Here is a 57671-nt window from a genome sequence, read left to right as displayed (position 1 = left end):
GGCGTCGTAGCTCTCCACGCGCTCGCCGGCGGGGCCGGTCGTACGGACCGACCACGTGCCGTCCGGGGCTCGCTCGACCTGCTCGACGGTGGTGCCGAACGTGATGGTGTGCCGGAACCCGAAATGCTCCACGTAGGACTCGAAGTAGGCGCGGACCTGGTCGTGCCGCGCGTAGGGCGGATAGTCGGCGGGCATCGGGAAGTCCGAGTAGGCCATCCGCGGGCAGGACGTGTTGATCTCCAGCGTCTCGTAGCAGGCGGACACCCCGTTCGGGTTGTCGTAGACCCAGTTGCCGCCGATCACGCTGCCCTGCTCGAAGCAGTCGAACGGGATTCCGGCGACGTGGAGCGCCTTGGCCGCGGCGATGCCCGACGATCCCGCACCGATCACGCACACGCGGGGCAGGGTCTCGACGTTCGGCGCCGGGGTGGCAGTGGCCGGGGCACGCCGCCGGGGTCTGACAAAACTGGGCATGGCGGCCATGTTCGCACGAGATCGCGCCGCCGACGCTGGGTAGGATGCGCTTCCGTGACGTTACGGCGACCCCTGCTTCCCACCACCCGACCCTCCCGGACACTGCTCCTCGCCGCGATCCTCGCGATGCCGACGGCATTCGGGTTCTCGGCACCGGCCCTCGCCTCGGCTCCCGAGGCCGGTCCCACACCGCCGGCATCCGTTGCTCCGGAACGGCAATCCGTCAGCGAGCGCTACGCGGCCGCCGGCATCCACGCCGTCACATCGGTTGCGGTGCCCGGGTACCAGGTGTTCCACCCCGCCGACATCGCCACCAGCCCCGAGCGCCATCCGGTGGTCACCTTCGGCAACGGAAGCTACGCGACGTACAAGCAGTACGAGGAGTTGCTCCGCCACCTGGCCTCCTGGGGCCTCGTCGTCGTGGTCGCCGACAGCAGCGTCACCGGCGACGGGACCGAGATCCTGGCGGCAGCGCGCTACATACTGGCGCAGAACGACAACCCGGAGAGCGTCTTTCACGATCGCATCGACGTCGGCAACGTCGCCGCCGTCGGACATTCGCAGGGCGCCGGGGGATCGATCAATGCCAGCACCGACTCCGACGGACTGATCACCTCCACCGCGGTGCTCGACCTGCCCGATCCCTGGTGGGCCAGTCGGCCGGTCGACGTGTTCGACGTGACTCGACTGACCGGTCCGGTGTTCTACCTGACCGGGTCCGAGGATCCGGTCTCGACGGCCATACCGCAGGCCGCCTTTCACGCCGTGAGCCCGGGGCCCGCGGCCCGCGGCCGCCTGCTGGGGGTGGGGCACAACTGGCCCACCGACGGAGGGGGATTCCGCGGGTACCTCACCGCGTGGCTGCGTTTCACCCTCACCGGCGACCCCGACGCCGCCCGCGCCTTCGTCGGTCCGGCACCGGAACTGCTGGCCGACCCACGGTGGGACGGGACTGCGGTCAAGGGCTTGTGAATCGACGGTTCGGGGCGCGGCGTCGATCTCGTCGCCGACGTCCGGCCTGCGGGAACGCTCGCCCGCGACAGTGACGATCGCGAGTCATCGACCGGGTGATCGCCTTCGACGCCGTTGACGACGCTCACCTCGTCCGTGTGCAGCGGGATGAATCGGTCCACGTCGTTCTGGAACTCCACGGCGTCCGCGACGACTTGGCGGATGGCGGCGAGGTCGGACGAGTCGGTGCTCATTTCGATACTCCTGGTGCCGGTGGCGGTGGCGCGCAACCGGCCGGGGGGATCAGTAGGCGACGGTGAACCGGACCCGGCAATGTGCCGGCCGTTCGGCCTCGTCGAGCAGTGCCATCGCGAGGTCCTCCATGGAGATCACCGACTCGCCTGCGGGGTCGACCAGCAGATCGTCCGCGCCCAACCGGTACCGGCCGGTGCGCCTTCCCGGCTCCAGCAGGGCGGGCGGGCTCAGGTATGCCCAGTCCGCGCCGGTATCGGCGCGGCACGCCTCGAGTTGGTCGGCGCACGCCCGCGCGATGCCGAGCAAGGTCGCGGGGAACTCGGGGTCATCCATCACCGTTACGCCGGCTGTGCCGGGCATGGTCAGGGTCGCGGCGCCACCCACGACGAGCAACCTGACACCGGTCCGGGCGAGCCCGGCCAGCAGCACCTTCGTGGCCGTGACCAGTTCGGCCTCCCGGCCCGGCGCCGGACGGGTCGCGCTGATCACCAGGTCCTGGCCGACACTCAGGTCGACCACGTCCTCGATGGTCGCCGCGTCGCCGATCCGAACCTCTGCCGCCAACGGCACCTCGTGGGCCCGGGCCGGACTGCGCAGGACGGCCGTGACCTCGTGGCCGCGGGCGAGCGCCTCCGCCACCGCCCGGCTCCCCACCTGTCCTGCCGCGCCGAAAACTGTTATACGCATTGTTGTTTCACTCCTACCGGATTGGGACTGGAAGACCGGACCGCGGAATCGGTGCGATCACGCTGACAGGGTCGGACGACGCCGCGCGGTGCTCGCGCGTTCGGCGACCCACACCAGGAAGGTGGCGCCGGCCAACGCTCCGCCGAGGACGCTCACCCCAGACCATCCACCACGCACCCAGGCGACGGCGGTCATCGCCGAGCCGACGGCGCCGCCAACGAAGAACGCCGTCATGAACGCGGAGTTCAGCCGGTTGCGGATCTCGGGAGCCAGCGCGTAGATGACGTTCTGGTTGCTGTTGAGCACGGACTGCTGCGCAACGGTCAGCGCGATCGCTCCGCCGAGCAGCCACGCGAGCGAAGTCCCACCGGCGCCGATGGCGATCCAGGACAGGGCCAGCAACGCCGTGCCCACCCCCGCCACCCAGTGCACGAATCCGCGGTCGGCGAGCCGGCCGGCCACCGGGGTGGCGATCGTCCCCGCGATACCGACCAGTCCGAAGAGTCCGATGACCGCCTCCGACCACCGGTAGTGATCCCCGACCAGCAGGAAGGTCACCGCGGTCCAGAACACGTTGAACGAGGCGAGCGAGAGCGCGGCAATGCCTGCACGCCAACGAAGTACGGGTTCCGTCCGCAACAGGACCACGGTCGAGCGGAGCAAGGCGGGGTAGGACATCCCGGCGGGCGTGTGCAGTCGGGGCAGGACGCGCCACAGCAACACCGCCACGACGGCAAGCAGGATCGCGTTGACCCAGTAGACCGTCCGCCAGCCCCCGAACTCGGACAGCACCCCCGAGATCGTCCGTGCCAGAAGGCCTCCGAGCAGCAGTCCGCTCATCACCGTCCCCACCACCCGGCCGCGATGCTCGGGCGACGCGAGGGCAACGGCGAATGTCACAAGCACCTGAGCCGACACCGAGGTCACGGCGGCGAGGGCGGTGCCCGTCAGGAGCACGGCGCCGTTGGGCGCGGTGGCCGACATCAGCAGGAACACCGCGGTGGCGCCGAACAACCCCACCGTCAGGCGGCGCCGCTCCAGGAGGTCTCCCAGCGGAAGCAGCAGGATCAGACCCACGGCGTAGCCGGCCTGGGCGGCGGTGACGACCAGCGCCGCCATCGACGGGCTGAGTTCGAGGTCCCGGCGGATCACGTCCAGCAGCGGTTGCGCGAAGTAGTTGCCCGCCACCACGAGGCCGGTCGAGACCGACATGAGCAGCAGCAGCCCCCGGCTCAGCCCTCCCCCGGCCTCCGGGGCGTCCGCGGGGCCGCGCTGCCCGGTTCGCGTCATCGAGTTCGTCATGCACGCAAGCCTGGCCAAGATTGATCAATGAGTCCAACACATGTTTGTCACTGGAACGATCGTGATTCACGATAGATGGATGGAACTGCAGCAGATGCGTTACGTCATCGCCGTCGCGGAGACGAAGAACTTCACCCGGGCCGCGGAGCGCTGCCTGGTGGTCCAGTCCGCCCTGAGTCACCAGATTGCCCGCCTGGAGCGCGAACTCGGTGCCAAGCTCTTCGACCGGACCAGCCGTAGGGTTCAACTCACGCCCGCCGGCGAGGCATTTCTCCCCGCTGCCCGGCAGAGCGTGGAAGCCGCCGAACGAGCCCGCGCGGAGGTCACAGCCGCCGCCGGCGAGATCCGCGGCCGGCTCGCGATCGGCGCGATCCCGACTGTCGGCGCGATCGACCTCGCCGCGTCGCTGAGGGACTTCCGTTCGCTCCACCCGCAGGTGCGGATCAGCCTGCGGATGGGCGCGAGCGGCGACCTGGTCGACCACGTCCGGCAGGGCGCCCTGGACGTCGCCTTCCTCGGTTTGGCCCCGGGCATCCAGCCGACGGGGGTGCGAAGAATCGAGCTTGCGCGTGGCGAACTGGTTGCGCTGGTGCCGGCAGGCCACCCGCTGGCCGAGGACCGCGAGGTGGACCTGCGCCGGCTGTCCGGCGAGACGTTCGTCGACTTCCCGGCGGGATCCGGCGGCCGCGCGCAGTCCGACGAGGCCTTCGCGGCGGCCGGCATTCGGCGCGAGGTCGCCTTCGAGGTGATGGCCGTGGACTTCTTCGCGCGCCTGATTCGGCAGGGCCTGTGCATCGGCCTGCTGCCCGCATCCGTGGTGTCGCAGTTCCCCGACCTGTGTGTCGTCGAGCTGCTCGACCCCCCGACGAGGGTCGAGCACCTGGTGTGGAGCCGGCGGCGGCCGGCGCCGGCGGCCGCGGCCTACCTGTCCGGGCTGGGGGTCGCGGAGGAGGACCTGCAGTCCACACCCGGAAGCTGACCGCTGAGGAGACCGAGGCCGCCCACGCGAACCGCGGCCGCGCCGACTTCCGGACCGCCCGACCTCGGGCAAGTGGGCCCAGCGGCCGACCAAGCAGTCCACTCACTCCCAACTGGATCTTGGCGCCGGAACCCACCCGAGGTTGACTCGGCAAGTCCGCATGACGAGTCAAAGGAATCGACGATGGTGACAGCGGCCGCGATGGCAGGGGTGGCACTCGTTGCTCTGACAATGGTCCTGACCCCGGGACCCAACATGATCTACCTCGCCTCTCGCAGCATCAGCCAGGGGCGGCGTGCGGGAATGATGTCGCTCGGCGGGGTGGCCGTCGGCTTCCTCGCCTATCTGACTGCGGCCTCACTGGGACTGACCGCCGTGTTCTTCGCTGTCCCCGCACTGTTCGTCGTGATCAAGACTGCCGGCGCGGCCTACCTGGGCTATCTCGCCTGGCGCATGCTCAGACCAGGCGGAAGGTCCGCGTTCGAAGTCTCAAACCTGGAGCGCCACAGCAGTTTCCGACTCTTCGGAATGGGATTTGTCACCAACATCCTCAATCCGAAGATCGCCCTGATGTATGTCGCACTCATCCCGCAGTTCGTCGATCCGTCACGCGGCCCCGTCTGGCAGCAGTCCCTCCTCCTGGGAACCATCCAGATCCTGGTCGCGGTGGCCGTCAATGCCATGATCGTCCTGGCGTCGTCGTCCATCTCGTCGTTTCTCACACGGCGGCCGGTCTGGTTGAGCATCCAGAAGTGGCTCGCCGGGGGGATACTCGGAGTGTTCGCGGTACGGATGGCGCTGGACTGAGTACCCCGGCCTGGTTGCCGCGGGCGCTACACGCTTACGCGGCAGAGGATCTCGCTGTGGAGCAGGGCGAACCAACCGTCGTCGTCGGCGGACCAAGTTCGCCAGCCTCCCGAGAGGCGCGCGAGGTCATCCGGGGTGGCGAGTCCCAGTTCGACGGCCCGGTCGGCGTAGTTCGAGTGCAGGACCCGGTCGGCCCACGACCCGCCCCACCATTCCCTGTCGTCGTCGGACGAGAAGCACCACGTGCTCGCCGTTGCGACCACGTCGCCGAGGCCGGCGGCGTGCGCCCAGGCGCGGAGGCGCCGGCCGGCGTCGGGCTCGCCGCCGTTCGCGCGGGCGATGTCCTTGTAGAGCGACAGCCACTGGTCGAGGTCGGGATTCTCGGGGTACCAGGTGAAGGTGCCGTAGTCGGCATCACGGGCCGCGACAATGCCGCCCGGCCGGCAGACGCGAGCCATTTCGCGCAGCGCCTGCACCGGGTCGCCGACGTGTTGCAGGACCTGATGGGCGTGGACGACATCGAAGGTGTCGTCGGGGAAATCGAGCGCGTGGATGTCGGAGACTACCGCCTCCACGTTGGTGACGCCGCGCCGTGCGAATTCCTCCCGGGCGAGGTCGAGTGCGCCGTCGGCCTTTTCGACGGCGGTGACCTGCGCGACGAGTCCAGCGAGGTCGGCGGTGATTGTCCCGGGACCACATCCGACGTCGAGGAGGGTCATGTCCGGCCGCAGGCTCGACAGCAGGTACGCGGCGGAGTTCGCGGCCGTCCGCCATCGATGATTGCGCAGCACGGACTCGTCGTGACCGTGCGTGTAAACGGTTTCCTCGTTGCCCATGGTTCAAGCGTACGCCGTTGTTCATCCTATGGGATCATGATCCTGAAATGCGAGATTCTTGTGTGCCATCGAGCCCGCCCGCGCAGCGCAAGTCGCCGGCCCAATGCCCTGCGTGACCGTAGAATGCTGGGACAGGCGGGAATTGCGAGCAACGGGGAGGCTGCCATGGGGTTCTATGGGGATCAGATCGTTCCACGACTGGTGAACAGCTCGTGTGGGATGTCATTGACCGAACCGTCACGGAAGCGGGTGTGCGCCGGACTGCACGGTCGCGTGATCGAGATCGGGTTCGGGTCCGGTCTCAATGTTCCGTTCTACCCCTCCACCGTCGATTCCGTCAGCGCCGTCGAACCCGCGGACCTGGCGTGGAAGCTTGCCGGCAGACGACTCGCGGCCTCCCCCGTCCCCGTCGAACGCTCCGGACTGGACGGCCAGTCACTTCCCTTCCCCGACAACACCTTCGACACCGCACTGTCGACCTGGACGATGTGCACCATCCCCGACGTGGACGCCGCCCTGCGCGAGGTGCGGCGGGTCCTGAAGCCGGGCGGCACCCTGCATTTCGTCGAACACGGTCGCGCCCCGCACGAGAAGGTCCGCCGCTGGCAGCACCGCTTCGAACCGATCCAGAAGGCTTTTGCGGGCGGCTGCCACCTCACCCGCGAGATCCCCGCTCTCGTGCGAGCGGCCGGGTTCGAGATCCGCGACCTCGACACGTTCTACGAGAAGGGCGCCCCGAAGATCATGGGCGCCCTGTCGCTCGGGGTCACCGAGCCCCTCGCGGGTTGATCTCCACGAGCATGGACAGGTCAACGCTCGAACTCCGCGCACCGCTCCTGCGGCACCACGGCACGAAGTGCAGGCATACGAGCGATCCCGGCTGGCCAGCCAGCCCTGTGCTGCGACTTCAGCAATCACAAATCGGGCAGCAGTGATCAGCTGTGACAATCCGGGTTCCTCGATCGGGAAGTGTCCGCAGTTCTCGAGGAGAACTGACTGGGTCGGTGCTGGCGACTCTCGCACGTGTCCCCGACTGCGCGGCGTGGCGGTTCCACGGCACCGACCTGACCCCAGGGCCGGAAAGGGCCCTCATGACGGTTCTTCCACGTCGAGCCACCCAGGCACCGGACTCAGGAGCTCTTGAGTGCACCAGTCTCAGGAGGGCCCGAGAGGCACCGGTAGCGCAGCAGCACTACACCTCGAGGGAAGGCCTTCGGCGGTTCGACCAGATCGAATCGGGTGGCTGCCGTGCCCTCCGGGAACAGCTTCTTTCCCTGCCCGAGCACGACCGGACACCCACAGGTTCACCTGGTCGACCAGGCCTTCGCCAAGCAGGGTCTGCAGCAGGTTCCCGCTGCCCCAGGTGTGGATCTGTCGATGGCGCTTGCGCAGTTCGGGCACTTGGGTGGCCGCGTCAGAGATCTGGGTGCTGGTGTCCCAAGACAGCTCTGGCGTGCCGCGGGAGGCGACGTACTTGGGCACCCTGTTGAAGGCCCGTCCGATCGCGTTCGACTGGCCCGGCCAGTAGGCGCGGAAGATGTCGTACGTCGTGCGACCCAGTAGCAGTGCGTCGGATGCCTGGACGTCCGCGTCTACCTGCTCCGCGGACTCCGAATCCCAATAGGGACTCTCCCATCCTGCGAACTCGAAGTCCCCGTCCTGTTCGGTGGGACCGCCGTTGGCCTGGATCACGCTGTCGAGCGTGACGTTCATGTAGACGTGCGGCTCACCCATCGGGCCATCCCCTCACGGTTCAGATTCCCCGAGTAGCTGCCCCTGGAACGGCATTCGGATCACTGGAAGTAGGACGCATAGTCACTGAAAGGAACCTGACCGGTGGGGCTCGACCTCACTGCGTCGGCAACCGCCGACGGAATGGGAGCCCAGTAGGCAGGCATCGCGGCCGCCAGGGAGGGCTTCAAGATGTAGAGCAGGGCGAAGTTCACTATCCAGAGCGGCGGCGCCATCGACATGCCAACCTGCGAGCTCACACCCCCCTTGGTGTTGGTCACCAGTTGAGCTGTTCCCGACATCTGTTGCGATGCAATGCCAAAGGGCAACTGCACCGTGTATGCCGACCGGTAGAGCGCTATCAGGGTTCGTGTCGCACCGTTGTCCCTCAACCACGTGCCCACATAACCGCCGGGCGCGATCAACGAGTTCACCTGCCTGGTCGGCGCGTCCGCGTTGGCCGGACTCTCCAGCAGTCCACCGGTGTTCACGTAGAGCCCGTAGCTGGCCAGAACCGACGGTGTGGGGTGGCCGTCGGCGTTGGAATAGAGGGGACGGCCGTTCGTATTGGTGAGGATGAGGATGCTTGCCTCGATCATCTCGGCAGCGTCGCGGCTGCCGCCGACTCCGGCGCCGGTGACGAGGTCGCGATACTGCTGCTCGGACAAGGCGTCAGCCCTGTTGAGCCCAATCTGGGCGGCAATCTCGTCCGCCGTCTGCTGACCGAGTGGCTGGTTGAGCTGCCCCGGACTGGTCATCTGGGTCGGTGCCAGGCGCTCGTAGCCAGGCACCCCGGCAAAGGGGATCACGAACCCGGTGTCGACGGTCCCTGCCGCTGGTTCGGCGCCGGCTGTCTGGGTGGCTGCCAGGAAGAGAAGGCACGCTCCAACCAGTGCCAGTACCGAGGTTGTCCTGCGGTGGGTTGATACTCCGCGTCGACGTCCCGGACCCGTAAATCCTGTGCCGCGCATACGTCAACCTCCCAGAACACCGTCGGGCGAGCCAACACGAGCTTGCGTCCCAGTGAAGCGCCGTGACAGACGCTGTGTCAATAGCCACGTCGACTCGCGCATCATGCGATGGAGCGGGGCGAGCAGGCGACACCGGAACCGCCACAGCGGAAATGAACGATTCCCACCTCATCCATAGCGTCCTCGTTGGGGCCTGCCCCTGGCTCGGGTGCGCCGACCGGGCGTGCGGCTTGCGCTGGAGCGCGCTCCAGCCGCTAGCGTGCCGCGAATGGTCACCACCGCACTGATCGAGATCGACTTCCAGCACTGGATCGTCGCGCTGGCGCACGACCGCGGGGTCGTCGACCGGGCGGCGTTCGCCCGTGCCCGGTTTCGGACCGAGGGGGCGGTGGTGGTGTGTACCCGTTACGTGAGCACGGACCCGGCCGATCCGATGCGGTCGGATCCGTCGGGCCACGGCGCGTCGTTTCATCCGCGGTTGGCTCCGGACGAGGGCGATCTGGTGCTGACGAAGTACGAGCGCGACGTCTTCACCAACCCCGATCTGGACACGAACCTGCGCCTGCGCGGGATCACCGATGTCGTACACACCGGCATCGCGACCGAGCACGGGGTGGCGCTCGCGGCGGGGTCGGCTCGGGCGCTCGGGTACCGCGTGTCCGTCGTCGCCGATGCCTGCGCGGGCACGACGGCCGGGTCCCATCGCCGGGCGCTGGCCGCGCTGGCGGAGGAGGGGATCACGGTGATCCGAGCCGACGCTTGCGCTGGAGTGCACTCCAGCACCTAGCGTCGGTACCCATGACGACGGCACTGGGCATCGCGGAGGTCTCCGAGGCCACCGGGCTGACCCGCGACACGCTTCGCTGGTACGAGCGTGAGGGTCTGATCCCGCGGGTCGAGCGCGGGAGCGACGGACGCCGCCGATACGACGACGCCTCACTGCGGATGATCCAGCTGATCATTCGGCTCCGCCGCACCGGCATGCCGGTGGCGGAGATCCGGCGGTTCCTCGAACTCTACGAGGAGGGCGCAGCCAGCCACGGACGCCGGATGACGCTGCTGCTCGCGCATCGCGAACGAGTCCTCGCCCAACTCGACCAGCTGCACCAGGACCTCGGCGCGATCGACGACAAGGTCGAGCACTACCGCGGGCTGATCGACCGCGGCCTGGACTGCGGCAACGCGCCGATCACCGACCTCACCGTTCTCGAACGACAAGGAGATTCGCTATGAGTCAGGCATCGACGGTCGACCTCGGCCACGGGCTGGCGGTCAGCCGCATCGGCCTCGGCGGGATGGCGCTGAGCCACGTCTACGGACCGACCGATCCGTCCGAGGCGCTGGCCACCCTGCACCACGCGCTCGACATCGGCGTCACCTTCATCGACACCGCCGACGTGTACGGCCGACCCCGCCCGGACGCCCTCGGGCCTGCGGGCACCAACGAGGAGCTGATCTCCCGGGTGCTGCGCACTCGCCGCGACGAGGTTCAGCTCGCGACCAAGTTCGGAATCACCGGGAGAATCGGTGACCAGCCCGGGGACACGCCGACCCGCGGCGACCGCGACTACGTCCGGACGGCGTGCGAGGCCTCGCTGCGGCGCCTCGGCACCGACGTCATCGACCTGTACTACATGCACCGGCGTGAGCTCGGCCGGCCGATCGAGGAGACCGTCGGCGCGATGGCCGAACTCGTCGAGGAGGGCAAGGTGCGGCACCTCGGACTGTCCGAGGTGACCGGCGACGAGCTGCGTGCGGCCGCGGCGGTGCATCCGATCACCGCGGTGCAGAGCGAATGGAGCATCTGGTCGCGCGATGTCGAGCGTCAGGTGGTGCCCGCCGCGATCGAGGTCGGGGCGGGTTTCGTGCCCTACTCGCCGCTCGGTCGCGGATTCCTCACCGGCACGCTGACCAAGGACAGCGTGTCCGGTTCGATGCGCAAGGGACAGCCCCGATTCGACGAGAACTTCGAGGCGAACCAGGTCGTCGTGAACGTGGTGCGCGCGGTCGCCGACGAGGCGTCGTCCACGCCGGCGCAGGTGGCGCTGGCATGGCTGTTGGCACAGGGCGAGCGGCTCGGTGTGCCGGTCGCGCCGATCCCCGGGACCCGCCGGGCGGCGCGGGTCGACGAGAACGCGGGCGCGGTCCGGGTGGTGCTCGGCGACGACCAGATGTCGAGGCTCGACCGCGCGGCGGCTCTGGTGACCGGCGATCGCAACCTGACCTTCAATGGACCGCAATGGATCTCGGCGGGGCGGGAGTGACGTCGACACCCGCTCGCGGCCTGCTCACACGTCCACCCACCGCGCACCCGCCGGGACGAGCTCGCCTGCGCCGGCTGTGATTTCGGCAACCGTGTCGGCCAGCCGGGCGGGGTCCCGGGTGGCGAGGGTGAGGGTGACGGCCGCCCCGTAGTCGGTGTCGACGACGGCGACTCCGCGACCGCGGAGTTCGGCCTCCACCCTCCCTGCGGTGTCGTGACCGACCTCGAGTGTCAGCAGCTCGAGGCGTTCGCGGCCGACCAGTGGCGCCGCGTCGACCACCGCCGCCACCGCCCCCGAGTACGCCCGCACGAGCCCACCGGCGCCGAGTTTGACACCACCGAAGTACCGCGTCACGACCACTGCGACGTCGACCAGGTCCCGGGTGCGCAGTACCTGCAGCATCGGCACCCCGGCGGTTCCGCCGGGTTCCCCGTCGTCCCCCGCGCGTTCGGCCCGCTCCGAGGGCTCGTTTCCGGTGATGTAGGCCCAACAGTGATGCCGCGCATCGGGATACCGGCGTCGCTGCTCGTCGAGGAAGTCCTGCGCCTCGGCTGCTCGGTCGACACGCCGCAGCACCGCGATGAACCGGGAGTGTTTTACCTCGGTCTCGGCCAGGATGTCGGTGCCTGCAGGCAGAGTGAAGGGCATGAGCCATCTTCCCCCGGGTGCATCCCTACGTGCGCACCCCACCGAAGCCGGACTCGAACACCATCACTGAATGCGTCCCTCGAGTTGACACCCATCCACCCGGTGGGTTCATCTCGACCTTCGCAAGTCCGGCATAATCCCCGTCGAATCCGCCCGAGAACCAGGAGCGCCCCAGGTGATCACAGAGCTGCAGACCGAATTCCACGGCCATCCCGTCGTGGAGTTCCCGATCGACACTGCCACTGCCACCGCCCCCACCATGCCCGACCAGGGCCCGGTCGCCTGGCGAATTTCCGTGCCCACGTACGAACCGCCCTTCGATTGGCCGGAGGCGTTCGCGAAGTTCCGTGCCGCGGTCGATCCGGCGAGCGTGCAGGCGATCGTCGTCGGCGGCTGGTCCGATCCGTACGACGAGGGCTCCGCTCCCGTGGTGGCGGCTCTCGCCGCGGCCGCCGGCGAACTGCCCGCATTGCGGTCCCTCTTCCTCGGGGACATGACCTCCGAGGACTGCGAGATCTCGTGGATCGTGCAGTCGGACGTCACCGCCCTGCTGACAGCGTTTCCTCGGCTGGAGCACCTGGGGGTACGCGGCGGCAGCCAGCTGGAGCTGACCCCGGTCCGGCACGAGAACCTGCGCAGCCTCGTGATCGAGACGGGTGGCCTGCCCGCCGACGTGGTCCGCGCCGTGGCCGCTTCGGATCTGCCGGCCCTGACCGAACTGGAGTTGTGGTTGGGCACAGAGGAGTACGGTGCCGATTCGTCCGTCGAGGACCTCGCCCCGATCCTCTCCGGTGAGAAGCTCCCGCGGTTGACCCGCCTCGCACTCTCGAACAGTGACCAGCAGGACGCGGTCGCGGCCGCCGTCGCGACGGCGCCGATCCTCCCGCAACTGCGCGCCCTGGATCTGTCGAAGGGCGTGCTGCTGGACGCGGGCGGCGAGGCGCTGCTCGCCGGGCAGTCGCTCACCCACCTCGAATCGCTGGACCTGCACCACAACTACCTCAGCGACGGCATGCGGGAACGCCTTCGGACGGCACTCGAGCCGTCCGGTGTGCGACTGAACCTCGACGCCGAAGATGCCGACGAGGACGAATACGACGGAACGATCTACCGGTCGGTCGCGGTCGGCGAATGACACGCCCCCGCCTGGCGGTCGTGGGCAATCCGGAGAACCGCCGCGTGACGATGCTGCTGGACGCCGCGGCCCGCTCCGGCATGCCCGCCCCGCGGGTGGTGTCCTGGCGCGAGGTACTCACCGAGCGCGGCGCACGGTTCGACCCCGACGAGTTGGTGCGTCTCGACTCGCCCGGTGAGGACCCCGAGGTGGACGCGCTGCTGCGCGGACCCGGAGATCCGACCCGCATCGCCGGCGGCCCACGGTGGTACGCGTCGCTGCTCGCCGCGGTCGGAACGCTGCGCGGCGGGCGACGGCTGACCGATCCGGACGATCTGGCCGTGCTGTTCGACAAGCGACGGTGCCACGCGGCCCTCGCGGCCGGGGGTGTCCCGGTGCCGGCCTCCCCCACCTCGGGTGGCGACGCGCCAGTGCCGCGGGACTGGCCGGAGGTGCGCGAATTGGCCGTCGCCGCCGGGTTGCGGCGGTTCTTCGTCAAACCCGCGCACGGATCCTCCGCGGCCGGGGTGGTCGCGGTGGAGACCGCATCCGGTGGCCGGATACAGGCCCGCAGCAGCACGGAGATCGCGGCGGACGGTGTCTACAACTCGCTGCGCGTCCGCCGATCCACGGGAGAAGCCGAGGTCGGCGCCCTCGTCGACGCCCTGGCCGCCGAACTCCTGCACATCGAGGCGTGGTTGCCGAAGCCGTCATGGCGGGGCGCCGCCGCGGACCTGCGCATCGTGGTGGTCGCCGGGCGGGCGACCCACGCGGTGCTCCGCACCAGCGCCCACCCCATGACCAACCTGCACCTGGGCGGGAGGCGCGGCGACCTGGCAACCGCACGGACCGGCTTCGACTCCGCGGGATACGGCTGGGAAAACGCGCTCGCCGTCGCGGAACGGGCCGCCGCACAGTTCCCGCGCACCCTGTGCGTCGGGGTGGACCTGCTGCCCGCGGCGAACTGGCGCGGCGCCGCGGTAGGTGAGGTGAACGCCTTCGGCGATCTGCTCCCGGGACTGAGCGGGCTCCCGGGCCGCGCCGACGGGCTCGACACCTATGCGGCGCAGCTGGCTGCGGTCACGGGATGGGCCGATCATGCCGCGGCCTGACGGGGTGCCCGCCGCACCGCCGGAATCGACTGCGGCACAGCCGGACATGAACACCGTCGTCGGCTCCGACGACATCCTGCTGGTCACGCTCGACACCCTGCGCTACGACGTGGCCTGCGAACTCGCGGCCGCCGGGCGGATCCCGAACCTGGCGCGGCACCTGCCCGGCGGCCGATGGGAGGAACGCCACTCCCCCGGCAGCTTCACCTACGCCACGCACCAGGCGATGTTCGCCGGGTTCCTCCCCACCCCGGCCCGGCAGGGGCCGCACCCGCGGCTGTTCGCGGCCGAATTCGCCGGGAGCGAGTCCACTGCGAACGGGACCTTCGTGTTCGCGGAGTCGAATCTGGTCGCGGGCCTCTCCGCCGCCGGCTACCGCACGGTGTGCATCGGCGGTGTCGGCTTCTTCAACCGCCAAGGTGCGCTGGGTTCGGTGCTTCCCGATCTGTTCGACGAGGCGCACTGGTCTCCCGAACTCGGGGTGACCTCGCCGACCTCGTTCGAGGCACAGGTGGACCTGGCCGCACAGGCGGTGGCCCGGCTTCCCGCCGAGCGCCGCCTCTTCCTCTTCGTCAACGTTTCCGCACTGCACCAACCGAACTGGTTCTTCACCGACGGAGCCACCGCCGATCACGGGGACACCCGGGCGACGCACGCGGCGGCGCTGGAGTACGTGGATCGGCACATCGAGCGGCTGTTCGCGGCAATGTCGAGCCGGCGCCGGTGTCTCGCGATCGTGTGCTCCGACCACGGCACCACGTACGGCGAGGACGGGTACACCGGGCATCGGCTCGGCCATCCCGTGGTGTGGACGGTGCCCTACGCCCACTTCTTCCTCGAGGGACCACGATGACCGCGATTGACCTGCCCCTGCCGATGCCTCCGGGCGTGGCGCCGACGGAATACGTTCCGCCGTACCAGAACTACGTGTACGCGTATCCACACAAGACGGCGTACCGGCCGCTGCACCCGCGTCCAACCCTGACCGAGCTGTGGGCGGACGAGCCACAGGACGCACTGTCGCTGTACCTGCATGTGCCGTTCTGCGAGGTGCGCTGCGGCTTCTGCAACCTCTTCACCCGAGTCGGTGCACCGGGCGAGCTGACCACCCGATACCTCGACGCCCTCGAGCGGCAGGCCGAGGCGGTTCGCGAGGCCCTGACACCGGCGGCCCGGTTCGCGACGGCGGCGTTCGGCGGCGGGACCCCCACCTACCTGACCGCGGCGGAACTGAACCGGCTGTGCGACATCGCCGAAAGCATGGGCGCCGACCTGCGGGCCGTCCCCCTGTCGGTGGAGGCGTCCCCGGCGACGGCCACCGCCGACCGGCTCGCTGTGCTGGCCGAGCGCGGCGTCACCCGGCTCAGCCTCGGGGTGCAGAGTTTCGACGACACCGAGGCCCGGGCGGCGGTCCGGCCGCAACGGCGCTCGGACGTCGAGGCCGCCCTGCAACGGATCCGCGACGCCGCGATCGCGGTCCTGAACATCGATCTGATCTACGGGATCGACGGCCAGACACCGGAATCCTGGATCGCCTCCCTCGACGCCGCACTGGCCTGGCGTCCCGAGGAGTTGTACCTGTACCCGCTGTACGTGCGGCCGCTGACGGGTCTGGCCCGCCGCGGTGCCGGGCCCGATCCGGCATGGGACGCCCACCGCCTGGACCTGTACCGCCGCGGACGCGATCACCTGATCGCGGCGGGCTACGTCCAGGAGTCGATGCGCATGTTCCGCCGCGCCGACGCACCCGATTTCGGTCCGAACGACTATGCCTGCCAGACCGACGGAATGATCGGACTCGGTTGTGGCGCAAGGTCGTACACCCGAGGGCTGCACTACTCCTTCGACTACGCCGTCGGCGCGACGGAGGTGCGCGCCATCATCGACGACTTCGTGGCGGGAACCACCTCGGACTTCCGCCGCGCCGTGGTGGGCCACACCATGACCGAGGACGAGGCCCGACGCCGGCACCTGCTGCAGTCCGTGCTGCAGGCCACGGGAATGCCGTTGGCGGACTACCGTTCTCAGTTCGGCGTCGACCCGCACGAGCATTTCGGCGCCGAGCTGGACCGGTGGACCGAACGCGGATGGCTTCTCTCCGACGGTGACCGGGTGCGGCTGACCGCACTGGGCCTGGCCTACTCCGACGCCCTCGGACCGGAGCTGTTCTCCCCGCAGGTCCGGGCGGCGATGGCCGAGTACGAAGGCCGCTGACGGTGCTGACCATCCTGTACCGGGGCCCGCTGGCGTCCTGCGACTACGACTGCCCGTACTGCCCGTTCGCCAAACGCCGGGACACCCCCGAGCAGCTGCGCGCCGACCGGGCCGACCTGGACCGGTTCTGCGCGTGGGTGGCGGACCAGGACCGGGAGCTGTCGATCCTGTTCACGCCGTGGGGTGAGGGGCTGGTTCGGTCCTGGTACCGGCGGGCGCTGGTGACGCTGTCGCGACTGCCCCGGGTTCGCAGGGTGGCGATCCAGACCAACCTCAGCTGCCGCACCGGCTGGCTCGCCGACGCCGACCGCGACGCGGTCGCGCTGTGGTGCACGTACCACCCCGGTCAGACTCCCCACGACCGGTTCCTGGCCAAGACCGCCGAGCTGACCGCGCTCGGCGTGCGCTTCAGCGTGGGTGTCGTCGGCCTGCCGGAGCATCTCGAGGCGGCCCGGCGGCTGCGTGCCGAGCTGCCCGATTCGGTGTACCTGTGGGTCAACGCCGCCGAGGGCCACGAGTACACCGACACCGACGCGGCCGACTGGGTCGGGATCGACCCGCTCTTCGGGTTCAGCCGGCGTCCGCACCGGACGCGGGGGCGCGCGTGCCGCACAGGGGACTCGGTGGTGTCCGTCGACGGTGCCGGCACCGTCCGTCGCTGCCATTTCGTCCCCGAGGAACTGGGCAACCTGTACGACGGATCCTTCGAGCAGGCGTTGCGACCGCGCCCCTGTCCGCTGGACGTGTGCGACTGCCACATCGGTTACGTGCATGCCGAGCAGCTTCCGATGTACGACGTCTTCGCCGGCGGTGTGCTGGAACGGATCCCGGCCGAGCCGGTGTGGCTGCCGCTCCCCGTACGGCGACAGTACGAGAACGACTAGCCGTCCGACCTCAGTCACAGAGGCCGGCTTCGCGCCGCAACCCGGCCGCTGTCCGTGAAGGGGTTCGAGTCCGATTGAGATCGAGGCCGCGGCTCAATTAATTACGTTGCCGCGGTAGGGGCGACACCGTACGTTCTCTCGCATGCATTGTCTTCACTTCATCCGCATCCGCCACAGCCGGGCTCTGGCCCGCTAGCGGACCCGCGGTCGCGCCGGCGCGCCCAGGGCCCTTCGAGACCTTCTTTCACTCGAGGACCCGGAAGGGCAGCAGCAGTGGCATCACAGTCATTCGCACACGGAAACTATTCACACACGCAGACGAAGGCTCGCAGCAAGGGCGGTCACACGCCCAGAGACCGAGCCAGGCGCGAGCTCTCGCAGAACTTCCTGACCGACAGGCGCGCCGTCGACCAGGTGGTCGAGGCGGCAAACCCAGCCGGCCTCGTCCTGGAGCCCGGGTCCGGCAAGGGCGCGCTCACCGTCGCCCTGGCCGGAACCGGGGCCGATGTCGTCGGCTACGAGATCGACCCGCTACTGGCCGGCCAGCTCAAGGCCAGGACCGGGCTCGAGGTCGTCAGGGGCGACTTCACCGCCGCCCGGCCGCCGCGCGAGCCGTTCGCGGTGGTCGGCAACATCCCGTTCTCCATCACGTCCAAGATCGTCGACTGGTGCCTGCGGGCCCCGTCGCTGACATCGGCGACACTTGTCACGCAATTGGAGTACGCACGCAAACGGTCCGGCGACTTCGGCCGCTGGAGCCTGGTCACGGTCGAGAGCTGGCCGTGGTTCACCTGGGAGTTGCTCGGACGGATCGGCCGGGAGAGCTTCAGGCCGGTGCCGTCGGTCGACTCGGCGATACTGCGGATCGAGCGACGGTCCGAACCGCTGGTGGCCGAGAGCCCCGCCTACCAGGACATGGTGAAGTTGGGTTTCGCCGGCATCGGCGGGTCGTTGCACGCATCGTTGTCCACGCGATACACCGGAGTGGACGACGCCTTCGCAAAGGCGGGGATCGCCCACGACACAGTGGTGGCTTTCGTCCATCCAGACCAGTGGATCACCTTGGCTGACCGATTGCTCCGCTGACCGGGCACACCCGGGTGTCGAGCTCCATCGATGCCCGGGTGTGCACGCTTCGCTCGCATGGGTTGGGCTACGCGAACGGGCCGTTGCCGGGGAGCTCACTCGACGGTTGTCCCGACAACGACCCGCTCGACCGGCACTGCTCCGCGTGTGGCGGTGCCGGCGACGCACTCAGCAGTCGAACACCGACCAGCAGATGTCGTTCCGCAACCGCTGGTCGTCAAGGACCAGCTCGCGAATTGCGTCCGGGAGCTGGTCGCGCTGCCACTGGCACTCGAGTCGCCCCGCGGCCTCGCCCTCGCCCTCCGGCGCGGCGGCGCGTGCGGCCTTGATCGCATAGGCGGCCGCGCCGAGCTCGTGCGCGGCGACGTGTGCGACGGCGCCGGCCTGGCCGGCGGCGTACGCGGCGTGCCGCGGCGCCCCACGCAGGTCCCTGGCCGCACCCATTGCATGGCCGCCCGCCGCCCGGGCCTGCATCATCTTGACCTCGCCACGCACCCAGGCTCGGGCGTGCTCGATCGCCTGACGCGGCCGTGGGTCCTGCGGCCGAGCCGACTCGAAGTGACCCAGGACGTGCTCCGCGCACGATGCCGCCCAGAGTGCGAGGAGACGGTGATCCGAATCGGTGAGGGTCCCGCCGCGTCGGATCGTCACGAAGCGAGGGTCCCGGACCTTCGGGAGGATCATCGTTGGCACTCCTTTGCTTGCATCCGCCCAACGCCCGAGGGCGTCGCGTCACGATCGGGACTGCACGAAGCGGTCCAGGCAGCGTTCGGCCACCGCGGTTATTGTCAGTGCCGGGTTGACCAGCGCCGTCGACCCGGGCAGGAGGGCACCGTCGACGACGAACAGGTTCGAGTACCCGTCGACCTTGCCCTCGAAGTCGCAGGCCTGCCCCATCACCGCTCCGCCGAGTCCGTGCCAGGTGCAGCCCGAGCCGAAGTCGCTCAGCCGGGTGTAGACCGGGATCCCGGTCGCGGGCGAACCCTGCCGGACCTCGGTGCGCTCGTGGAAGCGGCCGGCGAAGTTCCTGCCACGCGCGTCGACGTCACTGTTCGCCTCGCCGAACGGGTAGTTGAGTTCGGCGCGACCCGTCGCCGGGTTGTAGTCGACGCTGCCGCGTTCGTCGGTGATCACCTGGATCAGGTTGGCCATCATGCCGCCGCCGGCGACGTCCGGGAACGGCGAGGCCTCCCAGGAGATGGAGATGGGCCCGTCCGGATTGTCGTCGTCGTACATGACGGCGACGCCGGGCCCACCCTGCTTGGCACCGCAGTCGCGGCGCAGGAGGACTCGCGACATCAGGAAGTCGCCGTTGGTGCCGTACCCCTTGCCGACCTCGTCGTTCAGCCGGGTCAGCGTGCCCTTCGCCTTCGCGGTGGCCAACAGCGAGCTGGTGTAGAACGAGCCGGCGGCCATGAACACGAAGTCGGCGACGATCGTCTTGTGTTCGAGCACCGCGCCGGTCTCGTCGATCCGCTTGGCCGACACCTCGAAGCGGTCCTGCCCCGGCACCTCGCGAATCTCGACCACCTCGTGCAACGGCAGGATGGACACGTTTCCGGTGGCCTCGGCGGCTGGCAGGTAGTTGTGGTCGACGCTGTTCTTGGCGCCGGAGTTGGTGCCGTACGGGCCCTCCCCGATCGAGTAGGACGCGGGCCTGCGCCCGGCGAGCTCGTCGCGGACGACGTCCCAGTTGACGCAGAAGTCGTGCAGGACGGGTTCGCCGCCGAAGTCCTCGATGTAGTCCAGCCAGGCCCGCGCCCCCCGGTAGTTCGGATGCGCGAGCAGGTCCGCCGGCAGCGGCGAGGTGCCCAGCATCTTCCGGGCCCGCGGGTAGTAGGTCCGATCCAGTTCGTCGTAGTCGATCTGGGCGGGAAAGACCTGGGTGAAGTCCTTGCGCCGCGGCTGCGGGGTGAACGCGCCGAACGCCAGCGAACCGCCGCCGACCCCCGACCCGTACAGCGCGTCGATGCCGTTGCCCTTGACCCGGTCGATGAGGCCGGGGTAGCGGTCGATGCGCGCGAACTTGGTCAGCGGGTTGATCGGGGACTGGTCGGCGAACCAGGCGGCCCGGTGGTCCGGTTCGTTGACGGCGCAGAAGGTGTTGCCGGCCGGGTCGATCGGCCACCGCCGACCGCGCTCGAGGACCGTGGTCTGCACCCCGGCCTGGCCGAGGCGCAGTGCCGCGACCGCGCCCCCGAACCCGCTGCCGACGACGACCGCGGTCTTACCGCGCAGCGCCGTCGGCCCCGCCCCGACCTGCGCGCTGGCCAACGGTCCGACGACGGACCCGGCGGCGATGGCACCCAGGCTCAGGGCCGCCCCGCGGAGGACGGATCGTCGGCTGTGCGGGACGCGTGCTGCAAACTCGGCTGTGGTCACTCGGTGGAAGATACGCGCCCACGGCGGCGCGCGGGCGTCGCTGCGCGTTCAGTCGGCCTGCACGGGATACCGGAGGGCCTCGACGTCGGCAAGGACGCCGGTCGCGTCCGCCGCGGGATTCAGGACGGCAATGTGCTCGTCGGTGAGCGGGAGCGACGCCATGAGGTGGTGCGCGACAGCCGGACTCATCTCGCACCCGTAGTAAGCCGCGTGGTCGAGGAAGCCGTCCAGGGTCCAGTCGGTCAAGGCCCCGAACATCCACGACGCACCGTCCGCGTAGACGTCGCCATCGGGATCGGCGAAGTCCGAGCAGTTCCACGACGAGTCACCCACCGCCCACCACAGGCACACCGTCATCGTCGGCACGCCGTCGAGGGTGAAATCGTCTGTGTAGGAACGGAACACGGCGGGAAGGTGATCGGTGAGCCCCGGCCAGAGGGCGGCCTCGGCCCGGTCGTAGGTGTTCATGACCGATTCGTGGTCGAATCCCCGAATGTAGGTTCCGTTGGGACCGAAGACGATCGAGTACTCGTCGCCGGCACCGTTGTCCATCGAGGCCAGCGACTCGTCGGTCCGCCAGCCGGGTCGGTACATGTACTTCGAAGCACCGGTGGTCATGACCGCGTCGAGTGCGGCCAGCACGATGCTGCGGCGGCGCAACTCCTCGGGGTCCGGGAGCGATTCGAGGAGCTGAGGGGTGGGCACGCGGAGACCTTCCTGTCGTTTCGCCGTCAGTTGGACCGCACTTCCCTTGCTGCCCCTCGGCATCGGATCGGTCCGTCGACCCGGAGCCTTGCGCTGTCGAGGGGCGGGTTGTCACCCCACGGTGCGGCAATGCGTTGCACGACTGGGCGACGCCACATTCATACCCGCTCCCTCCCCGGCCCGCGCGCGTTCCGCCCAGCGGATCGACACCGTTGACGCCCCGCCTTCGGATTGACACAGTTGCGCAGTCCGATCGACGACGCGCCGTCCGACTGGACCCTGGACGGCGGCGCCTACAGCAGGGACGAAGGGACGCACGTTGACCGCTGTCGAGACGGGATGGCACTGCCTCGGACCGGCCGAGAACTACCGCGACGGCAAGCCGCATGCCATCGCGGTGTTCGGCACCAAGCTCGTCGCGTTCGCCGACAGCCGGGGCGAGATCAGGATTCTCGACGCCCGCTGCCCGCACATGGGCGGCGACCTGAGCAACGGCTCCGTCGTGGGCGGAACGATCGACTGCCCGATCCACCGCTGGCGCTGGGACGGAAACGGCGAAGCGGCGGGCGGGTCACCACACCCAACGCCCACCCGCGCGTGGGCGACCCTCGAGCGGGACCAGCAGCTGTTCGTGTGGCACGACCCGGAGGGCTTCGCCGACGTTCAGTCGTCCAGCGCTTCCTCGATGAGCGGTTCGAGAGCGCGACCGGCTTCGGGCGAAAGGCTTTCAGCCAGGGCGTCGACGGCGTCGATGACCTCATCGCGTTCCAGGGTGTAGAGGAATTGATGCTTGCGGTTGAGAGTGGCGATTGTGTCGAGGAACTCGGTGACCGCCGTGGTGACCGATTCGGTGTATGCGGGCTCGTCGGTGCCGCCGGCCTCGCGGACCTGACGGAGCGCCGTGACGAACGCTGTGCGGGCCTTCTTCGAGACCGCATCGGGGATGCCGTCACGGCCGTCCCAGTGGCGGAGCGGGTTCTCGAGGTTCTCGGCCAGCCATTCGGGTTTGCGAGGTTTGCGGACGGTGAGTTCGACCCGCGGCACCTTCGTGTAGCGGGCGCGCACGCCGGTGGCGACGTCTGCGGGGATGCTGTCGAGGTCGAGGCTGGTGAGGGACGGGAGCTCGTCGGGGCCCGGGAAGTCGGAAGGGTCGTAGCCGAACAGGTCGCGGATCCACAGGGTCGTCAGCCGCGGCAGCCTCTGCAGTTCCTCGAGTTCGTCGAGCAGGCCGGGGGCTCCGAACAAGTGGAGCCAGGAGACCTCCGGGAAATGCTCGGCGACGTCGCCGAGCGCGAGCTCCTCGATGGCGCTGATCCGCAGGCCGTGCGTGCGTTCCAGGCCGCGCACCGGCGGCACGGCACCGGTGAGGTTCACTGTGATCCAGCGGCCGTCCCGCTCGGCGACCACCTGCAGCATCTGCTCCGACGCGGGCTCCTCCGCGCTCAGCTCGTCGATCATTGCGTCCAGCGAGTCGAAGCTGTTGACCGCGCCTTCGCCGCGCAAGGTCAAGTGGTCGAGGCTCTGCGGGAGCACGAGTCGTTGTAGTCCCGTGATGTCGATCTGGAGTTGGTCGAGGTTCGTGCGGGAGAAGTCCAGTTCCCGTTGTCCGTGACTGGTGAGGCTCAGTTCCTTCACCAGCAGTGAGGTTTCCAGGAACGGCAGGAGGTCGTCGCGCCACGCATGGAGCTCCACCTGGTAGAGGGCGGGCCAGGCGCGCAGCGATTCCAGGCTGAAGTCGTCGCCGATCCGGTAGCCGGCGTCGTCACTGAATCGGCGGGCATGGGCCAGTCGCGCCTCGTACTGTTCACCGCTGCGCGAGTCCGTGAGGCCCGGTGTCGGCGCCATTTCTCCACCGTCCAGTGCGGCCGAGAACGCGGTCCTCGTCTCGCTGGGAATCGAGTCCCAGCGGCACTGCCGCTCGACGTCCCGGTCGAACTCCCACGCGAAGTAGGCACGGGAGACGGTCTCGCCGGTCACGGGGAGCGAACCGATCCGAAGGTAGGCGGCGGGAACGCGCAGGGGGACGTTCCTCAACATCTCCTCCGGGGTCCAGAACATGTAGTCCCGCACCATCCGCGGCACGCCGGCCAGCGTGGTGACGTCCGGAACCTCGGTACCCGTCCAGGCGAGGACTGCGGCCGTCGCGAGATCCCGGGACTCGTCGACCGCGACGACCTGGCAGGCTCCGTAGCGACCAATCCGTTCGAGGGGGAAGACGAAGACATCGCCGGGTGCGGCAGTGGACGGTGATTCGGATTTGGTCAATGTGCGCTCCGTGCCATCGGGGGCGACCCCCATCTTGTGGTGCACCGAACTATTTCATCATCGGCCGCGCACGAATCCGCCGCGTCGGGGGAAGGCTCGTCCGGGACCCCTCGTGATGTGCGATACCGACCGGTCAACGTAGCCAATCCGCGTGTAGCCCCAAATCAACCCGACATGATCAGCCGTCAGATCGATCGCGCCACCGAAATCCGAAGTGGGAGAACACGGTCAGGGGCGGTGGGCTGATGGTGAGGCCGGGCTCCTCATCCCTCGCGCCTCGCCAACTCGGCCAGTTGGTCAAAGGTCCGCACGAGGACCTCGCGCCGCCGCTCCTTGTAGTCCGGCTTGGGCTCGAGGCCGTCGATCGCCCCGTCCCAGACGGCCAGGAACCGGTCCTTCCAGCCCACGATGGTCTCCGGGTCGGGCAGGCTGACCCCGACGTAGGGCTGCTGCGCGAGCAGGTGAAGCAACTCCAGGTTGCAAGGCACCGCGACGCCCCAGTACTCGTCCGGCTCGATCTCGACCGGGTCGCCGGACATCGCCTTGGTGACCTCGTCGACGAGGCGGCCGGTCAGGTCCGAGAGATGATCGGCGGCGGTGTCGTCGTCGAAGTTGCCGCTGCCCCAGGTCCCCATGGTGTCCGCACCCTCCCGCGTCCGATTCTGGCGACATTGAACCAGACCGCACCGACGTTCCGCCGATCGGCACGCCGGGACCCCGGGCGACTCAGTTGTCCTGGGCGAGAGCTCCGATGATGGTGGCGCGCCGGCGTGTTGCCGGCCCGTGGGCTCCGAGCGTGTTGAGGTCATCGTCGTCGTCGACGAGTCGCCAGAAACTCGATTCGTCGGCTGCGGTTCCGAGGACAAGCCACCTGGGTCCGTATCGGGTTGGCGCCCACCAGAGCTCGGCGGCTGTCACGGTGTCGTCGAAGAGTATGTCTCCGACTGGGTACCCCTCGAGCGCGCCGATGAAGGTGAACGGTCCGCACTCGGAAGGCATGCCGTCCGGCGAAACCGCCCGCCATTTCTCCGCCTCCTCTGCACGACTGTCGGCCGTACTCGTCAATTCAGGTGGTTCGCTCAGCGCCGGACCGGTTCGACAGTCAGGATCGTCGGCGCAGCCGCCGTCCGCGGTCCTGCGTGTTCACGATCGCCGCTGCAGTGCCCGCGACCGTCGGATCACCGTCGTCGGCCAGCCGTGCCAGCGCCTCCCGTGCCGCCGGCCCGGGAATCTCCGCCAGCGCCTGCGTGATTCGCAGCCGCGTGCCCGCGTCATCCACACTGTCGAGCTTGTCCTGCAGGACCCCGACGACGTCATCGTCCCCCGGCGAGACCTCCGTCAGCAGGCCCAACACCTCGGCGGCCTCGACATCACGCCGCCCCTCGACGACCATCTCGAGGAGGACAGGCGTCGAGTCGACGCACCCCCGAGACCCCAGCGCGAGGGCCGCACGCCCGCGGACCGTGGCGTCGGAATCATCGAGCGCACGTCTCAGCAGCACCGTTGCCTCCGCAGTCTGCACCGCCGTTATCGCGACAGTCGCCCGACGCCGGACGTCGACGTTCTCCGAGTCGAGACCGGTGGCCAGGCCCGCGAGTCCCCGACCACCGGCCCTCGCCAACGACCACCGCAGCGCTCCGGCCACATTGGGGTCGTCCTCCGACAAGGCCGCCTCGACCAGCGCCGCGACAGGCAGCGCCGCGTTCCCGTCCTGAGACAGGATCGCCTGCTGCCGCCGGGCCCCGGACTCCGATTCCAGCGCGCGCAACAGGGAGATGAGGCGCAGGACATCGTCCCACTCCGCCGGCGAGGCGGCGTCGACGCGTTCGAGCTTGGCGAGCAGTTCCTCCTCGGCGGCGATCCGCTCCCGCGTGTGAAAGATGAGGTCTCCCACCAGATCGCCCGGCGCGAAATCGGGCTCGTCCAGTGCGCGCCTCGCCTCGTTCAACGACAGCCCGAGGGTCCGCAGGCTCTCGACGTGGAAGAGGCGGCGGATGTCGTCGGCGGAGTACTCGCGGTAGCCGCCGGACGTGCGGCCGGTGGGCTTCACCAGCCCCAGCGTGTCGTAGTGCCGCAACATCCGCGTGCTGACGCCGGACCTCCGCGAGACCTCACCGATCAACATCCCGTCTCCTCCCGCTACGTGTCCGGGCCGGTGACCGCGACGCGCTTCGCCATCTCGAGAGACAGGGTGAACGCGCTGTCGGGGTCGTGGCAGAGCTGCTTCGTGGCATCCGCATGCGCACGCATACGCGGATCGGGACTCGCCCCGGCCGCGTCGAGGACCGGCAGGACGGCGTCCCCGAGCGCCACCAGCGCGCGGCTCAGACTGAGCTGCATGTCCCGGTCGCCCCGTCCGAGCTCGGTCGCCAGATCGGCCGCGAGCGCGACCTCGTCGTCGGGCGGCACGAGCGCCACGGCCGCCCGCCACGCGCTGCGCGCGACCTCGTCGTGCTCGTCGTGCAGCAGCGCCGACACCGCGGGCCAGGCGAGCCGATCGCCGATCTTGGACAGGGTGTGCAGCGCCTGACTGCGGGCCTGCGCGGTGCCAGACCCGAGCTCTTGGACCAGTCTCGGCACCGTGATCTCGGCCGGCAGGCGGCACAACGACCAGGTCAGCATGTCGCGGACGAAGAAGTCCGGTTCGACGGCACACCGAGCGACGAGAATTTCCGTGAGACCGGGATCGCGACCCGTGCCTGCAGCGAGTGCCGCCCGCAGCCGGGCCGACGGGTCGGCTGCGGCCAGGGCGTCGACGAGGTAGGCATTCGGCCCACCGTGGTTGGTTGTGTTCACGACAACCACCTCCTTCGTCGACCATTCGAGTCCTTGTCACTGTGTCAGGGTCAAGTCCCGACGTCAGGGGCGCAATGGTCAGCATGCAGGACACGCCGCTGAACCAATCCAAATCCGCATGACACGACCGCGCGGGCCTGGCTCGGGCCGAGCTCGATGACGCTCGCGCCCAGGCTGGCAGAATCGGCAGCGTGGTCAGGCCAGCGAGTTCCAGCGCATCGCCGGCGGTCGGTCGCGCCCTCGACATCCTGGTGAGACTCGCGCAGCGCCCGGGTCCGGTGCAGGCGGCTGCGCTCGCCCGCGACCTGGATCTGCCGCGTTCGTCGGTGTACCACATTCTGTCCGTGCTGGTGGAGCGCGGCTTCGTGGTGTACGTGCCGGGCGAGCAGGCGTACGGGCTCGGGGTGACGTCCTTCGAGATCGGCTCTGCCTACCTGCGCCACGAGCCGCTCGAGCGGCTCGCGCAGCCGATCCTGCACCGACTGGCCATGCAACTCGGACAGGCCGTGCACCTGGGGATCCTGCACGGCAACGAGACCGTCTACCTCCTCAAGGAACGCCCCACGTCCGGCCCCGCGGCCGAGGTCTCACTGATCACCGATATCGGGGTGCGGCTGCCCGCGCACCTGACCGCCAACGGGCGCGCCATCCTCGCCGCCCTGCCCGATGCTCAGGTCAAGGCGCTGTACTCCCGACGCGGCGACTTCATCACTCGGACCGGGCTCGGCCCGCGGACGCTGACCGAACTGCGCCGCATCCTCGCGGAGGCCCGCTCACGCGGGTGGGCAGAGGAGGTGGACCTGGTGACGACGGGCCTGCGGTCCGTTGGCGCCGCGGTGTTCGACCACAACGGCCGTGCGGTGGCGGCGCTGAGCACCACCTGGCGCAAACAGTTGGCCTATCCCGAGCCGGACGCCGTGGGTCAGACCCTGCTGGGCGGCGCCGAGCGCCTGACCTCCCACATCTCGGGCCACGTCCCCGCTCCACGCTGAGCGAGCAGGGCACCACGATTCGACCCCTTGTGAGGCAGTTCACATGGTTGTATGGTCCTGTATATACAACTGCCGCCGCACGAGGAGAAGCCGACGATGACGCAGGCCTGGGACGACGACTTCCGCGACCGGATGGCAGATCCGGTGCTGGCGAAGTCCTACACCGACTCCCTACCGGAGGCATACAAACACGACTTCGACCCCGAACGCGCCGTCGCGGACGTCACCCGAATCGAGGGGTTGCGCTCCGACTCGTTCGAGGTGGCCCTGCACCCGCCGACGGGCGCCGCACGGGGCCACCTGCGCCTGACGCTCTACATCGACGGAGCAGCAGTCTCGCTCAGCCGCATCCTGCCCGTGATCCAATCCCTCGGCGTCGAGGTGCTCGACGAGCGCCCCTACCCGCTGGCCGACTCGGCCGGCAGTGAATGCTGGATCTACGACTTCGGCCTCGCCCTCGACGTCGCCCCCGCTCCGTCCGACACCGGCATGGCAGCCCGTTTCACCGAGGCCTTCGCCGCCGCGTGGCGCGGCGACGCCGAGGTCGACACGTTCAACCACCTGGTCCTGCGCGCGGGGCTGACCTGGCGGCAGGCGTCGATGCTACGGGCATACGCAAAATACCTGCGCCAGGCCGGGTTTCCGTACAGCCAGGTGCGGATCGCGGAGGTCCTCTCCGCACACCCCGAGTCCGCCCGGTTGCTGGTCGAGCTGTTCGGGGCCCGCTTCGACCCGGCGGCGAACGACGAGGACCGGCAGGACGCGCTGACCGGCCGGCTCGACGACGCACTCGGCAGCGTGGTCAGCCTCGACGAGGACCGAATCCTGCGCGCCTTCACGACACTCATCCGAAACACCCTGCGCACCAACTATTTCACCCGCGGGGGCAGCTCGCCGTTGCTCTCCTTCAAGTTCGATCCGCAGGGGATCGACGAACTACCCCACCCCCGGCCACGATTCGAGATCTACGTCTGCTCGCCGCGCGTCGAAGGCGTGCACCTGCGCTTCGGCAGCGTGGCCCGCGGCGGCCTGCGGTGGTCGGACCGCAAGGAGGACTTCCGCACCGAGGTGCTCGGACTGGTGAAGGCGCAGGCGGTGAAGAACGCGGTCATCGTGCCGGTGGGCGCCAAGGGCGGGTTCGTCGTGAAACAACCGCCCGCGCCGACGGGCGTCGACGCCACCGATCGCGAGGCGCACCTCGCCGAGGGCGTCGCGTGCTACCGGCAGTTCATCGCCGGCCTGCTCGACGTCACCGACAACATCGACTCGGCCACCGGCGCCGTCGTTCCCGCCCGCGACGTGGTCCGCCACGACACCGACGACACCTACCTCGTCGTCGCCGCGGACAAGGGCACCGCCACCTTCTCCGACATCGCCAACGAGGTCGCCGCCGAGTACGCCTTCTGGCTCGGCGACGCGTTCGCCTCCGGGGGTTCGGTCGGGTACGACCACAAGGCGATGGGCATCACCGCGCGCGGCGCCTGGGAGAGCGTCCAGCGGCACTTCCGCGAGATGGGCCGCGACACCCAGAGCGAGGACTTCACGGTCGTCGGCATCGGCGACATGAGCGGCGACGTGTTCGGCAACGGCATGCTGCTCAGCACGCACATCAGACTGGTCGCGGCCTTCGACCACCGTCACATCTTCCTCGATCCCACCCCGGATGCCGCGACGTCGTTTGCGGAACGCAACCGACTGTTCGGCCTGCCCCGTTCCTCCTGGGCCGATTACGCCCCCGCGCTGATCAGCGCGGGCGGCGGGGTGTGGGCGCGCTCGGCGAAATCGGTCCCGATCAGCCCCGAGGCGCGAGGCGCACTGGGTCTCGCCGACGGCGTCACCGCGCTCGCGCCCGCCGCGCTGATCGGTGCGATCCTGCGCGCCCCGGTGGATCTGGCGTGGAACGGCGGCGTCGGCACGTACGTCAAGGCCTCGAGCGAGTCCCACGCCGAGGTGGGAGACAAGGCCAACGACGGGGTCCGGGTCGACGCATGCGACCTGCGAGCCCGCGTCGTGGCGGAGGGCGGAAACCTGGGGCTGACACCGCTCGGACGCATCGAGTTCGCCCGCGCCGGGGGCCGCGTCAACACCGACGCGTTGGACAACTCGGCCGGCGTCGACTGCTCCGACCGCGAGGTCAACATCAAGATCCTGCTCGCGGGTATGGTGGCGTCCGGAAACCTCGCCGCGGGTGAGCGGGACGCACTGATGCGCTCCATGACCGACGAGGTGAGCCGAATCGTCCTGGCGGACAACCGCTCCCAGAACCGGATCCTCGGCGTGAGCCGATCCACTGCCGCCGCCACGATCGGCGTACACGCCCGGATGATCGCCAGGCTGGAGAACGACCGCGGACTGGTCCGCGCGCTCGAGGCGCTACCGGACAAGCGCGAGCTGTCTCGGCGTGCGCAGGACTGCCAGGGGCTGACCTCTCCGGAACTGGCCACCCTCATGGCGCACGTCAAACTCGCAGTCAAGGACGAACTGCTGGCCGGTGACCTGCCGGACGATCCGGCGCTGCGCGACCGGCTGCGTGCGTACTTCCCGGACGCCCTGTGGGAACGCTTCGGCGACCACCTGGACTCACACCGGCTACGTCGCGAGATCACCGCGACAATGCTGACGAACGACGTGATCGACCACGGCGGAATCACTTTCGCGTTCCGCCTCGCGGAGGACTCGGCGGCGATCGGGTCCGACGCCGTGCGCGCCCACGTCGTCGCGGCCCGGATCTTCGACCTGAACCGGCTGTGGGCCGACATCGACGAGAGTGGACTTTCGACGGCCGTCACCGATGCCCTGGTGGTCGACACCCAGCGGGTGCTCGACCGTGCCTCGCGCTGGCTGCTGGCCAACCGGCCGCAGCCCCTCGACATCGGCGCCGAAGTCGCCAGGTTCGCGCCCCGACTCGCCCGCCACGCACACGTGGTCCCGGACTGGCTTCGCGGACAAGAGCTTGCCGATCTGCACGCACGGGTCGCCACGTCGGTCGACGCCGGTGTCCCGCACCATCTCGCTGCCCGGGTTCACCTGCTGCTCGACCAGTTCGGCCTGCTCGACATCATCGAGGTCGCCGACGTCAGCGGCCGAGAGGTGCCCGAGGTCGCGGAGCTGTACTACGCACTGAGCCAACATCTCGGCGCGGTGCACCTGTTGCAGTCGGTGTCGAGACTGGCCTACGACGACCGATGGAACTCACTTGCCCGCCTTGCGATGCGGGACGAGCTCTACGGCTCCCTGCGCGCACTGTGCCTGGACCTGCTCGGCAACCCGGCGGGCGCCGGGGAATCCGCCGCCGAGATGATCGCGCGGTGGGAGGAGCGGAACTCCACCCGCCTCCTGCGGGCACGCTCGACTCTCGACGCGATCTTCGAGAACTCGTCCGTCGATGTCGCGGCCATGTCCGTTGCGGTGCGCCAGATCCGGAGCCTGGTCGGTAGCGTCTGAGCCGATCGCCGCCGGGGCGAGCGGCCGCGGCTCACCGCGGCCGCTCCGGGTTCACTGCGTCTCGAAGGTGCCCTCGAGCCGGTAACGCGAGCCCGGGTGTACCAGTCGTGCGGTGCTCACCAGCCTGCCCTCGGACCAGGTGCGTCGGTGGATCAGCAGGCACGGCTCGGCCTCGCCGATCCCCAGGAGCCGGCACTCGTCCGGGGTCGCGAGCACCGACTCGACCACGTGCTCGCCCCGGCCGAGCGGTGCGACCGACATCAGGTAGTTGTTGGGCGTCTGCGCGGCGAAGTCCTGGTCGAGATACTCGGGCGCGATCTCCGGATTGACGTGCCGATCTTCGACCTGGATGGCCAGATCGTCCTCGAAATGCACCACCCGGGAATGAAACACCGGACTCCCGTCGGGCACTCCCAACTGGTGCGCGATGATCGCCTCGGCGGGCTCGGCGCGAAGGAAGTCCACCTCGCTGCGATGCCGGTGTCCCCTGTGCGTCACCTCGTCGGCGATGTTGCGTACCTCGAAAAGTGCTGAGCTGACCTTCTTTTCGGCGACAAACGTGCCGACACCCATGAGCCGCACGACCAGCCCGTCCGCGCTCAGTTCGCGCAACGCCCGGTTGACGGTCATTCGAGACAACCCCAGGCTGTTGACGAGTTGATTCTCCGATGGCAGCTGGTCTCCCTCCGGCCAACGGCCCGAAACGATCTGCTCAGCAATGAGGTTCTTGACCCGCTGATATGCGGGCGCGGATTCGTGCCCGCGGGCCCGATAGAGCGACGCCACATCGGACTCGTCAATCGCCACCCTGATCCCCGTCCACATCCGCCCGTTGGTGGGCACTCTCGTTTCACTCCAGTCTATCGGCCGACTGATCGGCACCCGACCGGAGGCGCTCAACTCAACCTGTCTCGTATCCGAGAATTCTCGGCGGAGGCACTGTTCCGCGTCGCATCGAACAGGTGTCATGGGGGTCACACAACATCGTCAGGAGACCCGAGATGACCAACCACTCCCCCACTGGACCCCGGCCCGTCCGGGCACCCCGCGGCCCCGAGCTGAGCTGCCTCGGCTGGCAGCAGGAGGGCGCCCTGCGCATGCTGATGAACAACCTCGACCCCGAGGTTGCCGAACGCCCCGACGATCTGGTCGTCTACGGCGGAACCGGACGGGCCACGCGCAGCTGGGAGGCCTACGACGCCATCGTCCGCACGCTGCAGACGCTGAAGTCCGACGAGACGATGCTCGTGCAGTCCGGCAAGCCCGTCGGGGTCTTCCGCACCAACGAATGGGCGCCGCGGGTCCTGCTCGCCAACTCCAACCTGGTCGGCGACTGGGCCAACTGGGAGCACTTCCGCAAGCTCGAGGCCGAGGGCCTGATGATGTACGGCCAGATGACGGCCGGCTCCTGGATCTACATCGGCAGCCAGGGCATCCTGCAGGGCACCTACGAGACCTTCGGCGCGGTGGCACGCAAGAGGTTCGGCGGGACCCTCGCCGGGACCATCACCCTGACCGGGGGTGTTGGCGGCATGGGCGGGGCCCAGCCGCTGGCGGTCACCATGAACGACGGCGTGGCCATCTGCGTCGACGTCGACCCGTCCCGCATCGATCGCCGGATCGCGCACGGCTACCTCGACACCAAGGCCGAGAGCATCGACGCCGCCCTCGCGCTGGCAATCGAGATGCGCGACGCCCGCAAGCCGCTGTCCATCGGCCTGGTCGGCAACGCCGCCGAGGTCTTCCCGGCCCTGCTCGCGATGGGCGCCCCGATCGACATCGTCACCGACCAGACGTCCGCCCACGATCCGCTGTCCTACCTGCCGGTCGGGATCGCGCTCGAGGACTGGCACGCGATGGCCGAGAAGGACCCCGAGCACTTCACCCTCGAGGCCCAGAAGTCGATGGCCGCGCACGTCGAGGCGATGGTCGGGTTCATGGACGCGGGCGCCGAGGTCTTCGACTACGGCAACTCGATCCGCGACGAGGCCCGAAAGGGCGGCTACGACCGGGCATTCGAGTTCCCCGGGTTCGTTCCCGCCTACATCCGCCCGCTCTTCGAGGAGGGCCTCGGCCCGTTCCGCTGGGCCGCCCTCTCCGGCGACCCCAAGGACATCGAGGCCACCGACAAGGCGATCCTCGAGCTCTTCCCCGAGAACGAACACCTCAAGCGCTGGATCACCATGGCGGGCGAGAAGGTTCACTTCGAGGGCCTGCCCGCCCGCATCTGCTGGCTCGGGTACGGCGACCGCCACAAGGCCGGACTGAAGTTCAACGAGATGGTCGCCTCCGGGGAACTGTCCGCGCCGCTCGCCATCGGCCGCGACCACCTCGACTCCGGATCGGTCGCCTCGCCGTACCGGGAGACCGAGGCCATGGCAGACGGTTCCGACGCCGTCGCCGACTGGCCGCTGCTGAACGCCCTCGTCAACACCGCCTCGGGCGCGTCCTGGGTGTCCATCCACCACGGCGGCGGCGTCGGGATGGGCCGCTCCATCCACGCCGGTCAGGTGTGCATCGCGGACGGCAGCGAGATGGCCGCGCAGAAGCTGGAGCGGGTGCTCACCAACGACCCGGGCATGGGCGTCATCCGGCACGCCGACGCCGGGTACGAGCACGCGTCACAGGTCGCGGCCGAGCGCGGCGTTCGCATCCCGATGCAGGAGGCGTAACCGTGTACGACGCACCCGGGCAGGACGGCCGGTGGACGGTCATCGACAACATCGGCACCCTGGTCACCAATGATCCCGAGGCCGGTGACGGCCCGCTCGGCCTGATCCACGACGCCGCGGTGGTCATGGGAGACGGGCTCGTCCAGTGGGTGGGCCCCCGTTCCCGGATCCCGGAGGGCAGTGCCGGATCGCGGTACGACCTGCGTGGCCGGGCCGCCCTGCCCGGGTTCGTCGACAGCCATGCCCACCTCGTCTTCGGCGGCGAACGGGCCGAGGAGTTCGCGGCACGGATGACCGGCGCCCCGTACGGGGCCGGCGGCATCCGCACCACCATCGCCGCCACGAGGGCCGCCTCGGACGCCGAACTCGGCGCGAACGTGGCCCGGCTCGTCGCCGAGTCACTGCACTCGGGCACCACCACGATCGAGACGAAATCCGGTTACGGGCAGTCGGTCCCCGACGAGTTGCGCAGCCTCGAGGTCGCCTCCGCACACACCGCGGAGAGGACCCTGCTCGCCGCGCACGTCACGCCGCCGGAGTTCGCGGGTCGCAGCGACGACTACGTGCGGATGGTGGTCGAGGAGATGGTCCCCAAGTGTGCGCCGCACGCGAAGTGGATCGACGTGTTCTGCGAGGAGGGCGCGTTCGACGCCGACCAGTCGCGGGCCGTCCTCGAGGCCGGCATCGCCGCCGGGCTCACCCCGCGGGTGCACGGCAACCAGCTCAGCTACGGCGCCGGCGTCCGGTTGGCGGTCGAGCTGAACGCCGCGTCCGTCGACCACGTCACCTACACGACCGACGCCGACGTCGAGGCGCTGGCGGCGAGCGACACCGTCGCCACCCTGCTGCCCGGCGCCGACTTCTCCACGCGCAACAAGTATCCCGACGCGCGGGCCCTGCTCGATGCCGGCGCCACCGTCGCGCTGGCGGCGGACTGCAATCCCGGCACCTGCTACACCACCAGCATCCCGTTCTGCATCGCGCTGGCGGTCCGCGAGATGCACATGAGCCCCGACGAGGCCGTGTGGGCGGCGACGGCCGGCGGTGCCGCGGCGTTGCAGCGCACCGACATCGGGCACATCCGGGTCGGCGCGCGAGCCGATCTGATCGCACTCGACGCACCGTCCCACCTGCACCTGGCCTATCGGCCCGGGGTGGCGCTGGTGCGCGAGGTATGGAAGGACGGGTACCGACGATGACCACAGTGGTGGACCTCGCCCCGACGGCCTGGTCCGGACGAGACGACGGCCCCGGCAACGAACACCTGCGCTGGCACGGAGCCGTCGCACCGCTCGCGGGCCGAACCGGCTCCGGCGCAGGCGTTCTCATCGGGTTCCGCAGCGACGAAGGGGTGCGCCGAAACAAGGGTCGTCCCGGCGCCGCCGACGGCCCGGCCGCGCTGCGCCGGGCGCTCGCGTCGATGTCGCTCGCCACCCCGGTGCGGGTGTTCGACGCCGGTGACGTCCAGGTCGTCGGCGAGGATCTCGAGGACGGCCAGGACCGGCTCGGTTCGGCCGTCACCGGCCTGCTCGACGCCGGGAGCCTCGTCACCGTCCTCGGCGGCGGACACGAGGTGGCCTACGGCAGCTACCTCGGCATCGCGAACTCGGCTGCCGTCGCATCGGGTGCCCGCCTCGGCGTGCTCAACCTCGACGCACACTTCGACCTGCGCAGCGACGCGCGGCCGAGCTCCGGGACTCCCTTCCGGCAGATGGCCGACCGCGAAACCGTGCTGGGCCGGGCCCTCGACTACGCGGTGCTCGGCATCTCGCAACCCAGCAACACCGCGGCGCTGTTCGCCACCGCGGCCGAACTCGGCGTGCGCCATCTCCTCGACGACGACTGCACGGCGACGAATCTGCCTGCGGTACAGATGTTCGTCGAGGAGTTCCTCGACGACGTCGACGTGGTCTACCTGACGATCGACCTCGACGTGCTGCCCGCCGCGGTCGCCCCCGGGGTCAGCGCCCCGGCCGCGTTCGGTGTACCGCTCGAGGTGATCCAGCGGGTGTGCGACCTGGTGGCGCGCAGCGGCAAGCTACGGCTGGTCGACGTCGCCGAGCTGAACCCCGCTCTCGACGTGGACAACCGCACGGCGCGGACCGCGGCGCGACTGATCCACCGGATCGTCACGACGGCGCTCGGCCCCCGGACCCACTGAGCCCGACCCCCAAACGTCCTCGGCTCGACGCGTGCGCCTGCCGCCGCGTCGAGCCGAGGATTTCCAACGTTTCGGCCGAAACAGTCACGAGCCGCCGGCGATCGCCATCACGAGTGGAGAACCCCAGGTACACGGGCACGGCGGTCCCTGGATCAGATCGACATGTCTGACGCGGTGCTGCCGGGAGGGCCGCTCAGTTAGAGTCCGACTGACGGGTCTTGAGCAGGTGGCCATGCGGACGAGTCCGCCGTCGCCGCCGGAGAGGTGACCATGTCCGGTTCGACTTCCGAGCATCTGGCCTTCGGCGTGGCCGCGAAAAGGATCGTCCGTTCCGTCGCGATGACCGCCGTGCTGGCGTCGCGGCGACGCGTCCGCCGTCGTACCTCGTGGGTCGGCGAGCAACTCAGCTTCGACGACGCGCGCGGCCGGGTCTACCGGGAGACCGTGGTGGTGCAACCTCCGACAGCCGACCCGTGCGTGCTGGTGGTCGAATTCCGTCTCCGTGGGATCCACGGACGGGCACACACGCTGTTCCGGTGGGAGAGCCTGCTCAACACCCCTCTGTTCGTGGGGTTTCCCGGATTCGTCTCGAAACTGTGGGTCTCCCACGACGAGCGCGAGGTCTATCGGGGCGTGTACGAATGGGACGGCCCCGAGCGGGCGGAGGCGTACGTGCACGCACTGTGGTGGCTGCTCGCGCCGGTCAGCATCCGCGGCTCGATCCGGCATCACGTGGTCCCGGGCCTGCGCCGCGACCAGTGGCTCGCCCAGCGCGGACACCGCCCGCCCGCGGAGACGGACGTAGCGGTCCGCGCCGGGGCGGTCGCCACCGACCGCGCCCACACCGTGGTGGAGTCGGTCGGCGGCGCAGTCCTGATTGCGGCGCACCTGCTCGCGCGACCTCTGCGCCACTGGCGCGCCACCTGGGGTGCCACGGACGAAGAAGCCGCGGCCACCTTCCCGGGCGACGACCTGGTCCCCGACGCGACCTGGAGCTACACCCATGCGATCACCGTCGCGGCACCACCGGAGCGGTTGTGGCCGTGGATCGTTCAGCTCGGCCAGGGCCGCGGCGGGTTCTACAGCTACCCCGGTCTCGAGAACCTCGTCGGCTGCCACGTCCAGAACGCCACCGACGTGCTCGACCGGTTCCAACACCTCGCGGTGGGTGATCCGGTGCTGCTGCACCCCAAAGCGCCACCGCTGACGGTCGCCGCGATCGAGCCGGGTCGGCATCTGGTGCTGATCGGCTCGTCGCCCGACGGCGCCGACGCGTCGCTGTGGGCGTTCCACCTGCTCGACGACGGGGACGGGGGCACCCGCCTGATCGAGCGGGGACGCTACGCCCACAGCGGTGGGCGGGCGAGCAGTCTCGCGTTCGGCCCGACCCTGCTCGAACCGATCAGCTTCGTGATGAGCCGCAAGATGCTGCGCACCCTTCGCGCACTGGCCGAGTAGCGCGGGACCCGAGCCGCCCCTTGCAGCCACATCGACCGCACCAGTTTTCAACCGATCCTCCAGCTTCCGGGCAGCACCCCCAAACATTGGGGCACCTCGGTCACTATCGCGCTCCGCCACGCGTGCGTTCGAGCCTGCGGACCATCGTCAGTCCGTCGACGACACCCGGAGTGCGTGCGGACCGGCGGGCGATATCGAGATGAGCGCGCACCGTCCCCGAGGCACGGGCGGCATCGGTTCGCCGGGCGGCACGATCAGGGCTTCTTCGGTAGCGAGATCGAGACAGATCCGGGCCGAACTGGAACGGTCGGGAATCTCCGACGACCCGATCTCCACCGTCATGTCAGCCACACCCCGCCTGGTCATGACGTTGAGGGCCCGCGTGCGACGCGACGCCCGCGATGTCGGCGCCCACTCCCCCGGGAACGCGAATGTCTGCAGCGGCTCGATCACGTGTCGCACGACGGTGACCGCATCGACACCGTCCCCCGTTGCGGAGAAAGGCGGGCCGGTGAGCTCGAGAGCGACCGAGCCGATCGGGATGATCAATCGGTCGTAGCCCGCGATCACCGAGAAGGTCGACTCGAGCGGTTCGTCGGCGATGCTCACGCGCCAGTCGCCGGTCTCCGCAACCACCTGGGTGGTGCCCTGGCCGTTCAGCCAGGGCACCACCGTGCGGTCGGACGCCGTGGTACGGAACGACGCTGTCCCGTATGCGGTTTCACCGGAAGTCCGATTCCTCATTCGACAGCTGCGAACGGAAGCGGGTCAGCTGAGCTTGCCGACCACGGACTCGGCGCTGTCGAGCAACGCCCCGGAGGCCGCCAGCTGCACCGCGGCCTCGATCTCCGGTGCCAGGTACCGGTCCGTGCCCGGTCCCTGAACCTGCTCACGGATCTTGTCGCGCACGGCGGCGGTCGCGGGCGACGGCTCGAGCGGGGCACGCAGGTCCAGGCCACGGGCGGCGGTGAGCGCCTCGATGGCGAGCACCCGGGTGAGCCCGTCGACGGCACGCCGCAGCTTGCGGGCGCCCGACCAGCCCATCGACACGTGGTCCTCCTGCATGGCGGACGAGGGGATCGAGTCGACGCTCGCGGGCGCAGCGAGCCGTTTGAGCTCGGACACGATCGCGGCCTGCGTGTACTGCGCGATCATGTGCCCGCTGTCCACGCCGGGGTCGTCGGCCAGGAACGGCGGCAATCCGTGGTTGCGTGCGACGTCGAGGAATCGATCCGTGCGGCGCTCGCTCATGCTCGCCAGGTCGGCGACGACGATCGCGAGGAAGTCGAGCACGTACGCGACCGGCGCCCCGTGGAAGTTGCCGTTGGACTCGACCCGGCCGTCGAGGGTCACCACCGGGTTGTCAACGGCGCTCGCCAACTCGAACGAGGCCACCCGCTCGGCGTGTGCGAGGGTGTCGCGCGCGCCGCCCGCGACCTGCGGCGCGCACCGCAGCGAGTAGGCGTCCTGCACGACCGTGCAGTCGGGGGTGGCGTGGCTGGCGACGATTCCCGATCCGGCGAGCACCCGGGTCATGTTCGCGGCCGCCACCGCCTGACCGGGCTGCGGCCGCAGCGCCTGCAGGTCTGCCGCGAACACCTTGTCCGTGCCGAGCAGCCCCTCGACGCTCATCGCCGCGGTGACGTCCGCCAGGGAGAGCAGCTTGTGCAGGTCGTGGCAGGCCAGCACCAGCATGCCCAGCATGCCGTCGGTGCCGTTGATGAGGGCCAGGCCCTCCTTCTCCTTGAGCTCGACCGGCTCGATGCCGGCGGCGGCCAGGGCCTCGGCGGCCGAGGTGAGCTCGCCGTCGGCGTCCCGCACCGTGCCCTCCCCGATCACGGCCATCGCCACGTGCGCCAGTGGCGCGAGGTCGCCCGAGCAGCCGAGGCTGCCGTACTCGTGGACGACCGGGGTGATACCGGCCGACAGCAGCCCCGCGTAGACCTGGGCCACCTCCGGTCGGACGCCGGTCCGGCCGGTCGCCAGCGTGGACAGCCGCAGCAGCATCAGCGCCCGGATCACCTCGCGCTCCACCTCCGGACCGGATCCGGCGGCGTGCGAGCGGATCAGGCTGCGCTGCAGCTGTGCGCGCATCTCCAGCGGGATGTGCCTGGTAGCGAGCGCACCGAATCCGGTCGAGACCCCGTACACCGGCCTCGGGTCCTCGGCGAGGGCCTGGATGCGGTTTCGGCTGGCCCCGATCGCCGAGAGCGCCTCGTCGGACAGTCGTACCGGTGCGCCGAACCGGGCGACGCGCACCAACTCCTCCGGCGTCACGGCGCCGACTCCGACGACGACGGGCTCATTCATGTCCATTGCGCGCTTCTCTGTGTGCGGGAGGGTGTTCGTGCTCATGATTGTTCTCCGTTTCGAATGAGCGGTAGCGAGAAATTTGTCGGTGGGTCAGGACACGCGGTCCGCGTGTAGGGGTTCGGCCGGTGCCGGCTCGGGTCGCACCCACCGGCGGTAGGCGAGGGTGAGCAGCGCCAGCCACACCGCTCCGACGACCAGTGCGACGCGGGTGTCGGCGTCGAAGGCGAGCACCGCGATCACGAACACCAGGAAGCCGATCGCGATCAACTGCCCGTACGGCCAGAACGGCACCGGGAACTTCAGCGCGGCGGTCTCGGCCGGATCCATCCTCTGCCGGGAGCGGTAGTGCGAGAGCAGGATCATCAGCCAGACGAAGATCGTCGCGAAGGTCGCGATCGACGCGATGACCAGGAACACCTTGTCCGGGATGAGGTAGTTGAGGAGCGCTCCGAACAGCAGCGTGATCGTCATGATGACCACCGTCATCCAGGGCACCCCGTTGCGGGAGACCTGCCCCATCGCCGCGGGTGCCTGACCTCGCTGGGCCATCCCGAACATCATCCGGCCGGCGCCGAAGATGTCGCTGTTGATGGCGGACAGTGCGGCGGTGATGACCACGACGTTCAGCACCGTCGCCGCCGGTCCGATGCCGAGCCCCTGGAAGATCTGCACGAAGGGACTGCCCTCGGATCCGATCGACTGCCACGGGTTGATCGCCATGATCACGGCGAGGGTGAGCACATAGAACAGGATGATGCGCACCGGGACGGTGTTGATCGCGCGGGGAATGGTGCGCTCCGGGTCCTCCGCCTCGCCCGCGGTGATGCCGATGATCTCGGTGCCGCCGAAGGCGAACATGACGATCGCGAAGCAGCTGACGAACCCGCCGAACCCGGTGGCGAAGAAGCCGCCGTCGGACCAAAGACTGCTCACTCCGGTGCTGGTGTCGTGGATCCCGAACCCGAAGATCAGGATCGCGATTCCCCCGGCGATCATCGCGACGATCGCGACGATCTTGACGAGGGTGAACCAGAACTCCACCTCGCCGAAGACCTTGACGCTGAGTAGGTTGATCGCGCCGATGAAGAAGATGATGGACAGCACCCAGATCCACCGCGGCACGTCGGGGAACCAGAAGCCCATGTAGACGCCGAATGCGGTCACGTCGGCGAGGCACACCACGATCATTTCGAAGGTGTACGTCCAGCCGGTCATGAATCCGGCGAGCGGCCCCAGGTGCTTGCTCGCGTACTCTCCGAACGAACCCGACACAGGATTGCTCACGGCCATCTCGCCGAGCGCGCGCAGCACGATGTAGATCGCCGCCCCACCGATGAGGTAGGCGAGCAACACCGACGGACCCGCCCGGTTGATCGCTTCCGCCGATCCGTAGAACAGTCCGGTCCCGATGGCCGAACCCAAGGCGATGAACCGGATGTGGCGTGCTGTCAGACCTCGGGTCAGGGCCGCGGCGGTGTCTTTCACAATCGATCTCCCTGGACTGTGCTGGTGGATCCGGCCGGGCCGGCCCCTCGCACTGTGCGGCGAGTCACACCATCGCGATATGTATAGTCCTGTATATACAGCTTCGTCAAGGGTTCGCCGCCACTAAATTCGGTCGAGTACCGGCAACCCGCCGGCGGTCGACCACTCGGCGAGCGAGTCGGGACACCCGACCTGCCGCACGTGGAGCGGCCTCCGACCGGCACCGCCGACACCTCCGGACAGGCCCTCCCCCACCGTCGAGCGGCAGGTCACTCGCGCGATGACGCAGCAGAGCCGAGGCCCCCCAGACGCTCGACCAGCCAGGCCTGAGTGCTGCGGGTGATCTCGCCTGTCGACAGGGCCGCGGCGACCGGCCGCTGGCAGGCTGTCTGGTCACAAGCGACGGAGACCCAGGCGGCGCCACAGGCCACATGACCGCCGGCGAACGGCCCGCAATGCGTGGATACGCGCATGGGCACGCCGGCGTTGTGAATCGTCAGTACGGGACGGAAGTCCCCTCACCCACGCACCGCGGATGAGGGGACCACGAGCAACCGGAACCGCCAGACGGGCCCCCTAGGTGATGAGAGCGATTCCGATGCCCGGGCCACCGCCCGGCAGCTGCACCAGCGGACTGTTGGTGAAGCGCTGATCGGTCTGCTCGAATCCCACCATCGGGAACGCGACATTGTCCTGGTGGTGCCAGGTCCTGTTGATGCTGATCACCCCGGGGACCGAGTCCGGCGACACCCAGAAGGTGTCCGGCCCGACCGCACCCACGGCCACGAACTTCGTCGTGGGCGAACTCAGGTCGTAGTCGCTGGACACCCGCCGGTACTCGATCATCCAGAACGCCCTCTTCGGAGCCTGGTACAAAACCTTTTCCGCCGCCTCGTAGATCGGGAACCCGGCGTCCCGGGCGGCGGTCAGCGTCTTGACGGTCATCCCATAGGGCGCCTCGAGACTGGAAGCCGCCGCAGTGACGGGCGCCAGCGGATCGGTGGCGGCACCCGCCGGAGCCACCGCCCCTACACCAATCGCGACCGCGGCCGCGCCCCCGGCGAGTACGCGCCTCGCTCGAATACCCATCATCGATGAATCCCCCTCCGTCGAATGACCGAAAACCTACCGATACATCCGATTTGCCCGCCCGACCGTTACCCCTGCCTGGCCGGAGACGCATGCCTCACCTCGGCTCAACGGAACTGCGGGTGCCACACGTCCTGCGCTCGGCCGTCCTCGACCACCGTGATGTCGGGCCAACGGTCGAAAGCCGAACAGGGATGGGAGATCCCGAGGTCGACGACGTCGCCGACGTCCAGCCCCTCGGCGTCGGCGAGGACGAGGTGGTGGTCGTAGATCTGGGTCGCGGTCGCCCTCGCCGCCTCACGGGGCACCCCCCGGGAATCGGTGGCGGACACCAGGACCGGCAGGCCCGCGTCGTAGGGCAGTTCACGCTTGCCGGCGCCGACCACGATCCGCCCCGGTTCGGGCGCGGACAGGACCACGGCCCGGACCGTCAGGGCCGCACGCAGCCCCGGCACCGGGGACACCTCCGCGTACGTGCCGTGGTCGTGCGTCACGTAGCAACCCGACCGCAGCACCGGGATCAGCCGCCCGCCCCGGTCTGGAAGGTCCGCGATGGCGTCGACGACCCGGTCCGGGAAGGCGGAGCCGCCCATGCTGAACACGGGCCGTTCGGCCCGGATCCACGGCGACACCGCACGGAAGGCCGCCACCGTCTCCCGGCAGTGCTCGTCGACCTGCGCGACGACGTCCGCGTCCCGCCGGTTGGGGCGAACGCCCTCGTACCCCGCGACGCCCGCCAGGGCGATTCCCGGCGTGTGCTCGCACTCCCGCGCGAGGTCCACCGCAGCCGAGACCGCACGGACACCGGTTCGCCCGCCCGGCGTCCCGACGTCGACGAGGACCCTCAGGGGATTGACGGCGCCCCGCATGGCCGTTCCCGCCAGGCTCAGGCCCGCCGTCGAGTCCACCAGCAGGTAGAGCTCGAGTGTCGGGTCCGCGTCCAGCCACGCGCGCAACTGCTCGAGGTCGGGGAGATGGATCACCTCGTTGGCGATGAGGATGCGCCGCGTCCCCCATTCGAGGGCCAGGGATGCCTGGCGAACCGTGGCGACCGTGACGCCCCACGCGCCGGCGCGCAGCTGCCGCTCGACGATGGGGCGCGTCATCGTCGTCTTGATGTGCGGGCTCAGCTCGACGCCGCGGTCGCGGCACCACGCCGCCATGAGACCGACGTTGTGCCGGACCGCCGGGAGACTGAGCCGCAGCTCCGGCAGCGACGTCGGCCTACCGGGGCTAGCCACGGCGACGAGACAGGGCCGTGCTGGCCACCGAGTTGTGCACGGTGAACGAGACCGTGCCGGGGAGGAAGCGGTCGTCGGACCACAGCAGCGGGGTGCTGGCCGGGTCGGTGACGCGCCTGCGTTCGCGCAGCAGAGGCGAGCCCTCGACGCACCCCAGGTGACGGGCGTCGTCCCCATCCGCCTCGACGAGGTCGACGGTGTGATCGGCATCGGCGAACACGACGCCCGCGTCCAGCAGGGGGGACGCGTGCGAGGTGGCCTCCGGCGGCAGGTCCGCGACCAGTTTTCCGATCTGCTCCGGGTAGATCGCGCGCTCGAGCATGACGGGGACGCGGGAGAGAGTCCGCAGCCGCACCACCTGGTAGATCCGCGATCCCGATGCGAGCTGGAGCTGCTCGCACTCGAGCGGCAGGGCGACCCGGTGCTCTACGGCGACCGTTCGGCTTCCGGGATCCTCGCCGATCGAGTGCGCCCAGCCGCTGAAGCTGAGCAGTTCGAAGAAGCTCTGCGTGCGCGCCGTCCCGAGGATGACGCGGCGGGTGCCACGCCGTGAGGTGACCAACCCGTTCGCGCGCAGGACGGCCAGCGCCTGACGGACCGTGCCACGGGAGACTCCGTACGTCCCGGCGAGGCTCTCCTCGCTGGGCAGCCGGTCCCCGGAGCCGAACTCCCCCGATGTGATCGCCTCCCGCAACTTGGCTGCCAACTTTTCGTACTCGGCCCCGGGGCGTTTGCCCCTTGACTCAGCCAATGCTCGTCTCCCTTCTGGCCCGGTCATCTTGGTCCCGATCGTAGCTCTCAGAACTCTTCATACTGGTCACAGGCACACATCCGTAGGGATGCGACGGTTCCTGGCCGGTGAATCTTCACGGCTCGATTACGACTCGTTCACCGAGCGGCCACCTCGCTCTGGCGAAATGAGGTCACGTTGTATAGACAACATTGATCCCGGGAGACACCATGCGACTACACCACCTTCGCCGGGCGAGCCTCGCTTGCTCGCTGGCGATCGCCCTGTCGGCCCTCGCCGGCTGCGGACTGACCACCACGAAGGCGGACGGCGACGCCGGCACGGCCGCGACCGCCACCTCGGCCGAGGACTTCGGCGGCATGGACGGCCTCATCGCCGCCGCCAAGGAGGAGGGCAAGCTGAACGCCATTGCCCTGCCGCGGGACTGGGCCAACTACGGCGAGATCATCGACACCTTCGAGGCGAAGTACGGGATCGACGTCGAGGTCGAGAATCCGGAGGCCTCGAGTCAGGACGAGATCAACGCCGCGACCTCGCGCAAGGGACAGGACCGGTCGCCGGACGTCCTCGACGTGGGCCACGCCTTCGGCATCAGCGCCGCCGAGCAGGAAATTCTGTCGCCGTACCGCGTCCAGGCGTTCGACGACATCCCCGAGGGGCAGAAGGACACCGACGCGCGGTGGTACAACGACATGGGCGGGTACGTCTCGATCGGCTGCAATGCCCGTGTCGTGAAGTGCCCGAAGACTTTTGCCGAGCTTCTCGATCCGCAGTACAAGGGCATGGTCGCGCTGACCGGCAACCCCACGCAGTCCGGTTCCGCATTCGCCGCCGTCTACGCGGCCGCGCTCGCCAACGGCGGCTCCTTCGACAACATCGCGCCGGGTCTGGACTACTTCGCCAAGCTCCGCGAGGTCGGCAACCTCAACCCGGTCGAGTCGACGCCCGCGACCATCCAGAAGGGCGAGACCCCCATCAGCGTCGACTGGGACTACCTCAATGCCGGCTACAGCGCCTCGCTCCGCGACAAGGGGGTCGACTGGCAGGTCGCCATCCCGGCCGACGGCCTGTTCGCCCAGTTCTACTCGCAGGCAATCGTGAAGTGGGCGCCGCACCCGGCCGCGGCGCGACTGTGGCAGGAGTTCCTCTACAGCCCCGAGGGCCAGAACCTCTGGCTGAAGGGCTTCGCCCGGCCGGTGCTCATGCCCGCGATGGAGCAGGCGGGGACGCTCGACGCCACCGCGGCGGCCAGGCTGCCCGAGGTCGACGCCGCCGCACCGGTCTTCCCGACGGAGGAACAGTCGACGCAGGCCAAGGCAGTCGTCGGCCAAGGCTGGGGCGGCGTGCTCGCCAGATGAGCATCCAGATGACCGCGGCCGGGAGTCGGAGCACCCCGGCCCCCGCCGCTGACACCCCGTCCATCCCCCGTCGTCGCGTCCACCGGGCGGCGGCGGGGGGCTGGCTCGGCGTCCTGCCGCTGCTGCTGTTCGCGGCGGTCGCGTTGGGTCTACCCGTCGCCACGATGGTGATCGGCGCGTTCACCCCAACCTCGACGGGTTCCGGCGAGGGCGGGCTGACGACGGCCAACATGACTGCGACGCTGCAGGATCCGTACCGGTCGAGCTTGATCGGCAGCATCAAGCTCTCGGCGACGGCCGCGGCGATCGGGGCGGTCGTCGGCCTGCCGATCGCGCACGCCATCGTGACGTCGCGGTTCCGGGCCCTGCGCGGGGCGGTCTTGGCCGCGGCCGGTGTGCTCGCGAACTTCGGCGGAGTGCCCCTGGCCTTCGCGTTCGTGGCGACCCTCGGCAACGCGGGCGTCCTCACCAACGCCTTCCACCTCGGCGACCTCGGCTGGAGCCTCTACGACATGCGGGGACTGACCGTCGTCTACCTCTACTTCCTCGTCCCGTTGATGGTCCTGACCCTCACCCCGGCGTTGGAGGGTCTGCGCGTGCAGTGGCGTGAGGCGGCCGCAAACAATCGCGCGAGCACGGTGCAGTACTGGCGGCACGTGGCCTTGCCGATCCTGCTGCCGTCGTTGCTGGGCGGGTTCGTCCTGCTGTTCGGGACCGCATTCAGCACCTACGCCACGGCGGCGGCGATCGCCGGCAGCACCGTGCAGCTGGTCACGGTGCAGATCGCGGCCGGCCTGTCCGGCGACGTCCTGGTGGGGCAGGGCAACATCGCCCTCGCGCTCGGCCTGGACATGGTGCTGATCGCGGCGATCGTCATGGCCGTCTACCTGCCGCTGCAGCGAAGGAGTGCCCGATGGCTGGCGTGACGTCGACCGGGCCCGGCCACGGCCGACGGCTCGTGCTCCTGATCGCCGGCCTCTACTTCGTGGTCCCGATCGCGTGCGCGCTCGCCTTCAGCGTGGGCATCGGATCGCCCGGCCAGCAGGTCAGTCTCGACGCCTACACCGGCATCGGCGGCGCGAAGGGCCTGGCCGGCAGCCTCGTGTTGACCCTGAAGGTGGCCGCGGCGACGATCGCGGTGGTGCTCGGCGTGCTGGTGCCGGCGCTGCTCGCGGTGCGGATCGCCGCGCCCCGTCTGCGCACGCTCGTGCAGGCGGTGTGCCTGCTACCGCTGGTCGTCCCGGCCGTCGCCCTGGGCGCCGGCATCACCACGCTGCTGAGGTGGGGCGCGGATCGCTACTACGGCACACCGCTGTTCGACGGCCTGGTTGCGTTGCAGGACCCCGAGTTTCCCGTGATCCTGGTGCTCGCCTACGCGCTGATGGCCCTGCCGCTTGCCTACAGCACGCTCGAGGCCGGCCTGTCCTCGCTCGACCTTCGGGTTCTCGTCGAGGCCGCGCGGTCGTGCGGGTCCTCGTGGCCGCGCACCTTCATCCATGTCCTGCTGCCGAATCTGCGCGGTGCGCTGCTCAATGCCGCCTTCCTGACCCTCGCCCTCGTCCTCGGCGAGTACGCCGTCGCCGCGCTCCTCGGCTACCAGCCGTTCGCCGTGTGGACCGTCGTCGTCAGCGGTTCCGAGGCACAGATGTCGGTGGCCGTGTCCATCGTCGGCCTGCTCGGCACCTGGGCGCTGCTCATGCTCGTCGCCGCAGCCGGACGCACCAAACGCCTCGAGGAGGCCTCATGACCGCGTTACTGACCGATCCGACGCCCGCCACCACGGCGGGGGCCGGTTCCACCGTGGAATTCCGCGGACTACGCCGAACCTTCGGTGCCACCACCGCATTGGACGGGCTGGACCTCGAGATCCACCCGGGCGAGCTGCTTGCCATGCTCGGCCCGTCCGGATGCGGCAAGACAACCGCTCTGCGCACCGTCGCCGGATTCGAACGTCCCGACGCGGGCATGGTGCTCATGGACGGCAAGGACATCACGAACATCCCCGCGCACCGGCGGGACGTGGGCATGGTGTTCCAGTCCTACAGCCTCTTCCCGCATCTCACCGCCGTCGACAACGTCGCGTTCGGTCTGCGGATGCAGGGGGCGGGCAAGTCCACCCGGCGCGTCCGCGCGATGGAACTGCTGGAACTGGTGGGTCTGGCCCAACACTCCGCGCGGTACCCGAGCCAACTCTCCGGTGGCCAACAGCAGCGAATTGCGTTGGCGCGCGCCCTTGCGCTGCAGCCCCGCGTCCTACTGCTGGACGAGCCGCTGTCCGCCCTCGATGCGCAGGTGCGGCAGACCCTGCGGGAGGAGATCCGCCGGCTGCAACAGCAGTTGGGCATCACGACGCTGTTCGTCACCCACGACCAGGAGGAAGCGCTCTCCATGGCCGACCGGGTCGCGGTCATGCGGTCCGGGCAGATGGAACAGTGTGCGCCGCCGACCGAACTCTACGAGCGCCCCGCGACGGCGTTCGTCGCCGAGTTCGTCGGGGTGATGAGCCGGATCCCGGGACAGCTCGAGGCCGGCGGGCGGGCGGTGCACGTCCTTGGCCGCAGTCTGCCCGTCCACGGGGAGCTTCCCGGCTCCACCGGGTCCGGGAGCGGGGCTCGCAACGTCGACGTGCTGGTGCGCCCGGAGACGCTCGGCGTCACGGCCGACGACGACGGAACGTCCCGCATCGCCGCCGCGACGTTCCGCGGCGCCACCACCCGTCTGACCGTGCGGTTGCCCGACGGACGCGAGGCCCTTGCGGACGTGTCCACCGCCGCCGCCACCGCGCTCGGCGCGGGCACGGCCGTGACCCTCTCACTGCCGGACGGTCCGGCCCTGGTGGACCGCCCGCGCGGAGCCGCCGGATGAACCAGAAGCGCAGTACAGCAATCGGTTTCAACCACTCCCCGACCTCGGAGACGCGCACGATGAGCCAAGACACCCGACCCGACGGCCTGGCCGCCGTCCTCTTCGACATGGACGGGACGCTGGTCGACACCGAGCGACTCTGGTGGGACGCGGTCGAGCAGGTCGCGGCGAGGATCGGACGCCCCCTGTCGCCCGCCGACGCGCCGGATGTCCTGGGGCGTCCCTCCGATCACACCGCGGCCCACCTGTGCCGGGCCCTGGGACCGGCCGCACCCCACCCGGATACGATTGCCCGCGAACTTGATTCGGCGTTCACGGCCCTGGTCGCCGACCAGGTCGTGCCCCGCCCCGGCGTGCTGTCGCTGCTCGACGACCTGGTCCGCGCAGGGACGCCCACAGCGATCGTGACGGCGTCACCGCGACGCGTCGTCGACCTGGTTTGTGAGACGCTGGGCGCGGAGCGGTTCACCACAACGATCGCGGTCGAGGACACCGCCCGTTCCAAGCCGGCGCCGGACCCGTACCTCGCGGCCGCGGCGGCCCTCGGGGTGGACCCGCGCGCGTGCGTCGCGGTCGAGGACACGCCCGTGGGCGTGACGGCGGCCGAGGCCGCGGGATGCGCGGTACTCGTCGTCCCCTCCGTTGCGGTACCGGCAGCGGCGGGACGGACAATCCTGGACTCGCTCGAGGGCACCGACGTCGCCTTCCTCGCCTCCCTGTTGCACCCGGCCGAAAGGCATTGAGCATGGACGACATCCGGCACGTGGTGATCCTGATGCAGGAGAACCGCAGCTTCGACCACTACTTCGGCACGCTCGGGGGCGTCCGCGGTTTCGAGGACCGGCAGGCCCTGACCTTCCCCGACGGCGACAGCGTCTTCCGCCAGCCCGCGCGGTCCCGCACCGACGGCGGCTTCCTCCTGCCGTACCGGATGGACTCCACCCGGTACAACGCCCAGAACGCGGAGGGCCTGCCGCACGACTGGGAGAGCGGCCACGACGCCATCAACCGGGGTGCGATGAACCGCTGGACCTCGGCCAAGGGCGAGCAGGCCATGGGCTACCTCACCCGGGAGGACATCCCGTACCAGTACGCACTCGCGGACGCGTTCACGATCGGCGACGCCTACTTCTGCTCCATGGCCGGCCCCACCAGCCCCAACCGCCTCTACCTGTGGACCGGGACGGTGGGACCGGGTCGCGACGGCACGACCGGACCGTGGATCGACAACACGCCGCTACCGACGACCCCGGTGTGCGACTGGACGACGTATGCCGAGCGTCTCTCCGACGCCGGCGTCTCCTGGCGCGTCTACCACACGCCCGGCCTGGACGAACGGGACGGCAACTACGAGGACAACGCCCTCGAGTACTTCCCGCAGTTCCACGGCTTCGCCGAGGACGACCCCCGGTACGTCAACGCGATGACGCGATGGGACCTGACGGACTTCGACGCGCATTGCCAGGACGGGACGCTGCCCACGGTGTCCTGGCTGGTGTCGCCGTACCTGTTCTGCGAGCACCCCGATGCCAGCCCCGCGTACGGGGCGCACTGGGTCGACACCGCCCTGCAATCGCTGTTCGCCAATCCCGAGGTGTGGCGGCACACCGCGTTCCTCCTCATGTACGACGAGAACGACGGCTACTTCGACCATGTCGTGCCGCCCTTCCCGGCCGCCGGGACCCCCGAGGAGTTCGTCGACGGGCAGCCGATCGGGCTCGGCAACCGGGTGCCGCTGCTGGTGGTCTCCCCGTGGTCGCGCGGCGGCTGGGTGAACTCCCAGGTGTTCGACCACACCTCGGTGCTGCGCTTCCTCGAGCTCGTCACCGGGGTGCACGAACCCAACATCAGTGCGTGGCGGCGAGCGGTCTGCGGCGACCTGACGAGCTGCTTCGACTTCGCCAATCCCGACTACTCGATCCCCGCGCTGCCGGACACGAACGCGCTGATGGCGGCCGCAGATGCCGCCGTGGACCTGCCCCCGGTGCCGCTGCCCGCCCCGGGGTCCCAGGTGGTGCCGACGCAGGAGCCGCGGACGCGGCCGCACCGGCGGCTGCCGTACCGGCCCTGGGCCGACGCCGTCGTGGATCGCACCACCGGCCGGGTCCGCGCCGAGCTGACGAACGAGGGGAGCGTGGCGTTCCACTTCACGGTGTTCCCCAACGCGCACCGGCCGTTCGCGGGGACTCCGTTCACGGTGGCGCCGCACGGCACGGACACCTACGAGTGGGATGCCGCCCGCACGGCGGGTCGCTACGACTTCACCGTCCACGGCGCCGACGGCTTCCTCTGTCACTTCGCCGGCGCCCTGCCCCAGGTCGGCGACGCGGCCGATCCGCACGTCAGCGCGGCGCTGAGGGGAGTCGGCCCCACGGACGCGTGGGTGGAGCTGGAGCTGGCCAATCACGGTACGACGACACTGACCTTCGCCATCTCGGCGCAGGAGGGCGGCGGGGAACCGCGCGATTGCGAGGTCGGACCGGACGGGCGAGCGAGCGTCCGCTGGCCCACGGTCGACGGCCGCTACGACGTGACCGTCACGACCGACGACGGCACGGCGTTCACCCGGCGCTACGAGGGTTCGGTGCACGGATCCGAGCTGGCGAGCTGACAGTCCGCATCGGTTTCGCGGGCACATGCTCGATCGCGGCTCGACAAGGTGAGGCATAGCCCCGGGGCGGTCGCCCCGCATATCATTCGAGTATGCGGGGCGTTTGGCCGTTGACGGGGCGCACCGAGGAACTGCGCTTTGTCAATGGGGCGATATCCGGAACCGGGAACCACCGCGGCGTGGCTGTGGTCGGGCCCGCCGGTGTCGGCAAGAGCCGGCTCGCCCGCGAGGCACTCGATTCCGCTGCGGCCAGGGGATGCGTCGTGCGATGGGCCGCGGCAACAGCGTCCGCACGCTCGTTGCCGTTGGGTGCGTTCGCGGAGTGGACCGGTGATCCGGGAACGGATCAGCTGCAACTGGTCCGTGGCGTGATCGGCGCACTGACCGACAGATCAGGCGAGACAGAGGTCGTCGTCGGTGTCGACGATGCTCACCTGCTCGACGATCTGTCCGCGTTCGTGTTGCACCAGTTGGTGCTGCGCGGCGATGCGAAGGTGATCGTCACCATCCGCTGCGGCGAACCCGTACCCGACGCCATCCGGTCGTTGCTCGAGGGCGGTCTCCTCGACCGGCTCGAACTTCAGCCACTGTCGCAGAAGGAATCCACCGCCCTCGTCTGCGCGGCACTCGGCGGGCCGCTCGATCCCAGTGACATGCGACGGTTGTGGAAGCTCACCCGCGGCAATGTGCTGTACCTGCGCAACGTCGTCGAGCAGGAATTGTCGGGAGGCCGCTTCACCGAGCTCGGCGGGCTGTGGACCTGGACGGGTGAGCCCGTCTCCTCCCCCGGTCTCATCGAGTTGATCGAGGCGCGGATGGGAGTACTTCCACCGCCGATAGCGGATGTCGTCGACGTGCTCGCCGTGGGAGAGCCACTCGACACCAGCTTGCTGGCACGGATCACCGATCCGGCCGCAATCGAGGAGGCCGATGCGCGTGGACTGATCGCGATAGAGCGCCCCGGAACCGGACGCGAGCTGCAGGCCCGGGTGGCGCACCCGCTGTACGGCGAGGTGCGCCGTGCTCGCGCCGCATCGATGCGGCTGCGCCGGCTACGGGGCAAGGTGGCGAGAGCATTGGCGGACGTCGGGGGCGAAGAAATGCGGGTCACCGTCCGCCGCGCGGCACTGAGCCTGGACTCGGATCTCCCCGCCGATCCCGAGCTGTACACCACCGCGGCGAACGGCGCGATATGGCGGGCTGATCTGGTTCTGGCGGACAGGCTGGCCGCCGCCGCGATCGCGGCCGGCGGCCCCGTGGAGGCGAGTTACATTCGCGCCCATGCGTTGTCATGGCTCAGTCGCGGCGCCGAGGCGGACGCCGTGTTGGCCCAGATTCCGACCGCCGGATTCTCCGATCGCGAGATTTCGCGGGTCGCCTTCCTTCGGGCGATCAACATGTTCTACGCACTCCGGCGCCCCGAGGACGCGAAGTCGCTCATCGACATCGCCGAAGCAAGTTCTCCGCCAGACGGCCGGGCACCGCTCACGGCGTTCCGCGCGGTCTACTGGGCGGCGGTGGGACACCCACTGAAGGCGATCGAGCTGATCCGGACGCTGGAGGTGACGCGCCTCCCCGACGTCGTGGAGGCGGTGACCCGCTGGGCGATGGTGGTCGCGCTCGGCGATGCCGGCAGGACGGAGGAGGCCGAGGCCGCCGCCGAAGAGGGAAACGCCCTGGTCGCGCGGTCCTTCGAAGCGGCGCAGATGCGGTTCGTGCTGACCGACGCACACGTGGGGGCGTTGTCGCTGGCCGGGCGGATCGCGGCCGCCGAGGACGCCGCACGCCACCTGCAGCAATTGTCCGTGGACCTTCCCGGGGCCGCCCACATCCTCGGCACGGCGATCGCCGGTCGCGCCGCGCTGGAGGCCGGGCGAATTCCCACTGCCCTCCCCCTCCTCGATCTGTCGGTCAAGGCACTGTTCGCATCCGGCGAGACGAATGGGTTCGGCTACCGCTACCAACTCGCGAGAACCCAGGCCCTCGCCATCTCCGGGGATCGAGTCGCAGCGGCACAGGCGCTCGTCGAACTCGAAGCACATCGGCACCCCAGTTGGGCCTACCTCGAACCGGAACGCCTCCTCGCCGGCGCCTGGGTGTCGGCAGCGCACGGGGCGGCAACCGAAGCAATAGCGCACGCCCGCAACGCATCCGAAATCGCCCGCACGAACGGCCAGTCGGCTCGTGAGGTTCAGTGTCTGCAGGTGGCAACGCAGTTCGGGGATCGGACGACGGCGGCACGACTGACCCGACTGGCCGCCGTGCTCGACGGTCCACGCGTACAGGCCGCATCGGCATTTGCCGCCGCCCTGACCGCCGACGACGGCGCCGCGCTGCACGCGGCGTCGGTCCGATTCGAAGAGATGGGCGACCTGGTGGCCGCCGCCGATGCCGCCGCTCACGCTGCCATCGCGTACCGAAATCAGGACCTGCACGGATCGGCCATCACCGCCGCCTCCCGAGCGGACAGGATCGCGCAGGAATGCGGTGACCCGACCACCCCCGCCCTGCGGGAAGCGATGCAGCCCGGACCGCTCACCTCCCGGGAACGCGAGATCGTTTCCCTGGTCGGACTGGGATTGTCGAACCGGGACATCGCCGAGCGCTTGACACTCTCGGTCAGAACCGTCGAAGGCCACGTGTACCGCGCCGCATCGAAGACCGGTGCCTGCAACCGAGAGGAACTGGGTGCCACCCTGATCGGAGACTGATCAGGGTGGCCCGGGTACCGCGCCGTACGCAGGCGCCAACCCGGTCAACGCCGCAACTCCGCGACCTTGTCCAGCCAACCCAGCTTGTGCGGGTTGCGGATCGCATAGATCCGGACGATCCGGCCGTCCTCGACCACCAGGCTCACCGCGGTCGGCGAGCCCCCGGCGTCGATCCGGGCGGCAGGCATCCCGTTGAACCAGGCCGTGGACACCACGAGGTCCGTGACCTTCGACGCCCGGGCCAGGAACGCCGCCACCCGGTCGGACCCGACGATGGGCTTCCGGGAGGCCGCCGCGAAGCCGCCGCCGTCGGCGATCACCACCACGTCCGGAGCGAGCACCTCCACCAACGCCTGCACGTCGCCGGTGGAGACCGCGGCCAGGAACTTCTCGACCGCCGCCTGCTGCTGGGCGCGGTCCACCCGCATCCGCGGACGCCGCGCACCGACGTGTTCGCGGGCGCGGTGCGCGATCTGCCGGACCGCCGCCGGCGTCTTGCCCACCGCCTCGGCGATCTCCGGGAACGGCGTCTCGAACACCTCGTGCAGCACGAACACCGCCCGCTCGACCGGACCGAGGGTCTCGAGCACCGTGAGCATCGCGATCGAGACGTTCTCCGCGAGCTCGACGTCCTCGGCCACGTCGGGACTGGTGAGCAGCGGCTCGGGCAGCCACTCCCCGACGTACTCCTCCCGGCGGCGGGAGACCGACCGGAGCCGGTTCAGCGCCTGGCGGGTGACGATCCGGACCAGGTAGGCGCGCGGGTCGCGGACCTCGGCCTGGTCCACCTCGGCCCACCGCAGCCAGGTCTCCTGCACGACGTCCTCGGCGTCGGCGGCGGAGCCGAGCATCTCGTAGGCGACGGTGAAGAGCAGGCTGCGGTGGGTGACGAACGGGTCGTCGGTCATGTCGTCGAGCGTAGTGCGAGGGGCTCGAGGCCACACGCGGCCGAGAAGCCCTGCGACTCGATGCCGAACGCGGTGTTGGTGCGGGTCATCAGGTTCGCCACCGCGACGAACGCGGTCAGCTCCACCAGCGCGGGCGCGCCGAGCTGCTCGAGCAGCCGCGCGGACATCCCGTCGGTCACCGTCGGCGGGGTCTGGGTCATCGCCTCGGCGTACTCCATGACGTCACGCTCCAACGGCGTGAACACGTCCGACTCGCGCCAGCGCGGCACCTCCCGCGCCTTGGTCAGGTCCAGACCCTCGTTGCGGGCCTGGAAATAGCCGAAGTCCAGGCAGAAGCTGCAGCCGACGAGGCTGGCCACCGCCATGTGTGCGAACGACTTCAGGTTCTGGTCGCACCGGTCCCACTTCTGCACCTTGCGGCCGACGGTGAAACTGAAGTTCAGCACCTTCCGGTTGTGCCAGGTCACCTCGACCGGCTCGGCCACCTCGCCGAGCATCTTGCGGGACATCCGCTTGACCACCGCGCCGTAGAGGCCGGTCAACTCCGCCTTCGGGATTCGGGTAGTGCTCGTCATGATTCCTCCTCCGATTCGTTGCTCTCGGCATGAAGACACCGGCCACGAGTCGAATGTGACACAGAGTTGGATGACGGATCGGATCGAGCGGGCCTTACCGGGTCAGCCGGTCACCAGGGCCAGGTGACGGACGACGAGAAGAACGCGGGGAACAACGCACGCCAGAACGGCCAGTCCCACGGACGGTCGAACGGGTAGAAGCACATCGGGTCACAGATCATCACGGCCTCCGGATGGGCGGCCCCGCCGCCTCGTTCAGACTATTCCGAAGCCGGGCGAGCCGCCAGAAGCCGCGAGATCCCCACCGCCAGCACGAGGCCGACGGCCACGACACCGGCGACGCCGAACACCGCGGGGGGCGCGTCGAAGTTCCGCCACCTCGTGACGGCGACGCCCACGCCGGCACCGAGCGCGGCACCCACGGGAAGCAGCACGGCGAGCCACCACACGGTCGACGTTGCGCGAGGATCGCCGTAGTTGTGAAGGACCCGCCATGCGAGCAACAGCGCGCCCAGATATCCCAGGATCCCGGACGAGACGTGGAGCAGGCGTTCGTACTGTCCCACGTGGATCGCCGACAGAGGCGAGAGCACGGAGAGGAGCACCAGCAGAGGAAGGGCCGCGCCGGCGACGATGCCGAGAACTGCTGCGGGAACCACCAACTCCAATCGCAAGGCGCGACCGCACATCCCGCGCCGGTTCGCCCGCTCCCGAAGCATCCGCACGCTCTCCTCGCCCGGGAAGGGTGTCATGCCGTGATCGTCGGGGTGCGAGTCGCGGAGTTCGATCTCGAGTTCCGCGAGCAACACCCGTCGATCCACCCCACGGACACCGGCACGTCGCCAGAGCGTGTCCGCCTGCCCGATGATCTCGGCCCGTTCGGTGCCGTCGGTGCGTACGACCGTGGTGTTCATGCGATGTCCGTTCTGCGACTGTCCGCCCTCCCATGTCCCGGCCGACCAGGGCCACGCGAAGGAGTGCTCCCCCCAGAGCTGTTGCGCGGCAACCATACCTGGCGCTTCCATTCTTGGGGCAGCATCGCACCGGCTCGTCGGCCGGGTTCGGCCTTCGCGGCCCCTGCCCGTCGACGACACGCACCACCACGACTCGCGGCCACCTGTTGACAACCAGCCCCCACCGCTGCAATATCCATTTCACTATTGTCATAGTGAAATGGAGATTCGATGGTCGAGTTCCACATCAACCGTCGATCCGGCATCCCGGCGTACGTTCAGTTGGTCCTCCAGGTCAAACAGGCGCTGCGCCTCGGTGACCTGAATCCGGGCGACCGACTCCCGACCGCGAAAGAGGTGGTCGCGGCCGTCACGGTCAACCCCAACACCGTGCTCAAGGCGTACCGAGAGCTCGAGAACGACGGGCTCGTCCAGGCCCGGCCGGGCCTGGGCACCTTCGTGACCCAGTCCCTGATCAAGCCCGGCATGGCGGAACGGCAAGCACTGCAGGACGAGCTGACGACCTGGGCTCGTCAAGCCGCGTCCGCGGGCCTGGACCGGTCGGACCTCGAGGCGTTGGTCGCGGCGGCACTGGACACCGAATTCGGCGAGGACACAGGAGAGTTCACATGAGTGAAGCGGCGGACAGCGCACTTTCCATGCGCGCGGTCGACAAGAGCTTCGGCAGCAAGCAGGCGCTACGGCAATGCTCGTTCGACGTCGAACGCGGTAGCGTCACGGCCATCGTCGGCGCGAACGGGGCGGGAAAGTCGACACTGATGTCCCTCGCGGTGGGACTGCTCGAGGCCGACTCCGGGGAGGTGTCGGTGCTCGGCCGCAGTCCCGACCGGAACGGCATCTGCCCGGGACTGGCCTACGTGGCCCAGCACAAGCCGCTCTACAGCGGGTTCACCGTCACCGACATCCTGCGATTCGGCGCAAAGTCGAACGCCCAGTGGGACAACGCATATGCGCTGCACCTGATCGACGATGCGCAGATCCCGCCGTCGGCACGGGTGAAGACGCTCTCCCCCGGCCAGCGCACCCGTGTCGCGCTTGCCCTCGCACTCGGCCGCCGGCCGGAGGTGCTGCTCCTCGACGAGCCATTGGCCGAACTCGACCCCGTCGCACGCCGGTCCGTCGTGCGCGCCCTCATGACGGACGCGGCGGAGCACGGGACCACCGTCGTGCTGTCCTCGCACGTGCTGTCCGAGGTCGCCGAGATCGCCGATCAACTGCTGATCCTCGGCTCGGGCAGGGTCCGCCTGTCCGGTTCCGTCGACGAACTCCTCGGCGAGCACTACCTGCTCACCGGGCCGGCCGATCCCACGGCACTGATCGGCGCCGGCGCAATCGTCGAGTCCCAGCAGCGCGCCCACCTGGTGCGTGGACCGCGCCCGGACCGGCTCGACGGCTGGCGGGTGGACCCGCCGAACCTGGAGGACATCGTCCTCGCCTACCTGACCACCACTGACGAAGAGGCAGCATGATCTGGGTTACCTGGCGGCACCATCGAACGACGATCCTCGCCGCGGTCGGGTCCGTCCTGCTGCTCACTGTCGTGGCGGCGCTCTGCGGGCTGGTCGACCGGCGTTTCGACGGTCCGACGCCGTACGGCACC

At 69.5% G+C, this 57671-nt stretch carries 53 protein-coding genes and 1 pseudogene (1 of these 54 running past the window's edge); 29 read left to right on the top strand and 25 right to left on the bottom strand.

Going from position 1 to position 57671, the window contains the following annotated elements:
• Positions 1-474: the beginning of a flavin-containing monooxygenase gene (locus tag RT2_RS21585; RefSeq protein WP_072846867.1), read on the bottom strand. 900 nt of this gene lie to the left of the window's left edge; the window shows 474 of its 1374 coding nt (coding positions 1-474); the start codon lies at positions 472-474; the stop codon falls past the left edge of the window.
• A 54-nt stretch (positions 475-528) separates the two neighbouring features.
• On the opposite strand from RT2_RS21585, the gene RT2_RS21580 reads away from it, so the two are divergent.
• Positions 529-1446 (top strand): poly(ethylene terephthalate) hydrolase family protein, encoded by a 918-nt coding sequence (locus RT2_RS21580; RefSeq protein ID WP_245709223.1) that lies wholly within the window; start codon positions 529-531, stop codon positions 1444-1446.
• A gap of 282 nt (positions 1447-1728) precedes the next feature.
• Here RT2_RS21580 and RT2_RS21575 read toward each other — a convergent pair whose 3' ends face one another.
• A complete protein-coding gene (locus RT2_RS21575; RefSeq protein WP_072846854.1) occupies positions 1729-2367 on the bottom strand; it encodes an NAD(P)-dependent oxidoreductase in 639 nt (212 codons plus the stop codon).
• A 57-nt stretch (positions 2368-2424) separates the two neighbouring features.
• Entirely contained in the window at positions 2425-3669 is a 1245-nt protein-coding gene (locus tag RT2_RS21570; RefSeq protein ID WP_245709222.1) for an MFS transporter, read from the bottom strand.
• 79 nt (positions 3670-3748) lie between these two features.
• On the opposite strand from RT2_RS21570, the gene RT2_RS21565 reads away from it, so the two are divergent.
• Together RT2_RS21565 and RT2_RS21560 are read left to right on the top strand one after the other, a co-directional pair.
• The gene (locus tag RT2_RS21565) at positions 3749-4648 is read left to right on the top strand and encodes a LysR family transcriptional regulator (protein WP_072846853.1); all 900 of its coding nucleotides are present in this window, start codon (positions 3749-3751) and stop codon (positions 4646-4648) included.
• A 183-nt stretch (positions 4649-4831) separates the two neighbouring features.
• Positions 4832-5455, top strand: coding sequence for a LysE family translocator (locus RT2_RS21560; protein ID WP_072846852.1), 624 nt, complete (start codon positions 4832-4834; stop codon positions 5453-5455).
• A 26-nt stretch (positions 5456-5481) separates the two neighbouring features.
• Here the strand turns inward: RT2_RS21560 and RT2_RS21555 are convergent, their stop codons facing one another.
• The gene (locus RT2_RS21555; protein WP_072846851.1) at positions 5482-6291 is read right to left on the bottom strand and encodes a class I SAM-dependent methyltransferase; all 810 of its coding nucleotides are present in this window, start codon (positions 6289-6291) and stop codon (positions 5482-5484) included.
• Between the two features lie 165 nt (positions 6292-6456).
• On the opposite strand from RT2_RS21555, the gene RT2_RS21550 reads away from it, so the two are divergent.
• Entirely contained in the window at positions 6457-7080 is a 624-nt protein-coding gene (locus tag RT2_RS21550; protein ID WP_072846864.1) for a class I SAM-dependent methyltransferase, read from the top strand.
• 366 nt (positions 7081-7446) lie between these two features.
• Here RT2_RS21550 and RT2_RS21545 read toward each other — a convergent pair whose 3' ends face one another.
• Together RT2_RS21545 and RT2_RS21540 are read right to left on the bottom strand one after the other, a co-directional pair.
• Positions 7447-8025 carry a dihydrofolate reductase family protein gene (locus RT2_RS21545; protein WP_245709221.1) on the bottom strand — a complete coding sequence of 193 codons (579 nt, stop codon included), beginning with the start codon at positions 8023-8025 and terminating at the stop codon, positions 7447-7449.
• Between the two features lie 59 nt (positions 8026-8084).
• A complete protein-coding gene (locus RT2_RS21540) occupies positions 8085-8993 on the bottom strand; it encodes a hypothetical protein (protein ID WP_072846850.1) in 909 nt (302 codons plus the stop codon).
• Between the two features lie 268 nt (positions 8994-9261).
• Here RT2_RS21540 and RT2_RS21535 point away from each other — a divergent pair, with 268 nt between their 5' ends.
• The 3 genes from RT2_RS21535 to RT2_RS21525 are packed head-to-tail and all read left to right on the top strand — an operon-like array spanning position 9262 to position 11257.
• Complete coding sequence (locus RT2_RS21535; RefSeq protein ID WP_072846849.1) at positions 9262-9780, top strand: cysteine hydrolase family protein; 519 nt, start codon at positions 9262-9264, stop codon at positions 9778-9780.
• 11 nt (positions 9781-9791) lie between these two features.
• Positions 9792-10226 carry a MerR family transcriptional regulator gene (locus tag RT2_RS21530; protein WP_072846848.1) on the top strand — a complete coding sequence of 145 codons (435 nt, stop codon included), beginning with the start codon at positions 9792-9794 and terminating at the stop codon, positions 10224-10226.
• On the top strand, positions 10223-11257 hold the full coding sequence (locus RT2_RS21525; RefSeq protein ID WP_072846847.1) for an aldo/keto reductase: 1035 nt from the start codon (positions 10223-10225) through the stop codon (positions 11255-11257). The genes RT2_RS21530 and RT2_RS21525 overlap by 4 nt, the downstream gene beginning before the upstream one ends.
• A 24-nt stretch (positions 11258-11281) precedes the next feature.
• Here the strand turns inward: RT2_RS21525 and RT2_RS21520 are convergent, their stop codons facing one another.
• Positions 11282-11905, bottom strand: a complete 624-nt coding sequence (locus RT2_RS21520) for an IMPACT family protein (RefSeq protein WP_072846846.1) — start codon at positions 11903-11905, stop codon at positions 11282-11284.
• A 175-nt stretch (positions 11906-12080) separates the two neighbouring features.
• Between RT2_RS21520 and RT2_RS21515 the strand changes: the two genes are divergently transcribed.
• The 6 genes from RT2_RS21515 (at position 12081) to erm (ending at position 18315) form a co-directional block, all read left to right on the top strand.
• Positions 12081-13040, top strand: coding sequence for an STM4015 family protein (locus tag RT2_RS21515; RefSeq protein ID WP_072846845.1), 960 nt, complete (start codon positions 12081-12083; stop codon positions 13038-13040).
• Positions 13037-14131 carry an STM4014 family protein gene (locus tag RT2_RS21510; RefSeq protein ID WP_072846844.1) on the top strand — a complete coding sequence of 365 codons (1095 nt, stop codon included), beginning with the start codon at positions 13037-13039 and terminating at the stop codon, positions 14129-14131. The genes RT2_RS21515 and RT2_RS21510 overlap by 4 nt, the downstream gene beginning before the upstream one ends.
• Positions 14118-14984: an STM4013/SEN3800 family hydrolase gene (locus RT2_RS21505; RefSeq protein ID WP_245709220.1), complete on the top strand. Its 867-nt coding sequence runs from the start codon at positions 14118-14120 to the stop codon at positions 14982-14984. Before RT2_RS21510 ends, RT2_RS21505 begins: the two co-directional genes overlap by 14 nt.
• Entirely contained in the window at positions 14981-16345 is a 1365-nt protein-coding gene (locus RT2_RS21500) for an STM4012 family radical SAM protein (RefSeq protein ID WP_083577540.1), read from the top strand. Before RT2_RS21505 ends, RT2_RS21500 begins: the two co-directional genes overlap by 4 nt.
• Before the next feature lie 2 nt (positions 16346-16347).
• Positions 16348-17229 carry an STM4011 family radical SAM protein gene (locus tag RT2_RS21495; RefSeq protein ID WP_072846842.1) on the top strand — a complete coding sequence of 294 codons (882 nt, stop codon included), beginning with the start codon at positions 16348-16350 and terminating at the stop codon, positions 17227-17229.
• A 273-nt stretch (positions 17230-17502) separates the two neighbouring features.
• A complete protein-coding gene (gene erm, locus RT2_RS21490; RefSeq protein WP_072846841.1) occupies positions 17503-18315 on the top strand; it encodes a 23S ribosomal RNA methyltransferase Erm in 813 nt (270 codons plus the stop codon).
• A gap of 168 nt (positions 18316-18483) precedes the next feature.
• Here erm and RT2_RS21485 read toward each other — a convergent pair whose 3' ends face one another.
• Genes RT2_RS21485 through RT2_RS21475 form a run of 3 tightly spaced genes read right to left on the bottom strand, consistent with a single transcriptional unit; the run spans position 18484 to position 21402 of the window.
• Positions 18484-18999 carry a putative immunity protein gene (locus RT2_RS21485; RefSeq protein ID WP_072846840.1) on the bottom strand — a complete coding sequence of 172 codons (516 nt, stop codon included), beginning with the start codon at positions 18997-18999 and terminating at the stop codon, positions 18484-18486.
• Positions 19000-19047: 48 nt separating this feature from the next.
• Positions 19048-20697, bottom strand: coding sequence for a GMC oxidoreductase (locus tag RT2_RS21480; protein ID WP_072846839.1), 1650 nt, complete (start codon positions 20695-20697; stop codon positions 19048-19050).
• Between the two features lie 48 nt (positions 20698-20745).
• Positions 20746-21402: a hypothetical protein gene (locus RT2_RS21475; RefSeq protein WP_072846838.1), complete on the bottom strand. Its 657-nt coding sequence runs from the start codon at positions 21400-21402 to the stop codon at positions 20746-20748.
• 319 nt (positions 21403-21721) lie between these two features.
• On the opposite strand from RT2_RS21475, the gene RT2_RS21470 reads away from it, so the two are divergent.
• Entirely contained in the window at positions 21722-22180 is a 459-nt protein-coding gene (locus tag RT2_RS21470; protein WP_072846837.1) for a Rieske 2Fe-2S domain-containing protein, read from the top strand.
• On the opposite strand, the gene RT2_RS25620 is transcribed toward RT2_RS21470, so the two are convergent.
• The 5 genes from RT2_RS25620 to RT2_RS21450 form a co-directional block, all read right to left on the bottom strand.
• The gene (locus RT2_RS25620; protein ID WP_139191157.1) at positions 22066-23667 is read right to left on the bottom strand and encodes a hypothetical protein; all 1602 of its coding nucleotides are present in this window, start codon (positions 23665-23667) and stop codon (positions 22066-22068) included. The two genes, RT2_RS21470 and RT2_RS25620, sit on opposite strands and share 115 nt — an antisense overlap.
• Before the next feature lie 263 nt (positions 23668-23930).
• Positions 23931-24302 (bottom strand): DUF4259 domain-containing protein, encoded by a 372-nt coding sequence (locus RT2_RS21465; protein WP_072846836.1) that lies wholly within the window; start codon positions 24300-24302, stop codon positions 23931-23933.
• Between the two features lie 91 nt (positions 24303-24393).
• Positions 24394-24732 carry a hypothetical protein gene (locus tag RT2_RS21460; protein ID WP_139191156.1) on the bottom strand — a complete coding sequence of 113 codons (339 nt, stop codon included), beginning with the start codon at positions 24730-24732 and terminating at the stop codon, positions 24394-24396.
• 37 nt (positions 24733-24769) lie between these two features.
• Entirely contained in the window at positions 24770-25792 is a 1023-nt protein-coding gene (locus RT2_RS21455; protein ID WP_072846834.1) for a MerR family transcriptional regulator, read from the bottom strand.
• Between the two features lie 14 nt (positions 25793-25806).
• A complete protein-coding gene (locus RT2_RS21450; protein WP_174556740.1) occupies positions 25807-26472 on the bottom strand; it encodes a HEAT repeat domain-containing protein in 666 nt (221 codons plus the stop codon).
• Positions 26473-26654: 182 nt separating this feature from the next.
• Here RT2_RS21450 and RT2_RS21445 point away from each other — a divergent pair, with 182 nt between their 5' ends.
• Entirely contained in the window at positions 26655-27455 is an 801-nt protein-coding gene (locus RT2_RS21445; RefSeq protein WP_072846832.1) for an IclR family transcriptional regulator, read from the top strand.
• Positions 27456-27557: 102 nt separating this feature from the next.
• Positions 27558-30899 (top strand): annotated as a pseudogene (locus RT2_RS21440) (NAD-glutamate dehydrogenase); the annotation flags it as partial.
• A 51-nt stretch (positions 30900-30950) separates the two neighbouring features.
• Here RT2_RS21440 and hutC read toward each other — a convergent pair.
• Positions 30951-31724, bottom strand: a complete 774-nt coding sequence (gene hutC, locus RT2_RS21435; RefSeq protein ID WP_072846830.1) for a histidine utilization transcriptional repressor HutC — start codon at positions 31722-31724, stop codon at positions 30951-30953.
• Positions 31725-31900: 176 nt separating this feature from the next.
• Here hutC and hutU point away from each other — a divergent pair, with 176 nt between their 5' ends.
• From hutU to RT2_RS26625, 4 genes are all read left to right on the top strand, one after another.
• Positions 31901-33571, top strand: a complete 1671-nt coding sequence (gene hutU, locus RT2_RS21430; RefSeq protein WP_072846829.1) for a urocanate hydratase — start codon at positions 31901-31903, stop codon at positions 33569-33571.
• 2 nt (positions 33572-33573) lie between these two features.
• Positions 33574-34770: an imidazolonepropionase gene (gene hutI, locus RT2_RS21425; protein ID WP_072846828.1), complete on the top strand. Its 1197-nt coding sequence runs from the start codon at positions 33574-33576 to the stop codon at positions 34768-34770.
• Entirely contained in the window at positions 34767-35732 is a 966-nt protein-coding gene (hutG, locus tag RT2_RS21420; protein WP_072846827.1) for a formimidoylglutamase, read from the top strand. The genes hutI and hutG overlap by 4 nt, the downstream gene beginning before the upstream one ends.
• 270 nt (positions 35733-36002) lie before the next feature.
• Positions 36003-37190: a hypothetical protein gene (locus RT2_RS26625; RefSeq protein WP_245709219.1), complete on the top strand. Its 1188-nt coding sequence runs from the start codon at positions 36003-36005 to the stop codon at positions 37188-37190.
• Between the two features lie 147 nt (positions 37191-37337).
• Here the strand turns inward: RT2_RS26625 and RT2_RS21410 are convergent, their stop codons facing one another.
• The 6 genes from RT2_RS21410 to RT2_RS21385 form a co-directional block, all read right to left on the bottom strand.
• The gene (locus RT2_RS21410) at positions 37338-37934 is read right to left on the bottom strand and encodes a HutD family protein (RefSeq protein WP_092775957.1); all 597 of its coding nucleotides are present in this window, start codon (positions 37932-37934) and stop codon (positions 37338-37340) included.
• A 24-nt stretch (positions 37935-37958) separates the two neighbouring features.
• Positions 37959-39506, bottom strand: coding sequence for a histidine ammonia-lyase (hutH, locus tag RT2_RS21405; protein ID WP_072846860.1), 1548 nt, complete (start codon positions 39504-39506; stop codon positions 37959-37961).
• A gap of 87 nt (positions 39507-39593) precedes the next feature.
• Positions 39594-40988 carry an amino acid permease gene (locus tag RT2_RS21400; protein ID WP_072846826.1) on the bottom strand — a complete coding sequence of 465 codons (1395 nt, stop codon included), beginning with the start codon at positions 40986-40988 and terminating at the stop codon, positions 39594-39596.
• Between the two features lie 576 nt (positions 40989-41564).
• Positions 41565-41933, bottom strand: coding sequence for a hypothetical protein (locus RT2_RS21395; protein ID WP_072846825.1), 369 nt, complete (start codon positions 41931-41933; stop codon positions 41565-41567).
• A 251-nt stretch (positions 41934-42184) separates the two neighbouring features.
• Complete coding sequence (locus tag RT2_RS21390; protein ID WP_217635589.1) at positions 42185-43318, bottom strand: alanine racemase; 1134 nt, start codon at positions 43316-43318, stop codon at positions 42185-42187.
• Positions 43311-44069 carry a GntR family transcriptional regulator gene (locus RT2_RS21385; protein ID WP_217635588.1) on the bottom strand — a complete coding sequence of 253 codons (759 nt, stop codon included), beginning with the start codon at positions 44067-44069 and terminating at the stop codon, positions 43311-43313. Before RT2_RS21385 ends, RT2_RS21390 begins: the two co-directional genes overlap by 8 nt.
• Positions 44070-44278: 209 nt before the next feature.
• On the opposite strand from RT2_RS21385, the gene RT2_RS21380 reads away from it, so the two are divergent.
• The 7 genes from RT2_RS21380 to RT2_RS21350 all read left to right on the top strand — a co-directional run bounded on the left by RT2_RS21380 (position 44279) and on the right by RT2_RS21350 (position 53614).
• Complete coding sequence (locus RT2_RS21380) at positions 44279-45427, top strand: ABC transporter substrate-binding protein (RefSeq protein ID WP_072846822.1); 1149 nt, start codon at positions 44279-44281, stop codon at positions 45425-45427.
• Positions 45424-46353 carry an ABC transporter permease gene (locus RT2_RS21375; RefSeq protein WP_245709218.1) on the top strand — a complete coding sequence of 310 codons (930 nt, stop codon included), beginning with the start codon at positions 45424-45426 and terminating at the stop codon, positions 46351-46353. The genes RT2_RS21380 and RT2_RS21375 overlap by 4 nt, the downstream gene beginning before the upstream one ends.
• Positions 46341-47174 carry an ABC transporter permease gene (locus RT2_RS21370; protein ID WP_072846821.1) on the top strand — a complete coding sequence of 278 codons (834 nt, stop codon included), beginning with the start codon at positions 46341-46343 and terminating at the stop codon, positions 47172-47174. Before RT2_RS21375 ends, RT2_RS21370 begins: the two co-directional genes overlap by 13 nt.
• Positions 47171-48292 (top strand): ABC transporter ATP-binding protein, encoded by a 1122-nt coding sequence (locus RT2_RS21365; RefSeq protein ID WP_072846820.1) that lies wholly within the window; start codon positions 47171-47173, stop codon positions 48290-48292. Before RT2_RS21370 ends, RT2_RS21365 begins: the two co-directional genes overlap by 4 nt.
• A 59-nt stretch (positions 48293-48351) precedes the next feature.
• Complete coding sequence (locus tag RT2_RS21360; RefSeq protein WP_072846819.1) at positions 48352-49035, top strand: HAD family hydrolase; 684 nt, start codon at positions 48352-48354, stop codon at positions 49033-49035.
• A 2-nt stretch (positions 49036-49037) separates the two neighbouring features.
• The gene (locus RT2_RS21355; protein ID WP_083577539.1) at positions 49038-50903 is read left to right on the top strand and encodes a phosphocholine-specific phospholipase C; all 1866 of its coding nucleotides are present in this window, start codon (positions 49038-49040) and stop codon (positions 50901-50903) included.
• Between the two features lie 92 nt (positions 50904-50995).
• Entirely contained in the window at positions 50996-53614 is a 2619-nt protein-coding gene (locus tag RT2_RS21350) for a LuxR C-terminal-related transcriptional regulator (RefSeq protein WP_072846818.1), read from the top strand.
• 44 nt (positions 53615-53658) lie between these two features.
• Here the strand turns inward: RT2_RS21350 and RT2_RS21345 are convergent, their stop codons facing one another.
• From RT2_RS21345 to RT2_RS21335, 3 genes are all read right to left on the bottom strand, one after another.
• Positions 53659-54522 (bottom strand): RNA polymerase sigma-70 factor, encoded by an 864-nt coding sequence (locus RT2_RS21345; protein WP_072846817.1) that lies wholly within the window; start codon positions 54520-54522, stop codon positions 53659-53661.
• A complete protein-coding gene (locus RT2_RS21340; protein ID WP_072846816.1) occupies positions 54519-55097 on the bottom strand; it encodes a carboxymuconolactone decarboxylase family protein in 579 nt (192 codons plus the stop codon). Before RT2_RS21340 ends, RT2_RS21345 begins: the two co-directional genes overlap by 4 nt.
• 260 nt (positions 55098-55357) lie before the next feature.
• Positions 55358-56011, bottom strand: coding sequence for a hypothetical protein (locus RT2_RS21335; RefSeq protein WP_072846815.1), 654 nt, complete (start codon positions 56009-56011; stop codon positions 55358-55360).
• 270 nt (positions 56012-56281) lie between these two features.
• Here RT2_RS21335 and RT2_RS21330 point away from each other — a divergent pair, with 270 nt between their 5' ends.
• Both RT2_RS21330 and RT2_RS21325 read left to right on the top strand, forming a co-directional pair.
• On the top strand, positions 56282-56683 hold the full coding sequence (locus RT2_RS21330) for a GntR family transcriptional regulator (RefSeq protein ID WP_072846814.1): 402 nt from the start codon (positions 56282-56284) through the stop codon (positions 56681-56683).
• On the top strand, positions 56680-57540 hold the full coding sequence (locus RT2_RS21325; RefSeq protein WP_072846813.1) for an ABC transporter ATP-binding protein: 861 nt from the start codon (positions 56680-56682) through the stop codon (positions 57538-57540). The genes RT2_RS21330 and RT2_RS21325 overlap by 4 nt, the downstream gene beginning before the upstream one ends.
• Positions 57541-57671: the final 131 nt, after the last annotated feature.

The organism is Rhodococcus tukisamuensis NBRC 100609 (assembly GCF_001894985.1).
In the GTDB taxonomy this organism is placed as follows: Bacteria; Actinomycetota; Actinomycetes; order Mycobacteriales; family Mycobacteriaceae; genus Rhodococcus_G; species Rhodococcus_G tukisamuensis.
The sequence above is the reverse complement of the archived record's forward strand: the minus strand, read 5'-3'. Positions and strand labels throughout refer to the sequence as shown.

Bases quoted from the DNA above. Each gene is read 5' to 3' on its own strand.
- RT2_RS21575 (WP_072846854.1), bottom strand. From the start codon at position 2,367: ATGCGTATAACAGTTTTCGGCGCGGCAGGACAGGTGGGGAGCCGGGCG.
- RT2_RS21570 (WP_245709222.1), bottom strand. From the start codon at position 3,669: ATGACGAACTCGATGACGCGAACCGGGCAGCGCGGCCCCGCGGACGCC.
- RT2_RS21565 (WP_072846853.1), top strand. From the start codon at position 3,749: ATGGAACTGCAGCAGATGCGTTACGTCATCGCCGTCGCGGAGACGAAG.
- RT2_RS21560 (WP_072846852.1), top strand. From the start codon at position 4,832: ATGGTGACAGCGGCCGCGATGGCAGGGGTGGCACTCGTTGCTCTGACA.
- RT2_RS21555 (WP_072846851.1), bottom strand. From the start codon at position 6,291: ATGGGCAACGAGGAAACCGTTTACACGCACGGTCACGACGAGTCCGTG.
- RT2_RS21550 (WP_072846864.1), top strand. From the start codon at position 6,457: ATGGGGTTCTATGGGGATCAGATCGTTCCACGACTGGTGAACAGCTCG.
- RT2_RS21545 (WP_245709221.1), bottom strand. From the start codon at position 8,025: ATGGGTGAGCCGCACGTCTACATGAACGTCACGCTCGACAGCGTGATC.
- RT2_RS21540 (WP_072846850.1), bottom strand. From the start codon at position 8,993: ATGCGCGGCACAGGATTTACGGGTCCGGGACGTCGACGCGGAGTATCA.
- RT2_RS21535 (WP_072846849.1), top strand. From the start codon at position 9,262: ATGGTCACCACCGCACTGATCGAGATCGACTTCCAGCACTGGATCGTC.
- RT2_RS21530 (WP_072846848.1), top strand. From the start codon at position 9,792: ATGACGACGGCACTGGGCATCGCGGAGGTCTCCGAGGCCACCGGGCTG.
- RT2_RS21525 (WP_072846847.1), top strand. From the start codon at position 10,223: ATGAGTCAGGCATCGACGGTCGACCTCGGCCACGGGCTGGCGGTCAGC.
- RT2_RS21520 (WP_072846846.1), bottom strand. From the start codon at position 11,905: ATGCCCTTCACTCTGCCTGCAGGCACCGACATCCTGGCCGAGACCGAG.
- RT2_RS21510 (WP_072846844.1), top strand. From the start codon at position 13,037: ATGACACGCCCCCGCCTGGCGGTCGTGGGCAATCCGGAGAACCGCCGC.
- RT2_RS21505 (WP_245709220.1), top strand. From the start codon at position 14,118: ATGCCGCGGCCTGACGGGGTGCCCGCCGCACCGCCGGAATCGACTGCG.
- RT2_RS21500 (WP_083577540.1), top strand. From the start codon at position 14,981: ATGACCGCGATTGACCTGCCCCTGCCGATGCCTCCGGGCGTGGCGCCG.
- RT2_RS21485 (WP_072846840.1), bottom strand. From the start codon at position 18,999: ATGATCCTCCCGAAGGTCCGGGACCCTCGCTTCGTGACGATCCGACGC.
- RT2_RS21465 (WP_072846836.1), bottom strand. From the start codon at position 24,302: ATGGGGACCTGGGGCAGCGGCAACTTCGACGACGACACCGCCGCCGAT.
- RT2_RS21455 (WP_072846834.1), bottom strand. From the start codon at position 25,792: ATGTTGATCGGTGAGGTCTCGCGGAGGTCCGGCGTCAGCACGCGGATG.
- hutC (WP_072846830.1), bottom strand. From the start codon at position 31,724: ATGTGGACGGGGATCAGGGTGGCGATTGACGAGTCCGATGTGGCGTCG.
- hutU (WP_072846829.1), top strand. From the start codon at position 31,901: ATGACCAACCACTCCCCCACTGGACCCCGGCCCGTCCGGGCACCCCGC.
- hutG (WP_072846827.1), top strand. From the start codon at position 34,767: ATGACCACAGTGGTGGACCTCGCCCCGACGGCCTGGTCCGGACGAGAC.
- RT2_RS26625 (WP_245709219.1), top strand. From the start codon at position 36,003: ATGTCCGGTTCGACTTCCGAGCATCTGGCCTTCGGCGTGGCCGCGAAA.
- RT2_RS21410 (WP_092775957.1), bottom strand. From the start codon at position 37,934: ATGAGGAATCGGACTTCCGGTGAAACCGCATACGGGACAGCGTCGTTC.
- hutH (WP_072846860.1), bottom strand. From the start codon at position 39,506: ATGGACATGAATGAGCCCGTCGTCGTCGGAGTCGGCGCCGTGACGCCG.
- RT2_RS21395 (WP_072846825.1), bottom strand. From the start codon at position 41,933: ATGACCGTCAAGACGCTGACCGCCGCCCGGGACGCCGGGTTCCCGATC.
- RT2_RS21380 (WP_072846822.1), top strand. From the start codon at position 44,279: ATGCGACTACACCACCTTCGCCGGGCGAGCCTCGCTTGCTCGCTGGCG.
- RT2_RS21375 (WP_245709218.1), top strand. From the start codon at position 45,424: ATGAGCATCCAGATGACCGCGGCCGGGAGTCGGAGCACCCCGGCCCCC.
- RT2_RS21370 (WP_072846821.1), top strand. From the start codon at position 46,341: ATGGCTGGCGTGACGTCGACCGGGCCCGGCCACGGCCGACGGCTCGTG.
- RT2_RS21365 (WP_072846820.1), top strand. From the start codon at position 47,171: ATGACCGCGTTACTGACCGATCCGACGCCCGCCACCACGGCGGGGGCC.
- RT2_RS21360 (WP_072846819.1), top strand. From the start codon at position 48,352: ATGAGCCAAGACACCCGACCCGACGGCCTGGCCGCCGTCCTCTTCGAC.
- RT2_RS21355 (WP_083577539.1), top strand. From the start codon at position 49,038: ATGGACGACATCCGGCACGTGGTGATCCTGATGCAGGAGAACCGCAGC.
- RT2_RS21350 (WP_072846818.1), top strand. From the start codon at position 50,996: ATGCGGGGCGTTTGGCCGTTGACGGGGCGCACCGAGGAACTGCGCTTT.
- RT2_RS21345 (WP_072846817.1), bottom strand. From the start codon at position 54,522: ATGACCGACGACCCGTTCGTCACCCACCGCAGCCTGCTCTTCACCGTC.
- RT2_RS21340 (WP_072846816.1), bottom strand. From the start codon at position 55,097: ATGACGAGCACTACCCGAATCCCGAAGGCGGAGTTGACCGGCCTCTAC.
- RT2_RS21335 (WP_072846815.1), bottom strand. From the start codon at position 56,011: ATGAACACCACGGTCGTACGCACCGACGGCACCGAACGGGCCGAGATC.
- RT2_RS21330 (WP_072846814.1), top strand. From the start codon at position 56,282: ATGGTCGAGTTCCACATCAACCGTCGATCCGGCATCCCGGCGTACGTT.
- RT2_RS21325 (WP_072846813.1), top strand. From the start codon at position 56,680: ATGAGTGAAGCGGCGGACAGCGCACTTTCCATGCGCGCGGTCGACAAG.